We start from the raw sequence: 56578 nt of genomic DNA, 5'->3' as shown, positions 1-56578 counted from the left end.
AGGCCGTTCGCGACGACCGCAAGGGCTTCGCGCACATCCACTGGGTCAACTGGTCGCCCCCCGGCTGGTTCGACGAAGCGACCTTCGCCCGCGTCGCACGCTCGTTCGAGAACCCCGACTGGGCCGACGTCACGCTGCACAGCTACCGCGCGCGCTGGAACGAGGCCGAGCCCGATCCGCGCAGCCAGTGGCTCGAGGACAAGGTGAAGGCGACCAGGACGCTCTCCTTGCCGACGATGTATTTCCAGGGCGCGGTCGACGGCGTGAATCCGCCGTCGGCGAGCACCGCGGTACCGGCCAAGTTCACCGGCCCGTTCGCTTTCGTGACGCTCAACGGCGTCGGCCATTTCATCCAGCGCGAAGCCCCCGACGCGGTCGCGCGCCATCTCATCCAGCTTTTCACCGGCAACCCCGCCGACCTGTCCGACACCACCGACCGGAGCCTTATCATGTCCAAGACCAAGCCCTTCCTCGCCGGCGCTGCCGCGATCGCCGTCGTCGCCGCCGCCGCGATCGGCGTCGCCAGCGCGCAGACCGCATCGCAGACCGGCGGTCGCCCGCTCACCCAGGTCGCGCAGTTCGATCACCAGGCGACCGGCGTCGCCGTCACCGCCGACGGCCGCCGCTTCGTCAACTTCCCGCGCTGGACCGACGACGCGCCGATCTCGGTCGCAGAAGTCATGAAGGACGGTTCGCTCAAGGCCTATCCGGACGCCAAGTGGAATAGCTGGCGCAACGCGAAGTCGGCGGAAATGCCGGTCGGCGATTATTTCGTCTGCGTGCAGTCGATCGTCCCCGACGGCCACGGCAACCTCTGGGTGCTCGATCCCGGCGCGCCCGGTAACGAGAAGATCCTCGAAGGCGCACCCAAGCTGGTGAAGGTCGACCTCGCCACCAATCGCGTGACAAAGGTCATCAAGGTGCCGCTCGATGTCGCGCTTCAGGGCACCTACCTCAATGACATCCGCTTCTCGCCCGACGGCAAGACCGGCTACATCACCGATTCCGGGACGCGTGGCGCGATCATCGTCATCGATCTCGAAACCGGGAAGGGTTTCCGCGCGCTCGACGGCCATGGCTCGACGCAGATCGACAAGACCGTGAAGGTGATGACCGACGGCAAGCCGCTCGTCCGCCCCGACGGTCGCCAGCCCGCCTTCGCCGCGGACGGCATCGCGATCTCCAACGACGGCAAGACGCTCTATTACCAGGCGCTCACCGGCAAGACGCTCTACTCGATCGACACCGCGCTGCTGCGCGACGGCGTTAGCGAGGCAACGCGTGCGGCAGGCGTGAAGACGGTCGCGCAGACGCACGTCGCCGACGGCCTGTGGATGAGCAAGGCGGGCACGCTCTACCTGACGTCGCCGGTCAACAACGGCATCACCCGGCTGGTCGGCGATCATGTCGAGCCGGTACTGACCGACGCCCGCCTGCGCTGGCCCGATACCCTCTCGGAAGGTCCGGATGGCCGCATCTACGTCACCGCCAGCCACATCCAGGATACCAACTGGTTCAAGCCCGGTGCGCCCGCGTCGCTCAAGACCGAGCTGTTCTCGTTCGTACCCGCAAAGTGAGGGCCGACATGACCTATCTCCGCTACAGCGACGACATCGAGACGATCCAGCCCAACGAGCAGGAATCGATCGACGGCATCATCCAGGGCATGTCACAGCAGACGCAAACCGTCGAGAAGCGCGAGGGCCATGCGGTCCGCGCGAGCCACGCGAAGAGTTCGGCGTGCGTGATCGGCGAACTGACGATCGCGCCCGGCCTGCCGCCCGAACTTGCACAGGGCGTGTTCGCGACGCCCGGCACGCACCCCGTCGCGATCCGCTTCGCGCAAGGGCCGGGCGAGACGCTCGGCGACCGCGTCTCGACGCACCGCGGCATGGCGATCAAGATCTTCGACGTACCCGGCGAAAAGCTGTCGGGCCATGATGCCGACACGCAGGATTTCGTGTTCGCGACAGGCACGACGTTTCCGTCCGGCACCGCGCAGGGCTTCCTGAGCGACGCCAAGAAGATCGGTGCGGCCGTACCCTTGCCGGAGGGCTTCAAGAGCGCGGTGTCGAGCCTCGCGCGCAACGTGAACAAGGCACTGCACGCAGTCGGCACCGAGAGCCCCAAGGCGGACTTTTTCGGCCACCCGTTCAGCCATCCGCTCGCCGAACCGTATTTCAGCCAATGCCCGATCCGTTACGGCGATTACGTCGCCAAGCTCGGTGCCTTCCCCGCCTCGCCCGAACAGGCCGCGCTGAAGGACTGGGAACTCGACCCCAAGCAGGATGAGGACGGTTTCCGCCACGCCGCCGTCCGCTATTTCGGCGAACACGACGCGGTCTTCGAACTGCGCGTACAGCTATGGGCGAACGCCGAGACGCAGCCGATCGAGGATACGTCGGTCGACTGGCCCGAGGAGGACAGCCGCTACCTGACGGTCGGAACGATCCGCATCCCCCGGCAGGAAGCCTATAGCGCCGCCCGCGTCCGGTATTTCGACGATGTGATGACGTTCCGCCCCGCGCACGCACTCGCGGCGCATCGTCCGCTGGGTTCGGTGATGCGCGCGCGCCTACAGGTCTATCAGGCGCTGTCGAAGCTGCGGCACGGCGAGAACGGCATCAAGGCCGAAAACACCGCGAAAATCGACCAGATACCCGCCTGAGGCGAGGGTCCCTTCGGGGACCCCGCTTGCGCTCCGGGCAAATAAAAACCCCGCTAGTCCATGGGACTAGCGGGGTTTTCAATGGTGGGCGTGGCAAGGATTGAACTTGCGACCCCTGCGATGTCAACACAGTGCTCTACCACTGAGCTACACGCCCGCCGGAGGGCTCCACTAGCCGCGCTCTTCGCGCCGTGCAAGCTCTCAATGCATGCCCGTCACATTATCCATCTCGAACAGCCGGTCGACCTCGGCGACCAGGTCGCGCAGGTGGAACGGCTTGGACAGCACGCGGGCCTGCGGCATCGCCCGCCCGGCCTTCAACGTGACCGCCGCAAAGCCGGTGATGAACATCACGCGCAGGTCCGCGCACATCTCGCCCGCCTTCTGCGCCAGTTCGATGCCGTCCATCTCGGGCATGACGATATCGGTCAGCAGCAGATCGAACGTCTCGGTTTCGAGCAAGGGAATCGCCGCCGTCCCGCGGTCGACCGCGGTCACGGCATAGCCCGAGCGTTCGAGCGCCCGAGTCAGATACTCGCGCATGACCTGATCGTCCTCGGCCAGCAGAATTCGTAACATCGATCTAAAGTCCCGTTTTCACACGCACATTCCGCGGCCGCCCTACCCTGAAAATGGTTAACATATCCAGGTCGATTGCCCATGCCCGGTGCTGGCCCTAGCGTGGTGCGATGCAGTCTTCTCCCTTCGAGCGCCTGGGCGCAATGCCGCCCGTGAGCCCGGTGGTCGTGTCCGTCCCGCACGCAGGCCGGGACTATCCGCTTGCGCTCAAGACGGCGTTGCGCGTGCCGCTTGCCGGGCTGCTGCCGCTCGAGGACCGGCTAGTCGATGCGGTGGCGCGTGCCGCACGGACCGACCAGACGACGATCGTCCAGACCCGCGCGCGCGCCTGGATCGATCTCAACCGGCGCGAGGACGAGCGCGATCCGCTGCTCGACGAGGGTGCGCAGTCGCTGCCGCTCGCCCAGCAATCCGCCAAGCTGCGCAGCGGGCTCGGGCTCGTCCCACGCCGCGCATCGGGGGCGGGCGATCTCTGGGCGCGGCGGTTCACCGATGCCGACGTCACCGCGAGGATCGCCAACGATCACCGTCCTTACCATGCGGCGCTCACGGCGGCGCTGAAGGCGGCGCACGACCGATTCGGCGTGGCGGTGTTGCTCGACGTGCATTCGATGCCGCCGCTCGGACCGAGTGGATCGCGAATCGTGATCGGCGACCGGTTCGGCCATTCCGCCGAGCCGCGCTTCGTCGCGCGGATCGAGGCGGAGTGTGTCGCGCGCGGGTTCTCGACCGCGATCAACGCGCCCTATGCGGGCGGCCATATCCTCGAACGCCATGCGTGCCCGGCCGCAAACGTTCACGCGGTTCAGTTCGAACTGGATCGCACCCTGTATCTCGATCGCAAACTCCACGCGCCCGGCGCCGGCTTCGCGCGCGTGGTGGACCTGGTACGCGCGATTCTGGCGGCGCTCACAGACGAGGCCTTGCCCGTCCCGCTCGCCGCGGCCGCCGAATGACCGAACACGCCTAGCCGATCAACGCGTCCAGCAGTTCCTCGATCCGCCCTGCCCGCGTGATCGGGTCGGCAATGCCCTCGGCGGCGATCCACCGCCCGTTCTTCTCGACCAGGTCGTCGAGCGGTTTCGCCGCAGTCCGGTCGTGCGGCGTGAACGCGATCGCCGCGGGACCGGCGTCGATCTGTCGTACGCCCGCCTCGCGCGCCATCATCCGGATACGCGCCACCTGCAACAGTCGCAGTGCCGCCTCTGGCGCCTTGCCGAACCGATCGTCGAGCTCGGCCTCGAACAGATCGAGCGCCGAGACGTCCTCCAGCCGCGCAAGGCGACCGTAGAGCGACATCCGCACCTCCATCTCGGGGATCCACGCTTCGGGAAGGCTGCCGCCCAGTTCGAGATGAAGTTCGGGAATCCAGTCGTCGATTGGCGCCCCGCCCTCGCGGTCGATCCGTGCCAGCCGCAACGCGCGACCGAACAGATGCTGGTACAGGTCGATCCCGATCAGCTTCATGTGACCAGCCTGCGCCTCGCCGACCAGATCGCCCGCGCCCCGCAGGTCGAGATCGCGCGCGCTGATCGCAAAGCCCGCGCCCAGGCGGTCGAACGCTTGTAGCGTGCGCAACCGCTTGAGCGTCGCCTCGGCGATCGTCGCCTCGCCATCGGTCAGCAGCATCACCTGCCCCCGCCGTCCGCTGCGACCGACGCGGCCGCGAAGCTGATGCAGCTGCGACAACCCGAACCGGTCCGCGTGATGCACGATCATCGTGTTCGCGCGCGGCACGTCGAGCCCGGCCTCGATGATGTTGGTCGCGAGCAGCACGTCGCCGTCGCCCGCCGCAAACGCCACCATCGCCTCGTCGATCTCGCCCGCCGGCATCTTCCCATGCGCCTGCACCAGCCCGAGTTCGGGCACGAGCTTGGCCAGCTTGGCGGCAAGCGGCGCCATGTCGTCGATCCGCGGCACGACGACGAAGCTCTGTCCGCCTCGCGCCCGCTCGCGACGCAGCGCCGCGCGCACCGTCGCGTCGTCGAACTGCGCGACCGACGTGCGGATCGGCTGGCGACGTGCCGGCGGGGTGGCGATGACCGACAAGCCCTGCAACCCGATCATCGCGGATTGCAGCGTGCGCGGGATCGGCGTCGCGCTAAGCGTCAGGACATGCCCCGCCCCCAGCGCATGCATCTTGGCCTTGTCGGCCGCGCCGAACCTTTGCTCTTCATCGATCACGACGAGCGCGAGATCCTTGTACGCGACGCCCTTGCCGGCAATCGCCCCCGTGCCGATCACGACGCCGATCGATCCGTCCGCAAGCCCCGCCCGAACCCGTGCCTTCTCCGCAGTGCTCGACAGCCGCGACAGGCCGGCGACGGCCACGCCGGTCCCTTCGAACCGCTTCGAGAACGTCTCGATATGCTGACGGACCAGCACCGTGGTCGGCGCGGCGATCGCCACCTGGCGCCCGGCCAGTGCGACGGCAGCAGCGGCACGCAACGCGACCTCGGTCTTGCCGTAGCCTACGTCGCCGATGATCAGCCGGTCCATCGGCTTGCCGCTCGCCAGGTCCGCCAGCGTTGTCGCGATCGCCTTTGCCTGATCCGGCGTCTCGGTGAAGGCGAAGCCGGCGGCGAATTTCTCGTACCGGGCACGGTCGGGCTCGATCGGATCGGTCGTCCGTGCGTCGCGTTCCGCAGCGATCGCTGCGAGGTCTCGCGCGCTTTCGGCAATCGCGGCATCGATAGCGCCTCGCCGCTTCTGCCACGACGCGCCGTCGAGCGAATCGAGCGTGACCGCGTCGATCTCCGCGCCATACCGCCAGATCCGGTCGGCCTCGCGCACCGGCACCAGGCGGCGGCCTTCCTTGGCATATTCCAGGACGATCGCGTCGCCGTCGGTCCCCGGCAGCATCTCGAGCCCGCGGACGACGCCGATCCCGAACTCCTCGTGCACGATCACGTCGCCGCATCGCAGCTCGCTCGTCAATCCCGGCAACATGCCCGCGCTGCCGCCTGCGATCTCGTCCCCACGCGCCCGCCCACCGAGCAGGTCCGCGCCAGCAACGACCGCGGTCTCACTCGCGACGAACCCGCGATCGACCGGGGCGACCAGCAACATCGCCGTGCCGGGCTTCGCCGAAACGACGTCCGTCCAGCGATCGACCGACGTGAAGCTGATCTTCGCCGCTCGCTCGAGCCTGGGCTGGAGGAACCGCAGGTCGCGCGGCGATCCCACGACGAGCAGACGCCCATCCGCAAGCGCGTCTTTGGCAAACCGGGCAAACGCGCGCGCCGGATCGCGCCGCTCGATGAACCGCGGGGGCATTTCGTCGCCGACGTCGAACGCGGCCGTTTCACGTTTCCCGATCTCGGTTGCCCAGACCTTGTCGAGGACCAGGTCGGCGGAGGCACGACGTCGGGGTAGGCCATCCGCGGCGATGGCAAGAAACCGATCGCGCCGCTTTTCCGCATCCCGGTCGAACGCGATCGCTGCATCCGGTAGGTGCGCGAGTATCGACACGCCCTTCTCGACCACAGGCTCGGTCGCGCGGCCGATCTCGACGACGTCGACGTCGCCCAAGCCGAGTTGCGACACCGGATCATAGTCGCGCAGGCCGGTAATGCGGCCATCGGCAAACTCGATGCGGACCGGGGTTTCGCGATCGGCGGGGAACACGTCGATCACGCCACCGCGTACCGCGATCTCGCCGGGTTCGTCGATCCGATCGTCCGTCAGGTAGCCGACCTCCTCGGCGATCGCGGCAAACGCCTCGATGTCGATCGGATCGCCGACCTGCAGCCGCGGTGGCGCCACGTCGAACATCGGTGGCGGCGGATAGCGTACCGCAGTCGCCTCGGCAGTCGTCACCACCAGGATCGGTGCCGCCTTACTCTCAAATCCCGCGCGCAGCCGCCGCAACGCCGCAACGCGACGTCCGACATTGGCAGGCGATGCCGGCGCGTCATCGCCCGGCAGCGCATCGCTCGACGGCACGTGGACGACCAAAGCATCGGGCGCGAGCGCCGCCGCAATGGTCGCGATCTCCGTCGCACGCTGATCGTCCGCCGCGACGTAGACGAGGTTCCCGTCAGACAAGCGCTCGACGATCGCCGCCGCCAGCGGCGCCACCGCCGCGCTAGGCTTCGCCGCTATCGCTGGCGCGATATCCGCATTCTCGACGTCTTGACTGACCTGAAGCACCGATACGCATCCTTCTTTCGAGGATGAACGTGATGTCGGCAGCGTGCGTTCCGGCGATACTATCCTCGATCAGGGTATTCGATCACCATTCGAAGGCAGGAACGATCGTGCGCTGTCCGACCAGGAACGCGTCCGCCACAAGCCGCAGCGGTGTTACGTCCACGTCACGGGAGTGCGAACCGACGAGCGCCGCGAACTTGGCATAGAGCCCGGGATATTCGGCGTCCGTCGCCTCGGTGACCGTGCCGTCGATCTCCAGGATCGCGCCGCCCATGCTCAGCTTTAGCGTACCGCCGTCGGTCTCGACGACGATGTCCCACTGCTGCGGGCCTTCGTGCAGGAAGTCGAACGCCGCCGTCACGGGGATGTCGCCGCAGGTGAGATCGATATCGGCAGCCAGCGGCGACATGCGGCCTTCCGGCACCTGCAGGTCCGCACGATGCACGACCCAGTCGCCGGGGAGGATCTCGGTCACGATCGACAGCGCGTTGATGCCCGGATCGAACACGCCGAACCCGCCCGCTTCCAGGATCCAGTCCTGGCCGGGGTGCCAGCGCCGGATATCCTCGCGCCATGCGATCGTGACGCGCTCGACCGTGCGATCGGCGAGCCACGCCCGCGCCGGCGCCACGCCGGCCGCTTCGCGCGAATGCCAGGTTGCGAACAGCGAGCGGCCCGCGGCAACCGCATGTGCCTCGATCCGCGCGACCTCGGAAAGCGTCGCGGCAGGCGGCTTCTCCATCATCACGTCCAGCCCGGCATCGAGCGCCGCCATCGCGATCGCGGACCGTCCGACCGGCGGCGTGCAGATCGAAACGGCATCGAGGTCATGCCCGGCCGCGAGAAGCTCGGCGATGTCGTGATAATTATCGACGCCGTCGACCACCGCATTCCGGCTGACCGCCGCGACCAGTTCGAAGCGCGGATCGTTCGCGATCGCCGGCAGATGCTGGTCGCGCGCGATCTTGCCAACGCCGATGATCGCCAGCCGGATCGGCTTTGCGGACTTTGCCTCGGTCGCCATTAAAACCCTCTCAGTTACAGTATAACGGTGCTTACTCGTCGCCGATCAGCGTCAGCACGTCGCCGATGATCCGCGTCATCGCGATCCGCGCCGCAGCGGGGTCACGTGCGATGATCGCGTCCGCAACCGCGGCGTGATCGGGGATATTGGCGGAACGGCCCTTGATCCGGTTGGTGAAGCGGATCGACGTCCGCAGCGCGGTCGAGACAACCGACTGGAACTGCGCGTAGAACGGGTTCTTCGACGCCCGGAGGATCGCCATGTGAAACGCGATGTCGGCCTCGAGCGGATCGGCCGTCCCCGCCTCGCCCGCTTCCATCTGCGCCAGTCCGTTGCGGATCGCCGCCTCATCCGCGGCGTCGCCGAACCGCGCCGCCAATGCCGCGGCCTCCGGCTCGATCGCGACGCGCAACTGGTTGAAGTGCCGCAGCAACTCGACCGAGAACTTACGCTCCAGCGTCCAGCGTAGCACGTCAGTATCGAACAGATTCCACGAGCTCGCCGGCTGTACAACGGTCCCCTGCCGCGGCCGTGCGCTGACCAGGCCCTTCGCAGTCAGCATCTTGACCGCCTCGCGCGTCACCGATCGGCTCACGCCGTGCGTCTTGGCGATCTCCGCTTCGGTCGGGAACGGACGGTTTTCGTAGCGTCCGGTGACGATCGCCCGCCCGAGCGTGTCGAGCATCCCATGCGTCAGATTACGGCCCAAGATCGCGGTGGCCGGAAGAACGTCGGTGTCTGTCGTATCGGTCGCCATCGGCCGGGTTTTGGCGCAACGCGCTCCTGGTGTCACGCGTCTTGCAACGTGCCGCAACGATATCCGGTGGAAGGCTTGCGGCAATCATCCTACAATTGGCGACGATGCGGGCGGATACAGGCGAAACCGTCAAGCTCGCGACGACGTCGAGGTAGAGTTATGCAGCCTTTCATTGCAGTCGACTGGGGCACCACCAATCGGCGCGCGTTCCGGATCGAGGACGGTACCGTCGTTGCGACCGAGCGCGACGACCGCGGCGCCGCGACCGTGGCGACCGACGAGTACGGCGCCGAGGTTGCGGGTATCCGCGAACGGCTGGGCGACCTGCCGATGCTGCTGGCGGGGATGGTCGGATCGAACATCGGCTGGCGTAGCGTGCCCTATGTCGCCGCCCCCGCAGGACTTGCAGAAGTCGCCGCCGCGCTCGACCGGGTCGACGATCGGACCGCGATCGTCCCCGGACTGTCGTACCGCGATGGGGTGCACGCCGACGTGATGCGCGGCGAGGAAGTGCAATTGCTCGGCGCGGTCGCCGCCGGGCTGGTGTGCCAGCCGGGCACGCATTGCAAATGGGCGACCTTGGACAAGGGGCGGATCACGCGGTTCACCACGGCGATGACCGGCGAGCTGTTCGCCCTGCTCCGCGCGCACGGTGTCCTGTCGCGACAACTCGGCCATCCGGTCGAGCCGGGCGCGGCGTTCCTCGAAGGCGTTGCGGAAGGGGCCAAACGCGATCTCGCCGCCAGCCTGTTCGCGATTCGCGCGCGCGGCGTACTCGGGATCGCCGACGACGCCCACGCCGCCTCGTTCGCCAGCGGCCTGCTGATCGGCGCGGATACCGCCGCGCGGATCGAACCCGGCGCGACCGTCCACATTCTCGCCGATCCCGCCCTCGGCGCGCTGTATGCCAGCGCGATCGATGCTCTCGGCGGCGCGTCGCACCATATAGACAGTCAGGCCGCGTTCGTGGCCGGCATCACCCGTATTCAGGACCTTGCAGCATGACCACACATCGCCAAGCCTTTGACGACGCCTTCGCGAAATGCCCGCTGATCGCGATCCTCCGCGGCGTAAAGCCCGACGAGGTCGAGGCGATCGGCGAGGCTTTGGTCGAGGCGGGCTTCACGATCCTCGAAGTGCCGATGAACTCGCCCGATCCGCTCGACAGCATCGCCCGACTGGCGCGCCGGTTCGAGGGCCGCGCGGTCGTTGGCGCAGGCACGGTGTTGCGCTTCGAAGACGTCGAGGCGGTCGGCGCGGCGGGCGGCACGCTGATCATCGCCCCGAACGCCAACGTGCGCGTGATCACTGCAGCCGCGGACAAGGGCTATGTCGCGCTCCCCGGCATCGCCACGCCCACCGAGGCATTCGCGGCGCTCGACGCCGGGGCCGCTGCGCTGAAGCTGTTCCCCGCCGAAGCCGCCGGCCCCACGGTGTTGAAGGCGATGCGCGCAATCCTTCCCAAGGATGCGCGCGTGTTGCCGGTCGGCGGGATCGTGCCGGAGCTGATGGCGGATTGGCGGAAGGCCGGCGCTGCTGGCTTCGGTCTGGGCTCCGCCCTGTTCGCGCCCGGCATGACCGCAGCGGACGTCGGCGCACGCGCGAAGACGTTCATCGAGACGTGGAACGCTGGTTAGACCCAAGACTCGAAGCAGGGATCGTCTTCGCGGCGCGCAAGGTTTAGGGCGGCGCGATGATGTTCGCCGAACAGGAACGAGACCTCGCCAGACTGACGGCTGCCGACCGGTACCGATCGCTCCGGCCGCGTACGGGCGTCGACTTCGCTTCGAACGACTATCTCGGACTCGCCGGATCGGACCGGCTCCGCGCGGCGATGACCGATGCGTTGCAGCGCGGCGTCCCGGTCGGTTCGGGCGGGTCGCGGCTATTGCGCGGCAATGCGCCCGAGCATGAAGCACTGGAGGCGGATGCCGCGCGGTTCTTCGGGAGCGAGGCCGCGCTGTTCTTCGCGAGCGGGTATGTCGCCAACACGATCCTGTTCGCGACGCTGCCACAACGCGGCGACCTGATCGTCCACGACGCGCTGATCCACGCCAGCGCGCACGAGGGCATGCGTCTCGCTCGAGCAACCTTCGTCGCCGCCGCGCATAACGATGCCGATGCGTTCGAGGGCGCGATCGCCGCATGGCGCGCGTCGGGCGGCACTGGCCGCGTGTGGATCGCGGTCGAGAGCCTCTACAGCATGGACGGCGACCAGGCTCCGCTCGCGGCTTTATCCGAAATCGCGGACCGCCACGACGCCGTCCTGCTGATCGACGAGGCACATGCGACGGGTGTGTTCGGCACCGATGGTCGCGGGCTAGCCGAAGCGCTCGACGGGTGCGAAAACGTCATTACCTTGCGGACCTGCGGCAAGGCGCTGGGGTGCGAGGGCGCTCTTTTGTGTGGCCCCGCGGTCATGCGCGAATTTATCGTCAACCGCGGAAGCGGGTTCATTTTCTCGACCGCACCGTCGCCACTAATGGCACTGGCGGTTGGCGAGGCACTGCGGATCGTCGCGGACGAACCGGCGCGCCGGGAGAGGCTCTGGACGTTGATCGCCAAGGCAGAGCGCGCGCTCGCACCCTACGGTGTCGCGGCGACGGGGTCGCAGATCCTGCCGCTGGTGCTGGGGGACGCCGCGCGGACGATGCATGTGGCGGGCGCGATCCAGGCGGCTGGGTTCGACGTGCGCGGGATACGTCCGCCGACCGTGCCCGAGGGCGGATCACGGTTGCGGATTTCGTTGACGCTCAACGCGAAGGTCGCGGATATCGAGGCTCTGGCTGACGTCATGGGAGAGGCATTGCAATGACGATCGTCGTTACCGGAACAGACACCGATATCGGCAAGACCGTGTTCGCCGCCGCGCTCACCGCCGCACTCGGCGCGCGGTATTGGAAGCCGGTGCAGGCCGGACTTGCAGATGGCAGCGACGCAGCCTCGGTCGTGACGCTCGGCGTGCCCGCGGACCACGTGCTACCCGAAGCATACCGGCTGACGACACCGTGCTCGCCGCATCTCGCCGCCGAGATCGACGGTGTCAGCATCGATGCGGACCGGCTTGCGCTACCCGAAATCGATGGTCCGCTGGTGGTCGAGGGCGCGGGCGGCGTGATGGTCCCCGTGACACGCGACCTGATCTTCGCCGACCTGTTCGCGCGGTGGAACACGCCGATCGTACTCGTCGCGCGCACTGGGCTCGGCACGATCAACCACAGCCTGCTCTCGATCGAGGCACTGCGCAGCCGCGCTGTCCCCATCCTGGGCATCGCCTTCGTCGGCGACCCGGTCGAGGATAGCGAGGCGACGATCGCCACGCTCAGCAAGGTCCGTCGGCTCGGCCGCCTGCCCCGCCTCGATCCACTCAACGCTGCGACGCTGGCGCAGGCGTTCGCCGCGAACTTCGACCTGGAGGCGTTCCGGTGACCGACTCTCCCGTCTGGCACCCCTTCACGCAGCACGGCCTGTGCGAGCCGATCCCGCTCGTCACGCATGCCGAGGGCGCCGCGCTTTACACCGCCGACGGCCGCCGGATCGTCGATGCGATCTCGTCCTGGTGGGTTACGACACATGGCCACGCCAACCCGAAGATCATGGCGGCGATCGCCGAGCAGGCGGGGAAGCTCGACCAGATCATCTTCGCCGGCTGGACGCACCAGCCGGCTGAAGACCTCGCGCGCGGCCTGACCGCGATTATGCCGCCCGAGCTTACGCGAGTTTTTTTCTCCGACTCAGGCTCGACCAGCGTCGAGTGCGCGCTGAAGATGGCACTCGGCTACTGGCTCGACCGCGGCGAGGATCGCCACCGCATCCTGGTGCTCGAACACGGCTATCACGGCGACACGATCGGCGCGATGTCGGTCGGCGCGCGCGGCGTCTACAACCGCGCCTACGCGCCGTTGCTGTTCGACGTCGGCACGATCCCCTTCCCCGCCGCCGGGTGCGAGCAAGCAACGCTCGACGCGCTGGAGAAAGCCTGCGCCGCACACCCCGCCGCGTTCATCGTCGAGCCGCTGCTGCTCGGCGCGGGTGGGATGCACATTTATCCCGCGCATATCCTCGCCGAGATGCGGCGGATCTGTTCCGCGCACGACGTCCTGTTCATCGCCGACGAGGTGATGACCGGCTGGGGCCGCACCGGCACTTTGCTCGCCTGCGAACAGGCGGGCGTGGTGCCCGATATCCTCTGCTTGTCGAAGGGCCTGACCGGCGGCGCGATCCCGCTCGCGGTGACGATGGCGACCGAGGCGATCTACCAGGCGCATTACGGCACCGACCGGGCGCGGATGTTCTTCCACTCCTCAAGCTACACCGCCAACCCGATCGCCTGCGCCGCCGCCAATGCGAACCTCGCGATCTGGCGCGACGAGCCGGTGCGCGAACGGATCGCCGACCTCGCCGCCCGCCAGGCCTCGCGGCTGGAAGCTCTCGCCCGCCACCCCCGCATCGCCAACGCGCGCCAGATCGGCACTATCACCGCGGTCGAACTCCGCGGCGAGGACGGCTATCTGTCGCAGATCGGCCCGCGCCTGCTTGCGTTCTTCGGCGAGCGCGACCTGCTGCTCCGCCCGCTCGGCAACACCGTCTACGTCATGCCGCCCTATTGCATCGACGATCCCGATCTCGACCGGATCTACGCGGCGATCACCGAAGCGTGCGATACGATCAGGCATTGATCCTGACGTTCTTGCTGCACTGCAGCAACAAATGATGTACTTGCGACGTTGAGATAAGATCGCGGCCGAGTACGCTGGCGACGAAAGGCTCGTTTACCGTGAGAAACATCGCCGATACCCTCGCCCGCATGGCGCGCGCCGGAGCCCCGACGCCGCGCGACACCGCGCCCAGCCGCCTGACGCCACTGGCCGAGTTCGGGACCAACCCGGGGGCCCTGCTGGGCTTCAGCTACGTTCCCGCCGATCTGCCAGTGAACGCGCCACTGGTCGTCGTGCTCCACGGCTGCACGCAGACCGCGGCCGGGTATGACCACGGGTCAGGCTGGTCGAAGCTCGCCGATCGCGCGGGTTTCGCGCTGGTCTTCCCCGAGCAGACGCGCGCGAACAATCCCAATCGCTGCTTCAACTGGTTCGCGTCGGAGGACACCGCGCAGGCGGGCGGCGAGGCCGAATCGATCGCGCAGATGACCGAGACGATGATCGCGCGCCACGGCCTCGATCGCAGCCGCGTGTACGTCACCGGGCTGTCGGCGGGCGGCGCGATGACGATGGCGATGCTCGTCACGCGCCCGGACCTGTTTGCGGGTGGCGCGGTGATCGGCGGGCTCGCCTACGGTACCGCGACCGGCGTGTCGCAGGCGCTCGATCGGATGCGCGGGCATGGCGACACCAGCGATGCCGCGCTGGTCGACATGGTCCGCAGCGGCGCTCGTGGCCACGACGGACGCTGGCCGACGCTCGCGATCTGGCACGGCGGCGCGGACGCGACGGTGAGCGTGGCGAACGCGGACACGATCGCGCGGCAATGGCGCGGCGTCCACGGCGTCGACGCCAAAGCGATGCGCACGGAGCGGGTAGGCACCGCCGTCCACCGGATCTGGTCGGACGCGGAAGGGCGCGATGTCGTCGAGGACTGGACCGTCCCGGGCATGGGCCACGGCACGCCGATCGATCCATTGCGTGGTGAGCGCTTGGGGGTTGCGGGACCGTTCATGCTCGATGTCGGACTTTCGAGCACGGCGGTGATCGCGAAGTCCTGGGGCCTGCTAGCGGCGGCGAGGGTGGAAACTGCGGCCAAGCCGGCCTCGGTCGAACGCGTCGCCAAGATCGCCATTCCCGTCTCGCCGAAACCTGCGGCAAAGCCCCGCACCGAAGCCCCCGCCGGTATCCAGGCGACGATCGAGAACGCCCTCCGCGCTGCCGGGTTGATGCAGTAGAATAGAGGCCAGCGTGGGGTCGGACGTCAGCGTGCGCCAAACTCCACCCGTCATCCTGACGAAAGTCAGGACCCAGAGCCAAACCGGACGACGTTCGTTACCCTGGATCCTGACTTTCGTCAGGATGACGGAGTGGTTGGGAAGCGTTGGGCAATTCGACTCGTGCCGTTCGCACCGAATTTGTGCCTATCGATCCTCTTCCGCCAGGGGGAGGTGGCAGGCACTCGCCTGACGGAGGGGGCGGCATGGATGACATCCGTTGCGTTTCCTCCCCCTCCGTCGTCTCGAACGCCCCCGCTCCCGGGGGAGGATCGACGGGAGCAATCGACAAGCCGCCCAACCCGGCTAAAGCCAGCGCATGACGTCCACCCCGCCCCGCCCCTGGCGCACCGAGTTCGCCGCCACACTGAAACTCGCCTGGCCGCTGGTCGCGACCAACCTCGCCCAGGCGCTAGTCGGCGCGACCGACGTCGCGATGCTCGGGCGACTGGGGTCGGACACGCTCGCGGCGGCGACGCTCGGGCTGAACCTCTACCTCGTCTTCCTGATCTTCGGCATGGGCCTCACCACCGCCGCCGTCCCGATGATCGCGCGCGAGCGCGGTGCGCGGCCGCATGCGGTACGCGACATCCGGCGAACCGTGCGCCAGACGATATGGGTCGCCGCCACGCTCTGCATCCCCTCGTGGATCGTGTTGTGGAATGCAGAGCCGATCCTAGTCCACCTGCTCGACCAGGATCCACTGCTTGCGCACGAAGCGGCGCGGTTCGTCCGCGCAGTGATGTGGGGGATGCTGCCCAGCCTATGCTTCCTCGTGCTCCGCGCATTCGTCGCTGCGCTGGAAAAACCGGCATGGTCGCTGGTGGTGATGGTCGGGTTGCTGGTCGTCAACGCCGGGCTCAACTGGCTGCTGATCTTCGGTCATGCCGGTCTCCCCGCGCTCGGCCTGCTCGGCTCGGGGATGGCGAGCAGCATCGCGAACGGCCTCAGCTTCATCGCGATGGCAGCGGTCATCGTCTACGCCAGGCCGTTCCGCCGTTATCGCCTGCTCGGCCGGTTCTGGCGCGCCGACTGGCCCCGATACCGCGCGGTCTGGAAGCTCGGCCTGCCGATCGCGATCACGCTCGGGTTCGAATCCACCGTGTTCATCGCGGCGGTGTTCCTGATGGGGCTGCTCGGCACCGTGCCGCTGGCGGCGCATGCGATCGCGATCCAGATCGCCAGCGTCACCTTCATGGTCCCGCTTGGCATCGCGCAGGCGGCGACGATCCGCGTCGGCCTGGCGTCTGGGCGTGGCGACCGCGCCGGCATAGGGCGCGCAGGTTGGGCGGCGTTCGCGATCGGCGAGAGCTTCATGGTGCTGACCGCCGCATTGCTGATCCTCGCCCCACAACTGCTGATCGGGATCATCCTCGACGTCGATGCGCCTGCGAACGCGCCGGTCGTCGCGCTCGCGATCTCGCTGCTCGCGGTGGCTGCGATATTTCAGGTGGTGGACGGCGCGCAGGTGATCGGCGCAGGCATGTTGCGCGGATTGGGGGATACCACGGTGCCGATGATCTTCGCCGCGATCGGTTATTGGGGGATCGGCATCGGGGTCGGCGCGTGGCTCGCCTTTGCCCGCGGCTGGGGCGGCGTCGGTATCTGGACCGGGCTGGCGACCGGATTGGCGGTGGTGTCGGTGCTGATGATGGCCCGGTGGCAGGCGCGCGAGCGGCTCGGCCTTGGTTGACGCTCCGCTGGGCGTGTTTTCGCGATAGGCCGGTACCGTTAACGCGTAGAGCGCGTTAACTTATATTGCATCACGGGAGCCTAACATGTCCGACCCAGACCGTATCGTCGCGATCGGACTTCTCACGCAACGCGACGTGTTTGCGCTGGGGCACGATCTTTCGCGCGTCTATCCGATCGACGATGCCCCCTGCTTCGGCGCATTGCTTGGCGCGATCGACGACGCCGACCGCGCATTTCATCGCGAGCACGATGCCCGCCAATCGCTTGCCGATCAGCAGATCAAGGTTGCAACACAAGCACGCTAGCAGCGTTCGAGACCCGCTGCTCTAGCGGAGATCGATCATGACGCATTTACCGACGGAATTGCTGCTGCTCGGCTGGTCGACGGTCCTGCTGTTTGCGTACGTCATGATCCAGGGGCAGACGGCTACGCGCGATCGCGGGCTCGACTGGAACGCAAGCCCGCGCGACGGCGAACAGAAGCCGCTCGGCGAGATGGCCGGCCGCGCCGAACGTGCGCTCAAGAATTTTCAGGAAACCTACCCGGTCTTCATCGCGCTAGCGCTGGGCTTGGCCGTGACCGATCGCACCGGCGGACTCGGTGCGATCGGCGCATGGCTCTGGTTCGGTGCGCGGATCGCCTACATCCCGCTCTACCTGTTCGGCATCAAATATGTCCGCAGCCTGTGCTGGACGGTGTCGATCCTCGGCCTGCTGCTGATGCTGATCCGCTTCCTCTAAGACCTAACCGCGCAGCGTGCGGATGATCGCCGAGAAGTCGAGGCTACCCTGCCCGGCCTCGGCAAACGCCTCGTAACGCTCGGCTGCTTTCGCGCCCATCGGCGTATCCGCGCCGGTGTCCTTTGCCGCCGCCATCGCAAGCCGCAGGTCCTTAAGCATCAGCGCCGCCGCGAACCCACCCTGATAGTCATGATCGGCGGGCGTATCGGGACCGATGCCGGGCAGCGGCGCGTACGTGGTCATCGACCAGCTCTGCCCGGACGAGACGCTGGCGATATCGTAGAACGCCTGCGCATCGAGGCCCAACTTCTCCGCCAGCACGAACGCCTCGCAGGTCGCGATCATCGTCGCGCCGAGGATCATGTTGTTGCAGATCTTCGCCGCCTGCCCCGCGCCGTTCGCACCCGCGTGAATCACCGCCTTGCCCATGTCGGCAAGGATCGCCTGCGCCCGGTCGAACGCCTCCGCCGACCCACCGACCATGAAGGTGAGCGTCCCTGCGTTCGCCGCGCCGATCCCGCCAGAGACGGGCGCGTCGACCGCAACGAGGCCCTTGGCCTGCGCCGCGGCGGCGACCTGCTTGGCGGTGGCGACGTCGATCGTCGAACAGTCGATCAGGATCGCGGACGGCGACGCGACGCCGAACAGCGCGTCATAGACCTCCGCGACATGCTTGCCGGCAGGGAGCATCGTCACGATCGCCTCGGCACCGTCCGCGGCTTCGGCAGCGGACGCGACCGGCAGGCATCCGGCGGCCTTCGCCTTGTCCAGCGCGTCGGCGCTCAGGTCGAACGCGCGGACGTCGTGGCCTTTCTTGGCGAGGTTCGCCGCCATCCCGCCGCCCATGTTGCCGAGCCCGATGAAACCGATCCGTGCCATGTTCTCTCTCCTAAATTCTACTCCCCTCCCGTTCACGGGAGGGGTTGGGGGAGGGCAGTGCCGCAAACACGTCTCGCGTGGTCGCGGCACGCCCCTCCCCTGACCCCTCCCGCAAGCGGGAGGGGAATTACGATCATTTCCCCGTCCAGGTCCCGGCGCGCTTCTCGACGAATGCGGCCATGCCTTCGCCCTGGTCTTCAGTCCCAAACAGCCCGTGGAACAACCGCCGCTCGAACTGGACGCCCATCGCAAGCCCCGTCTCGAACGCCGCGTTGACCATTTCCTTGTTCGCCAGCACCGCCAGCGGCGCCATCGCGGCGATCGTGGTCGCCGTCTTCACCGCCTCCTCGACCAACTCGTCCGCCGGCACGATCCGCGAGACGAGCCCAGCGCGCTCGGCTTCTGCCGCATCCATCATCCGCCCGGTCAGGCACATCTCCATCGCCTTGGCCTTGCCGACCGCGCGCGTGAGCCGCTGCGATCCGCCCATCCCTGGCGACACCGCCAGCTTTATCTCAGGCTGGCCGAACTTGGCGGTATCCGCGGCGAGGATGAAGTCGCACATCATCGCCAGCTCGCACCCGCCGCCGAGCGCATAGCCCGCGACCGCCGCGATCATCGGTTTCCGCGTCCGCGCGAAATGCTCCCAGCCCGCGAAGAAGTTGCTCGCGTACATCTCCGCGAAGCCCTGTGACTGCATCTCCTTGATGTCCGCCCCCGCCGCGAACGCCTTGGCCGAGCCGGTCAGCACCGCGCAGCCTTGCGACGTATCCGCATCGAACGCGGCAAACGCGGCGATCAGGTCGGCGAGCACCTGCGAATTGAGCGCGTTCAGCGCCTGCGGACGGTTCAGCGTGACGAGCGTAACGCCACCGCGCTGCTCGACCAGGATCGTTTCGTAGGTCATTCACTTACTCCTTGTATCCCCGCGAAGGCGGGGACCCAGTTTGGGCTCCCGCCTTCAGGGCCCCTTCAAAGTTATACTTTGAAGGGAAACCCTTCGCGGGAGAACATCGTTCGATCAGCCCGGGGTCCAAGCCTCATGTTCCGGCAAAGGCGCGAAGATCTGGTCGATCACGTGATCGGTGACATCCTCGGGCGTCGCGGGGTCCCAGCGCGGCGCATTGTCCTTGTCGACGATCACCGCCCGCACGCCTTCGATAAAGTCATGCAGCTGCACGACATGCGCGCCGACCGCATATTCCTGCCGCATCTCGTCGGCGAAACTCGCCATCGCCGCGCCCTCGTGGAGCAATCGAAGAGAGACCTTCATCGTCTGCGGCGACTTGGTCTTCAGCGTCGTGAGCGTCTGAGTCGCCCACTCCCCACCATCGGCGTCGAGCGCGTCATAGATTTCTTCCAGCACGTCCGACGCAAACAGCCGGTCAATATCGTCTTTGCACGCGAGGATCTTCGCGTCGGGTGCCGACGTCGCCAATGCGTCCAGCACGCCCACAATATCCTGCGGCGTCTCCGCAATCCGCGCCTTGGCCGTATCAAGCGTATCGCTCGCGAGAAAATGCGTCGCCAACCCAAGCGCGAGACACTCCGCGCCATCGAACCGGTGCCCGGTCAGCGCGAGATACTGCCCGATCCGCCCCGGCAACCGCGACAGATACCAGCCGCCACCAACGTCCGGGAACAACCCGATCCCCGTCTCGGGCATCGCGAACTTGGTGTTCTCCGTCGCCACCCGGAATCGGCACGGCAGCGCGAGACCGACGCCGCCGCCCATCGTGATCCCATCCATGAACGCAACGATCGGCTTGGCATACGTGAACAGCCGATGGTTCATGCGGTACTCAGCATGAAAGAACGCCCGCGCCTCAACGCCATCGGTCGCGCCCGAGGCTGCAAGCATGCGGATATCCCCGCCAGCGCAGAACCCACGCCCTTCCGCATGATCGATCACGATCGCCTCGACCGCCGCGTCATCGCGCCACGCCTCCAGCGCCTCAATCACGCCTTCGCACATCGCCAAGTTCAGCGCATGCAAGGCCTTAGGCCGATTGAGACGAATACGGCCGATCGGGCCCTCAACAGTGGTGATCAGGTCTTCGGTCATTCGCTCTTCCTTGTTCTCCCGCGAAGGCGGGAGCCCAGACTGGACTCCCGCCTTCGCGGGAGAACATGCTATTGCCGCGTCAGTTCGCGACCGACGATCATCCGCATGACCTGGTTCGTCCCCTCAAGGATCGAATGCACGCGCAGGTCGCGCCAGAAGCGTTCGATGGGGTAGTCTTGCAGATACCCATACCCGCCATGCAACTGCAACGCGCGGTCGACCACCGACGAGCCGGTATCGGTCGCGAGCCGCTTCGCCATCGCCGCGAACTTGGTCTTGTCGGGCGCGTTCGCCGTCACCTTCGCCGCTGCCATGTAAAGCAGCGCCCGCGCCGCCTCCAATTCGGTCGCCATGTCCGCCAGCATGAACTGCGTGTTCTGGAAGTCCGCGATCGCCTTCCCGAACTGTTTCCGATCCTTGGTATACGCGATCGCCTCGTCGAGACACCGCTGCGCGCCCCCCAGCGAGCACGCACCGATGTTCAGCCGCCCGCCATCGAGCCCCATCATCGCGATCCGAAAGCCCTCGCCCTCGCCGCCGACCATGTTCGCCGCCGGCACGCGGACGCCATCGAAGATTACCTGCCGCGTCGGTTGCGAATGCCACCCGAGCTTCTTCTCGTTCGCGCCGAACGACACGCCCGGCATGTCCTTCTCGATCACGAGGCAGGAAATGCCCTTCGGTCCGTCCTCACCGGTACGGACCATCGTCACGTACACCTCGTTCTCGCCCGCACCCGAGATGAACTGCTTCGAGCCCGTCACGATCCAGTCGTCGCCGTCGCGAACCGCGCGCGTCTTCAGCGCAGCCGCGTCGGAGCCGGAGCCCGGCTCTGTCAGACAGTAGCTGCCTAGCCGGTCCATCGTCACCATGCTGGGGAGATACTTGTCCTTCACGCCCTGTGATCCGAACCGATCGATCATCCACGCAGCCATGTTGTGGATACTGATGAACGCCGACGTCGAAGGACATCCGTACGACATTGCCTCCATGATCAGCGCCGCTTCGAGCCGCCCAAGCGCGATCCCTCCGCTCTCCTCGCTGACGTAGATCGCCGCGAAGCCGAGTTCGGCCGCCGCCTTGATCGTCTCGCGCGGGAAGATGTGTTTCTCGTCCCACTCGGCCGCGTGCGGGGTGATCCGGTCGGCAGTAAAGCGGCGCGCCAGCTCTTGGATTTCGCGCTGGTCGTCGGTGAGGTCGAACTGGTTGGTCATAGGTCTCTCTTCCGTCATGCTGGGCTCGACCCAGCATCCAGAGCCAGGAACGCCGAAACTGGTGGCTCGGAATCCTGACTTTCGTCAGGATGGCGACTTGGGGGAATGGTATGGCTAGGCAACCGGCGGTCTATATCATGGCGAGCTGGCGCAACGGAACGCTGTACGTCGGCGTGACGTCCAACCTGATGGCACGGATCGTTCAGCACCGCGAGGGGACATTCGATGGTTTCTCAAAACGATACGGCGTGAACCAACTGGTGTGGTTCGCGATGGCCGACACGATGGAAGCCGCCATTACCCGCGAGAAGCAGCTCAAGGTCTGGAAGCGCTCCTGGAAGATCGAATTGATTGAAACCCACAATCCCACCTGGCGCGATCTGGCCGAAGACTGGGGTTTCGATCCCCTCCCGTCATCCTGACGAAAGTCAGGATCCAGAGCCACGGGCGTAGCGCCTCGTAACTCTGGATCCTGGATCAAGTCCAGGATGACGGGATGGGAGGGCACCACCCTACTCACCCCATCGTCGGGATAACGAACGCGTCGTTATTCCGCGCCGGACCGCCATCCTCGGCCATCGCCGGCAGCGCAGACCCATCCGGCCAGCGCTGCGTGATCGTCTTGACCTTGGTCCAGAACTTCACGCCTTCCATCCCGTGCTGGTTGGTGTCGCCGAACGCCGAGCGCTTCCACCCGCCGAACGTGTGATACGCCACCGGCACCGGGATCGGCACGTTGATGCCGACCATCCCGACGTTCACCCGCGCCGCGAACTCGCGCGCCGCGTGCCCGTTGCGGGTGAAGATCGCGACGCCGTTGCCGTATTGATGCTCGCTCGGCAGGCGCACGGCCTCCTCGAAATCGGCGGCGCGGACGATCTGGAGCACCGGCCCGAAGATCTCCTCCTTGTACGCCGACATCTCCGTCGTCACATGGTCGAACAGCGACGGCCCGATGAAGAAGCCCTTCTCATGCCCCTGCAACGCGAACCCGCGCCCGTCGACGACCAGTTCCGCGCCCTCGTCGACTCCGGTCTGGATCCAGTTCTCGATGCGGGTGCGATGTGCCGCGTTCACCACCGGCCCGTAATGCGCGTCGTTGTCCGTCGACACACCAACCCGCAAAGCAGCGATCGCCGGGATCAGCTTCTCGCGGAGGGCAATCGCGGTCTTCTCGCCCACCGGCACCACCACCGGCAGCGCCATGCAACGCTCGCCGGCCGAGCCAAACGCCGCGCCCGACAGGTCCGCGACGACCTGGTCGAGGTCAGCGTCGGGCATGACGATGCCGTGGTTCTTCGCGCCGCCCATGGCCTGGACGCGCTTGCCCGCCTCGACGCCGCGGCGGTACACGTAATGCGCGATGTCGGACGATCCGACGAAGCTGACCGCCGAGATCGCCGGATGATCGAGGATCGCGTCGACCATTTCCTTGTCGCCGTGGACGACCTGAAAGATGCCCTCGGGCAGCCCCGCCTCGACGAACAATTCGCCCAACCGCACCGGCACCGATGGATCACGCTCGGACGGCTTGAGGATGAAAGCGTTGCCGGTGGCGATCGCGACGCCCGACATCCACAGCGGGATCATTGCCGGGAAGTTGAACGGCGTAATGCCCGCACCGATGCCAAGCGGCTGGCGCATCGAATAGACGTCGATCCCCGGCCCGGCGCCCTGCGTATATTCGCCCTTCAGGATGTGCGGGATGCCGCAGCAGAACTCGATCACCTCGAGCCCGCGCTGGATGTCGCCCTTCGAGTCCGCGATCACCTTGCCGTGCTCGGACGAGAGCAGCCGCGCGAGTTCGTCCATGTTCGCCTCGACGAGCCGCTTGAACTCGAACATCACGCGAGCACGACGCTGCGGGTTGGTCGCCGCCCAGCCCGGCTGCGCCTTCTGCGCCGCAGCGACCGCACGGTCCAGATCGGTCGCGCCGGACAGCCGCACGCGCGCCTGCACCTCGCCCGAATTCGGGTCGAATACATCACCGAAGCGCTCGGCCGTGCTGGCCGCACCGCTAACGAAATTCTCGATAGTCCGCATGGCATCCTCTTCTTGTTGCACGCACCGTCGGGCATAAGCGTTTCGCAGCCAAGCGGGGTTGTTTGCAGAATCGCTCTGCGAATATGCAGCATAGGGTGAGGCGTTCATGGATTGGGACGACGTCCGGTATTTCCTCGCTCTGGCGCGCACGCACCGGCTTGGGCCAGCGGCAAAACTGCTGGGACAGGACGCGACGACGGTGTCGCGGCGGCTGCAACGGCTGGAGCGACGACTCCAGACGACGTTGTTCGAACAGACGGTCGCCGGATACGCGCTGACCGAACGCGGTGCGGCGTTGCTCGACCATGCGGAGACGATGGAAGCGTCCGCGCTCGGTATCCAGGAGGTCGTCGGCAACGATGCAGGCGTGCTCGCCGGCCCGATCCGGCTGAGCGTGTCCGAAGGGTTCGGCAGCCGCATCCTTGCGCCGCGGCTTGCGTCGTTCACCAACCAGCATCCTCGGATCGCGATCGATCTGATCGCGTCGACCGGTTTCCTCAATCCCTCACGGCGAGAGGCGGATATCGCGGTAATGCTCGCGCGGCCGAAGAGTGGCCCGTTGGTGGCGCGGAAGCTGACGGACTATCACCTCGGGCTCTACGCGCATCCCGATCACCTCGCACGGTCGGGACCGATCGCGACCACTGCAGACCTGATGCGGCACCGCCTGATCGGCTACGTACCGGACATGATCTACGCGCCCGAACTCCGCTATCTCGCGGAGATCGACGGGCGCCTGGATGCGTCGATCCGCAGTTCGAGCATCGTCGCGCAGGCCGAGCTTATCGCCGCGGGCGCGGGATGCGGGATACTTCCGTGCTTCATCGGTGACCAAATGCCGGGACTGGTGCGCGTGCTGCCCGAAGCGGTCGACATCCAGCGCTCGTTCTGGCTCGTCGTCCACCGCGACGTCCGCCGGATCGCGCGGATCGACCGGTTCATCGCCTGGCTGGACGTCACAATCGGCGACCTGAAGCCGCTGATGCTGGGCGCGTCCTCCCCGCCGATTGCCGCCCCCGAGTGACGCCCGTATAGATCGATGTTGCATGGCAGCATCGCCGGGCCTGGAGCAGCGCGTTGATCCCCAAACTCTATCACCAGATGATCGACGCGATCGGCGACGGCACCGGCCTTCCCGATATCATCCTCCATATTCATGCGGGCATGGCGCTGCTGATGATTGCCCGGCTGATCACGCGGCGGTCATTCGGGACGTTCATTCCATGGTGGGTGGTCGTCGCGGGCGAGGCGTTCAACGAGATCATGGACCGATTAAATTTCGGCTCTTGGCGTTGGGAGGATACCTCGCTGGACATCATCAACACGTTGCTGTGGCCGACGGTGATCTGCCTTGGGGTGCGGTTGCGGCCGATGATCGCGCAGCGGGTTACGATCAAGACGGGTGAGGTGGAGACCGGGCCGGATGCTGTTGTCCCGGTAGAAGGCGCTCTCGTCGAGACCAACCACTAACCCCAACCCCTCCCTGGAAGGGAGGGGTTGGGGTGGGTCGGCCGATTGGCCGGCGCTGTGGATCCCAAGCAGCCTACCCACCCCTAGCCCCTCCCTTTCCAGGGAGGGGAACGCGTCGTGGTCGTGATTGAGTTCAGCCCAGCGCGATGTAACGCTGCAGATGATAATCCTCATCACCCAACTGGTGGTCGATCATCACCAGCCGCTTGGCGTAGTGCGACACCGCATATTCCCACGTCATGCCGATCCCACCGTGAAGCTGGATCGTCTCCTCCGCGACCAATGCCCCAGTCCGCCCGATCGTATATTTCGCCGCCGCCAGCGCCCGCTCGCGCGCCTTCGCATCATCGCCATCGAACGCCGACGCCGCGTTGATGACCGCCGAATGCGCTTGCTCGATTTCCAGCAACACCGTCGCCATCCGATGCTGGAGCGCCTGGAACTTGCCGATCGGCACGCCGAACTGTTTTCGGTCGCGGAGGTAACCGAGCGTCGCCTCCTTGACGAACTCCATCGCGCCGACAGCTTCGGCCGAAAGCGCGAGCAACCCCGCGCCGACCGCCGCATCGACGATCGCCTGCCCCTGCCCTTCGCCACCAACGCGCGCATCCGCGCCGACAATAACGTTCTCGAACGTTACATCACCAGCCGCGCCGCCTTCGACAACGTTGAAGCTGCGCACCGATATCCCGGCCGTATCCGCCGGTACGAGCAATACGAGCGGATCGCCATCCTGCTCGACCGTCACGACGAACACCGATGCCGCACCCGCCTGCGACACGACTGCTTTCGTCCCGCTCAGCATCCAGCCATCGCCACTCTCCGTCGCAGTCACCGGCGTCGCGCCGTCGTCGTACGCGAACGCGGCGATCGTCTCGCCGGACACGATTCCAGCGAGCGTCTCGTCATGCCCGCCGGCCTTCGCCAGCGCACGCCCCGCCATCAGCGCGCCCAGGAACGGCTCGACCACCAGCGCGCGGCCGAGTGCCTCGAACACCACCATGATGTCGAACCCGCTGCCGCCGAAGCCGCCCGCCGCCTCGTCGAACAGCGCGGAGACGATACCAAGTTCGCTCAACTGCTGCCAGACCGCCGGGTCATACCCCGTGTCGCCATACGCGCCCGCGTTGCGCGTCTCGATCGGATAGCCGTCGCGCAACGCCCGCACGAGCGTGTCGGCGAGCATGCGGCGGTCGTCGGTGTGTTCGAAGTTCATGGTATCAGAGACCCAGGATGGCTTTGGAGATGATGTTCTTCTGGATCTCGTTCGACCCGCCGAAGATCGACAGTTTGCGGTTGTTGAAATAGCTCGGCGCCGCCATCGCCGCGTCCTCCGGGCCGACATCCTCGCCATTCCACCCGGCCTCCAGAGCTTCGGGTATGTAGGGCGCCGCGTACGATCCATAGGCGCGACGCGTCAGCGACGTGATCTCCTGCCGGATCTCGGTGCCCTTGATCTTGAGCATCGAGCTCTCCGCACCCGGCGCACCGCCACCAGCGACCGCCGCGAGCACGCGGAGGTTGGTCGTCTGCATGTTGGCCAGATCGATCTCGACCCGCGCCATCCTTGCCGCGAACAACGGATCATCCGCCAGCGAACGCCCGCCTTTCTTCTGCATCTGCGCGACTTCCTTCAGCCGCTCGAACGACGCGATCGAGAAGCCGACGCCGGCGATGTTGGTGCGCTCATAGGTCAGCAGATACTTTGCGTAGGTCCAGCCTAGATTCTCTTCGCCGACGAGGTTGGCGACGGGCACCTCGACATCGGTGAAGAACACCTCGTTCACCTCCTGCTCGCCGTCGATCAGCGTAATCGGGCGGACCTCGATGCCCGGCGACTTCATGTCGATCAGCAGGAAAGAGATGCCCTCCTGCTTCTTCGCGGTCGCGTCGGTACGGACGAGGCAGAAGATCATGTCGGCATGCTGGCCGAGCGTCGTCCAGGTTTTCTGGCCGTTTACGACATAGACGTCGCCCTTCCGGACCGCGGTGGTCTTGAGGCCCGCGAGATCGGACCCGGCGCCCGGCTCCGAATACCCCTGGCACCACCAGTCGGAGCCATCGAGGATCCGCGGCAGCCACTGCTTCTTCTGCTCTTCGGAACCGAATTTGATCAGCACCGGTCCGAGCATGTTGACGCCGAACGGCACCACGCGGGGCGCGTGCGCGAGCGCGGACTCATTGTCGAAGATGAAGCGCTGGATCATGCTCCAGCCGGGGCCGCCCCATTCCTCGGGCCAGTGGTTCGCCAGCCAACCGCGTTCGTTGAGGATCGCGTGCCATTCCTCCATGTCCGACTTGCGCAGCCGCTTACCCTCGCGAACCAGCGTCGAGAGGCGCGCGGGCAGTTTGTCGCGGAAGAAGCTGCGGACTTCCTCGCGAAAGGCTTCTTCCTCGGGCGTGAAGCTGAGATCCATGGCCATGTGACTCCTGATGTTGGAGCCTGTGTGCCACAGTCGATCGTAGAATTGAAGGACCGGTATGGTCCGAAACGAAGAAAACGCGGCGCCGAACGACGCAGGTTAATCCAGACGGTATCCGACGTCTTTCCCCTCCCTGAAACGGAGGGGTCGGGGGTGGGTAGGCCGCTCGAACCACGCGCGTTCGACCATGCGGAAGCCGACCCACCCCCAGCCCCTCCCTTCCAGGGAGGGGGGAAAACGTCAAAACCGGTAGCTGATCCAGCCAGCCAGGAAGTCAGAGTTCTTGTATCCCGCGTTCGTCAGCGCAGGCCCGGCGATCAGATGCTCGTAGCGCCCGGTGAAGGACAGCCGCGAGGTGAACGGGTACACCGCCTGGAACCGCAGCGTATCGGCGATCTTCTTGCCCCCGAAATTCTGCGTGCCTGCAAACGCCGAGCCGTTCGCGCGGTACACCGCATCGCTCGTCGTATCGCGCCACGAGCGCTGATATTCCGCGGTCAGCCGCAGCTTGTCGAACACGCTGAACGTCACGTTCGGCGCCAGCGCGACCAGGTTGGTCGGCGTCGCGAACAGCTGATAGCTGTAATAGATGTTGTTGCCGAACGGCGCCAACGAGTTGCGCAACGTGCCGTTACCGTACGCGCCGCCGCCGCTCGCATAATCGGCGTGGAAGCCGACGCGGGGCGCGGACTTGCCTTCGCCGAGCTTGTAGGTCTGCGCCAACAGGATCAGCCACGCCTTGATCGAGCGATTGTCGTACGAACCGCCCTGGTAATTGATCGTCCAGTCGAGATTGACCGGCCCGGCATCACCCCAGACGTGCAGGCCGTAGAAGTTGCGAACTTCGCGCGCATTGTCCGTGCCCCATACCGCCGCGCGGTTGCGCAGGCGCCAGAGGAACGGATCGACGTACAGCTTCGAGCCCCCGAACAGCGTCTCCGGCACGACGATGCCCGTCGAGATGCCCGAGAAGCGCCGCGCGCTCTCCGCATTGTCATCCTGTGTACCGCCATTGCCATACGCAGTCGGCTTGAAGTCGAACACGTCGGCGCGGACGCCGGCGGTGCGTGCCCAGGCGCGGAAGCCGTTGAAGCCGAAGAACAACGTGTTGTTGTCGCGCGGCACGACCAGCAGGTTGGGACCGTCCGCAAACGTCTGGCGGCCATAGCGCACGCCGACGTCGACATCGGCGACCGTCCCGGTCAGATCGACGAACGCCTGCTGCACCGCAAGCTTGTTGCGCAGGTTGGGCAATGCGGTGCCGAGATTTCGACCGTCCAAAGTACCGTGGGCCAACTCGCCGTAGAAGCGGAGATGCTCACCGACATGCAGATCGGCCCCTCCAAACAGGCGGAGAATGTCCTGCCGCTGTGCCTCGGCATCGCGCAGATTGGGGTTGGTCGTCTGGTTGACGCGCAACCGCGCCTCTCCCGACAGCGTCAGATAGACGTCGCCATCACCCGAGATCGAGATGAACTTCAGCTGGTCGACGATGTCCTTGCGCTTCTTCGGATCGCGCAGCTTCGACCAGTCCTCCGCCCAGCGCGACTGGTTGTAACCACCCGCCGTCACGCCGTCACCGATCGCGGCATTGGGATAGCTCTCGGCGATCGGCGAGGCCTCGGCGATGCTCGACACGTCCTTGGCGCCGGCATTCGCCTGTCGCGAGGGCGGCGCTTCGGCCTGCGCCATGGCCGCGCTCGAAAAGGCCAGGGTCGAAAGTGCGGACGCGGCAAAGCCGGCCGCATACGCCATGCGGCGGATCGTCATCGAGGTCATAAGCAAATATCCGGTACAGGACGCGGGACCGGCGAACCGGCCCCGTACGCGTCAGTGGGCGGTAGCAGCGGCGGGGATCGCCGCCGGCACGAACTCGGGGAGCTTGCCCGACAAGGCGGCATCGAGCTTGTCGCGGTCGAGACCGCCTTCCCAACGGGCGACGACGATCGTCGCGACCGCGTTGCCGATGAAGTTGGTGAGGCTGCGGCACTCGCTCATGAAGCGGTCGACGCCAAGGATCAGCGCCATGCCCGCGATCGGCACCGTCGGCACGATCGACAACGTCGCGGCCAAGGTGATGAAGCCCGCGCCGGTGACGCCCGCCGCACCCTTCGAAGAGATCATCGCGACGACCAGCAACAGCAGTTCCTGGCCAAGCGTCAGGTGCGTGTTGGTCGCCTGCGCGATGAACAGCGCCGCCAGCGTCATGTAGATGTTGGTGCCGTCGAGATTGAACGAATAGCCGGTCGGCACGACCAGCCCGACGACCGACTTCTCGCAGCCTGCCGCTTCCATCTTCTGGATCAGGTTCGGCAGCGCGGCTTCCGACGACGAGGTGCCGAGGACCAGCAGCAGTTCCGCCTTCAGATAACGGATCAGCTTGAAGATCGAGAAGCCGGTCAGCCGTGCGACGGTGCCGAGGATGACGATCACGAACAGCGCCGCGGTCAGATAGAAGGTCGCGACCAGCGCGCCGAGATTGGCGAGGCTGCCGATCCCGTACTTCCCGATCGTGAACGCGATCGCACCGAACGCGCCGAGCGGGGCCGCGCGCATCAGGATGCCGACCAGCTTGAAGACGATCAGGCTGAGCCGCTCGAGGAAGTTCAGCACTGGCTTGGCAGGCTCGCCGACCAGGCTCAGCGAGATGCCGAACAGGATCGCGACGAGTAGGATCTGGAGGATGTTGCCCTCGGTGAACGCGCTGACCATCGTGTCCGGGATGATGCTCATCAGGAACCCGGTGATCGTCGTCTCGTGCGCCTTCACGGTGTAGTCGGCGATGCCCTTGGTATCGAGCGTGGCGGCGTCGATGTTCATCCCCGCGCCCGGCTGGACGACGTTGGCGACGATCAGACCGACGATCAGCGCCAGCGTCGAGAAGAACAGGAAGTAGGCGAACGCCTTGCCCGCGACGCGGCCGACCGAGCCGAGCTCCTTCATCCCGGCGATACCGGTGACGAGCGTCAGGAAGATCACCGGTGCGATGATCATCTTCACCAGCTTGATGAACGCATCGCCGAGCGGCTTCAGCGCCGCGCCATAGGTCGGATAGAAATGCCCGAGCGCCGCGCCGAGCGCGATCGCGATCAGGACCTGGATATAGAGCTGGCCGCTCCAGCGCTTCCGTGCGGGCGTTTCCGCGACGCCATATGTCTGAGTGGGTAGGGTCAACATCGCCTCCTGGTATTCTCGTCCACTCACGCGGGACGTTATGTGCGACGGTAATGCCGGGCCGGACCGGGGACTACAAGACCAGCCCCTTCATCGCTTAGAACGTTGGTTTTCAGCCATTTACCAGCATACCCATTGTTCGGACGTGTGGAAATCGCCGCGTTTCACCAATGGCGCGGCCAGTGCGTGTGTGATAATCCGCACAAAATGACGCGACTCCGATCTTCCCTTTTCATCACGGCGTTGACGGTGCTGATGGCGTTCGCGGCGCTTGGCACGATCGTCGCGGGAGTCGCCTCGATCTACGGCCAGCGCGCCGCTCAAGACGCGCGCGCAGGCGTTCGGATGCGCGCGGTCCAGCAGACGCGGAGCAACCTTCGCCTGCTCGAAGCCGAGTTGCAGACCTATCGCCTGCTACCGATCATGCTCGGCGAATATCCCGACGTCCGCGCGGCGCTGGCCTCGGGCAAGGTCGACCCGGCGCTCAACACCAAGCTCGCGCTGCTGGCGGAACGCACCGGCGCCCCGGTGATCTACGCACTCGACACGCAGGGCATGGCGATCGCCGCCTCGAATGCCGGGCGCCCCGACAGCTTCCTCGGCCACGACTACCGGTTCCGCGACTATTTCACCAAGGCGATGGTGTCGGGCGCGACCGAGTTCTTCGCGCTCGGCAGCGTCAGCGGGCGGCCGGGCCTGTACCTGTCGCGACGGATCGACCGCGCCGGTCGACCGCTCGGCGTGGTCGTGGTCAAGGTCGAGTTCGAGAAGATCGCGCGCGCGTGGATCCAGGACCGGATGGCGACCTTCGTCACCGATCCCGACGGCGTCATCCTGATCTCCAGCGATCCGAAGCTCGAATTTCGGACCACCCGCCCACTCTCGCCTTCGCGCCGCGCCGAGCTGGTCGAGACGCGCCAGTTCGGGGCATCGCCATTGGCCCCCGCCCTACTCACCCTTGCCGAGGGGGTTTCGCGGCTGCCCGACGGATCGCCTGCGATCACGGTGTCGCTGCCCGTGCCGATCTCGGGCTGGCGGCTGGTGCATATGGAGCCGCTCGACGCCGCCCTGCGCACCGCCGCCGCCCGCACGCGCTGGGCCACCGCGATCGCCGCGATGCTGACGATCGCGGCGATGCTCGGCGCGTGGTGGCTGTACGAACGGCGCAAGCGCAACGTCGGCGCGCGCGCGGAACTGGAGGCCGAGGTCGCCCGCCGCACCGCCGAGCTCCGCGCCACCGCCGACCGCCTCCAGATCGAGGTCGAGCAGCGCGAAGCGTCCGACCAGCGCTTCCGCCAGGCGCGCGAGGAACTGGCGCACGCCAACCGCGTCGGCTCGATCGGCACGATCACCGCCAGCGTCGCGCACGAGATCAACCAGCCCGTCGCCGCGATCCGCACCTTCGCCGACAATGCCGCGGCCTTCCTCGACCGCGGCGAACCGGCACGCGCGGCAACCAATCTCCAGTTGATCGTCGACCTCACCAGCCGGATCGGCACGATCACCGCCGGGCTCAGGCGCTATGCCCGGCGTGGCGCAGGCTCGATCGGCCCCGTGGCGCTCGACGAGGCGATCGACGGCGTCCGCTTGCTGATCGGCGACCGCTTCCGCGCCAAGGGCGTGACGTTAGACCTCCCAACCGGCCCCGAGGCGCGCTTGACGGTGATCGCCGGCCGCGTCCGCCTGGAGCAGGTGCTGGTCAACCTCCTCCAGAACGCGCTCGACGCGGCCGCCGACCGCCGAGATGCCCGGGTGAGCGTCACCGTCGGTCGGAAAGGGCGCGACGTCGTGCTGACCGTCGCCGACAACGGTCCCGGCATCGAGGCCGACATCGCCGACCACCTCTTCACCCCGTTCGCGACGAGCAAGAAGGACGGCCTCGGGCTCGGTCTCGGCATCGCGCGCGACATCATGACCGAGTTCGGCGGCACGCTCGACCTCGTCCCCGCTCCAGAAGGCGCCATCTTCCGTATGATCCTGGTGAAGGCATGAGCGAGCAGGCCGTCTTGCTCGTCGACGACGACGACGTGTTGCGCGGGGCGCTGGAGCAATCGTTCGAACTCGCCGGGATCGCGGTGATCGCCGAGCGCGACCCGACCGTCGCGCTCGCCCGCGTGACCGCCGGGTTCGACGGCGCGGTGGTGTCCGACATCCGCATGCCGAAGATGGACGGGCTCGAACTCTTCCGCCGGATCGCCGCGATCGACCACGAGATCCCGGTGCTGCTGATGACCGGCCACGGCGACGTCGCGATGGCGGTCGCCGCGCTCAAGAACGGCGCGTTCGACTTCATCCCGAAGCCCTTCGCCACCGATCACCTGATCGCCGGAGCGCGCCGAGCGCTCGAAATGCGCCGCCTCGTGCTCGACAACCGCCGCCTCCGCGCCGCCGCCGAGGAAACAATCGGTGCCGAACCGCTGATCGGCGAGACACCGGTAATGGTCCGCCTGCGCGAGACGATGCGCCAGATCGCGCAGGCCGATATTGACGTGCTGGTCGAAGGCGAAACCGGCACCGGCAAGGAACTCGTCGCGGTCCTCCTCCACCGCTGGAGCAACCGCCGCTCCCGCCCCTTCGTCGCGGTCAACTGCGCCGCATTGCCCGAGGCGGTCGCCGAGATCGAGCTGTTCGGCCATGACGGCGACTCGCGCCTGCCCCGCACCGGCCGGATCGAAGCCTCGAATCGCGGCACGCTGTTCCTCGACGAGATCGAGAGCACACTCCCCGCATTCCAGGCGAAGCTGCTCCGCGTGCTGGAGGAGCGCGAGGTGATGCCGGTCGGCGGCGACCTGCCGCGTGCGCTCGACCTCCGCGTGATCGCCGCCGCCAAACCCGGCCTCGAACAGGCAGTCGACGAAGGGCGGTTCCGCGCCGACCTACTCTTCCGGCTCGACGCTGTTCGCCTCCGCATCCCGCCCTTGCGAGAACGCCGCGACGACATACCGCTGTTGTTCGGCCACCTGCTCCATCAGGCGGCAGAGCGGTTCGGCCGCGAGGTGCCGACGATCGACACCGCGACGCTTGCCTATCTCGGCCAGCACGACTGGCCCGGCAATGTCCGCGAACTCGACAACCTCGCGAAACGCCTAGTGCTGCGCGTCGAGGCCGAGGATGCGGCGGACGAAGACGGCATCCCCCTCCCCGCCCGCGTCGACAAGTTCGAGGAAGCGACGATCCGCGCCGTGCTCCAACAGGTCAGCGGCGACGTCCGCTCGGCCTTGGCCGCACTCGGCATTCCGCGAAAGACATTCTACGACAAGCTCAAGCGCCACGAGATCGACGTCGAGGCGTATCGCCCGACGAAGGGCTGATAGCGCTCAAGCGATGCCCAACCAGTCTTCCGTCATGCCGGGCTTGTTCCGGCATCCACGGTCCCGCACAGTCAACGGCCGATGAGTATGCGGAACGGTGGACCCCGGAACCAGTCCGGGGTGACGGATCGATCGGGCAAGACCTCTCAATCTAAGTCGGAATACCCGGCGGCGGCACTCTGCCCTGCCGCGTTACCACGAACTTCGCGAGCGGCGGCCCGATCAGCAACACCCCCAGAAACCGCAACACCTGCAACGCCATCACGAACGGCACGTCCACCGGGCTCGACGCAGCGATGATCGCGACCGAATCCATTCCTCCCGGGCTCGTAGCCAGATACGCGGTGACCGGATCGATCCCCCACCAGCGCGTCAACGCCGCCGCGATCCCGCCGCAGAACGCGATCAGCAACGCCACCGACAACAGGATCCGCGGCATCGCCTTGCCCGCCACCCGCAACGTATCGCGCGTGAACGACAGCCCGATCCGCCACCCCACCACCGCATAGCTGATCGCCAGCAGCCACTGCGGCAACACTGGCTGCGCAACGCCGGTGACGTTGAGCGCCGCCCCAGCGACCAGCGACCCGAGCAGCGCGCCGGCGGGAAGCTTCAGCACGACGCCAACGCTCGCACCGACACCGGCAATCGCGATCGTCCGCAGCACGGCGACCGGGTCTACAGAGGCGAACCACGTCGCCGCGACATGATGCCCGCTCCCACCGCCGACCATCACCGCCGCCAGCACCGACGCGACCACCGCCACGCTCACCACCCGCGTGTAGGTCATCACCGCGACCAGCCGCGAATCCGCGCCATAGGCCTGCGCCATCAACACCATCGCGCTCGCCGCGCCCGGCGTCGATCCCCACACCGCGACGGTCCCCGGAAGCACCTGCCACCGGCTCAGCAAGTATCCAAGCACGCTGCTCGCCGCGAGCGTGACGAAATTGACCATTAGGAAAACCGGCCAGTGATCCGCCACCGTCGCGACGATCCCGGTCGTGATCGACCCCGCGATCAGCGTCCCGACCGCCGCCTGTGCGCCGCGAAACGCAGACGTCGGCACGCTCAGCGACCATCCCCGCACCGCCAGCACGACCGCGGCGACCATCGGTCCGAGCAGCAACCCCGCAGGCAGCCCGGCCAGCTCCAGCAGCCCCGCGATCACCGCCGACAGCGCGATCAAGACGGCCCACCGCCAGATCATGGCTTGGTAGCGAACCAGATCGTGTGCCGCGCGCCGCCCTTCCGCGTAGCCCGCGCGATAACCTCGTCGACCGCGAAGCCCGCTTCGACAAGTCGCATGGCGAACGGCTTGCTTGGCGCAGAAGACCATACGGCGAGCACGCCGCCCAGTCGCAACGCCGCACGTGCTTGAGACAACCCGCGCGCGCCGTAAAGCCGGTCATTACCCGGCCGCGAAATCCCGTCGGGTCCGTTATCGACATCGAGCAGGATCGCGTCCCAATCACCCTCCGCGATCGCCGCGGCGACATCGCCCTCGACGATCCGCGTCCTCGGATCGGTCAGGCTGTCCCCGTGCAGCGCCGCCATCGGCCCGCGCGCCCATTCGATCACCGCCGGCACGATCTCCGCCACAACTACCTCCGCGTCAGGCCCAAGCCGAGCCAGCGCCGCGCGGAGGGTAAACCCCATCCCAAGCCCACCGATCAGCATCCGAACACCCGGCCGCCCACCGATTCGCTCGCAAGCCTGCTCCGCCAGCGCCTCTTCCGATCCGCTCAGCCGGCTGTTCATCAACTCGTTCACACCGAGCATGATCGAGAACTCGGCACCACGCTGGAGCAACCGGAGCTCACCCCCACCCGGCACCTGCGCCGTCCCAAGGAGTACGCGAGGGATCATGCCGACCAAGCCGCGATATCGTCCTGCTCGCCAATCAAGGCCAGCCCATGCGCGATCGACGTCAGTTCGCCGCCACTCATGATCGCGGCCTCGCCGAACCGCTCGACGAAGATCCGCCGGATGCGCGGGATCAGCGACGATCCACCGGTCAGGAACACCCGGTCGATCTCGCCGCCACCGACGTTCGCCACCTCCAAGGCCCGGTCGACCGCCGCCTCGATCCGCACGACGTCGTCGGCGATCCAGCCCTCGAACTGCGCGCGCGTCACGTCCGCCTCGATCTCCAGCCCCGCGCCCGCAAAGTGGAAATGCGCCTCCTCACCACTCGACAGCGCGCGCTTGAGCGACCCGACCGCATCATACAGCGGATAGCCAAGTTCGTTCTCGATCACCGCAATCATCCGCCCGATCGCGTCCGGATCGACCGCGGTCTTCTGCAACCGCTCCAGCTCGGTCATCGTCTTGCGGTTGCGCATCAACGCCAGCCGCGACCAGTCCGCGAAGTCGGCGAAATACGCGCGCGGGATCTCCAGTTCCTTGCCGAACGACTTGTACGCGCCGCCCTTGCCCAGCATCGGCAGCACCAGCCGGTCGAGGATCCGGTAATCGAACCGATCGCCCGCGATCCCGACGCCTGCGTGACCCAGCGGCGTACACCGCCGCGCCGCGCCCGGTTCGGCCACGCGCACCACCGAAAAGTCGCTCGTACCGCCACCGAAATCCGCCACCAGAATGGTCGCCGGCTCGGTCAGCCGCGTCGCGTAGCTGTACGCCGCACCGAGCGGTTCGTAGACGTAATGGATCTCCGCGCCGAAGCCCTTGAACATCGCGTCATACCGCGTCCGCGCGAGCGCCTCGTCAGGCCGCGCGCCGGCATATTCGACCGGCCGCCCGACCACGATCCGGTGCGGCCGCGTATCGAGCTTGCCGTCGGCGTGCGAAATCAACTTTTCGAGGAACAGCTGGCCCATCTCCTCGAAGCGATAACGCTTGTCGAAGACCGAGGCCTGCTCGAACGTCTTCATCGCCGCGACCGACTTGAACGACTGGATGAACCGGCTGTCGAGCGGGTACTCCATATATTCCGCGATCGCCCACGGCCCTGCATCCGACGCGAGCCCCTTGCCGCTGTCGTCCTGCCAGAAGCACAGCGCCGAACGGAATACCGGGCTCGTCTCCGCAGGGGCGGCGAACGTCACGAGTTCGGGCGTCCCGCCGCGCGTCCCCAGCGCCACGACGCTGTTGGTCGTGCCGAAATCCAGCCCCAAAGCGGGGCCGCCAGCGTCCGTCTGCATCGCGTCGTCCTTCAATGAACGCGCGCCTATGCCGATGCGGGGGCCGGGATGGCAACCCCGTGCGTGCTTCGGCGGACCAGTTGAGCGGGTTTGGTTGAGCCGCGATCCATGACTGGATGACCGCACACAGCGGAAGCCCGTTAAGAGTCGGTCTCCAGCGGTTTGCCCTTTTCCGAGCGAGCCGTTCGCCCAGATTTTATCGGGCACGCCTCTTTTCCCGCGGACGAAACAAGGCCGGTCCCTCGCAGCGTAACCAAACGCTAAGCTCTTGGGGATAAGCATGCGCGATGTTCGTATCGCTGACAGCGCGTATCACCGCGATCGGGCTCATAGTCCTCATCGCGTTGGCGTCTTTGGCGGGGCTCCTCGCCGATGCGTCGTATCAGGCCAGCCAGAGTGTTCACTGGGCCGCGCATTCCGCCGGGATCATCGAGACGACCGAGGCCGCGCTGGGCGATCTGCGCGAGGCCGAATCCGGCCAGCGTGGCTTCGTCATCACGCGCGATCCAGCCTATGCTCGGTCGTACGCCGAACGTGTGGATAGCGCTGCCCGAACCATCGCCCGAGTCGTTGAACAGACCGACGACAATCCGCTTCAGCATGCACGGGCGCAGGAAATCGCGTTGCTGATGAAGGAACGCTCCGCCTTTTTGCTGCAACCGTTGAATCTTGCCCGCCGGGGTGATTTTTCCGGCGCAGTCACGGTCATCGCGAGTGGCCGCGGCCGCGAACTGATGGATGCGATCAGCGTGCGCGCGCAGGGCTTTCTCGACGAGGAACGCGCGCTCCAGTCCACGCGGCAGGACGCGGCGGTTCAGCGGCTGGAAAGCGGCAAGAGACTGGCGATACTCGGCGCGATCGCCGTCGCCCTCGTCGTCGTCGGCAGCTTTGCACTGCTCGTTCGGGCGATCCGCCGCCCCCTGGCGACCATGATGCGAGCGATGACCGCGCTTGGCAGCGGCGAACAGGACGCCCGCATCGATACTGCGATGGGATCGCGCGAATTTACCCGCCTTGCCGTCGGCTACAATGCGATGGCCGACCGATTAAGGGGTGCCGTCGCAGACCAGGGCACCAGCGAGCGGCAATTGCAGATCGTCAACACCGAACTTGAGCAGAACACGAAGTCGCTTCGTGAACGCGGCGACGTGATCGAACTGCTCGGCGGCATGGCGCATCGCATGCAGGCCGCGCGCACCGACGACGAGTTGGCGCAGATCGTCCGAGTGTTCGTACCACAGGTGCTCCCCGACATCCCCGGCGCGCTGTACGCACACAACAACTCGCGCAATTGCCTTGCCCCCGTCGCGAGCTGGGGCGGCATCACCGTGCCGATCGAAGGCTTTGCGCCGGAGCGGTGCTGGGCGCTGCGTCGCGGCCAGAGCCACTCGGTCGAAGACCCCAGCCGAGAAATCGTCTGCGGGCATGTCGCGGAGAACGAGGTGTATCACTGCGAACCCCTGCTCGCGGGCGGCGAGGTCATCGGCGTGCTCTATCTCCAGGGCAGGATCGGAGCCGAGAACCGCTTCCGGATGAACGTGCTGACCGAGAACATCGCATCCGCGCTGGTCAACCACCGCTTGCAGCGATCGCTGCGCGAGCAGACGATCCGCGATCCGCTCACCAGCCTGTTCAATCGTCGCTACATGGAAGAAACGCTCAAGCTGGAGATCGCCCGATCCTCGCGCGCGGGAACTCCGCTCAGCCTCGTCATGTGCGACATCGATCATTTCAAGCGGTTCAACGACGAGTTCGGCCACGATGCCGGCGACTCTGTGCTGCAGATGGTCGCGGCGGAGATGCGCAGCCGGTTCCGCGACGGCGATGTCATCTGCCGCTTCGGCGGCGAGGAGTTCACGATCATCGCGCCGGGCACGACCGCGGAAGCGCTTGCCGGTCGTGTCGAGACCGTGCGACGCGCCATAGCGGAACTGGCCGTCCGACACGGCAACCGCACGCTGGGCTCGACTAGCATGTCGTTCGGCATCGCGACCTGGTCCGACGCCATGGACCGGGATGGCGCGACACTCATCCAGGCGGCGGACATGGCGTTGTATCAATCCAAGCGTGACGGCCGCAACCGCGCCACCATCAGCATGCTAGCGGCTTGATCCGGGTCGTTCGGACCGGTCCCGGCGCGCCGTCGACTGGAACAGCGTCGCATTGAGAACCGGATTGCCCGGATAGACGATCTCACCGGACTGAAGTCTCTCTCAGACCCCGCTCCGCTTCCAATCGGCTGCGGCAGGAATCACATCAGCGGTAGCGCGCAAGCCACGCGGTGCGCCGATCGGTCTGCTTGGTCAGGCAGGCGGGATGGTTCAGGCGTTCAATCGTGCCGACGCCGTCGCCTTGATCGAGCGGGCAGGCAGCGTCGCGCTGCTTGATCCAGGCGCGCTGCGACGTGCGCAATGCGGCGCGACGCGCAGACGGCAACCGTTTCATGGCGGCGGCATAGGTCCTGTTCAGTCGCCCATCTGCCCGCTTGTAATCCGCGCCGAAACAGGCCGCCATCGCTGGGGTGATACCCTGTGCGGCCTCCCCGGTGTTGAGGCAGCGGTCGAGGTCGGATGAGCCGGCCAGGGTGAGGGCAAACGCTAGAATCAGCATTTCAGGTCTCCTTTCCCAGTCCAACGTCGCAAGGCCGGGTCGGTTCTGTTGCGCATGCGTAAATCGTCAGCCACGCGGGAGCGACGTATCGGCACGGAGCGCGATTGCGGTATCTAGCGCACCGGAATTGACAATTCGGAGGTCGCGATGCGCGTGTTGGTGACGGGATTGGGCGACATCGCTCACAAGGGGTATCTGCCGGTGCTGGCGGCCAACCCCGAACTGGAGCTGCATCTGGCGACGCGCGATCAGCAGGTTCTCCGTGAAGCCGGACGTTCGTTCCGCGTGCCCCACCTCCATGCCAGCGTAGAGCGTGCATTGGCGGCGGCGACCTTCGACGCGGCCTTCATCCACGCCGCGACCGGTGCGCATCCGGCCCTCGTTCGACTGTTGCTGGAGCGGCGTATCCCCACCTTCGTCGACAAGCCACTCGCCGACAATCTTGCTGAAACCCAACAGCTTGTGGCGCTGGCCGAACACCAAGAGACCCTCCTGACAGTCGGGTTCAACCGCCGGTTCGCGCCGGACTATGCGGCGCTTCGTGGTACCGGCCCGAGCTTGATCGTCATGGAAAAGCACCGTCACCGACAGGCCGACACCCCGCGCAAAGTGGTGTTCGACGACTTCATCCATGTCGTCGACACGCTGCTGTTTCTGGCGCCTGCCCCAGTGCAACGCCGCACGATCGAGACTCATGTCGAGCATGGACTGCTCAAAGCGGTGACGCTGATGCTGGCCGGCGACGGCTATACGGCCATCGGCACGATGCACCGGGATAGCGGGCTCGATGAAGAACGACTGGACGTGATCGGGAACGGCGTGCGGCAGTCGGTCCGGAACATGGCGGAACTGGTGCGCTCGGCAGGCACGGAGTGCCACCACCGGCGCGGTGACTGGACTTCCGTCGGCCGTCAGCGTGGCTTCGAAGCGATGTGCGCCGACTTTCTGACGGCAGCACGCGCGGGCCGTACCACCCCGGCCGCAGACATTCTGGCGACACACGCGCTCTGCGAAGCCATCACCGCCCATGCGGATGCGGAAGCAACACCGGACCGACCGTCTTATACAAATATTTCAGCTAATTAGAACATCATTCGAGGCACTTGAGAAATACGCATCAAGTATCTCAAACCAAATCGGTTGGGTTTGAGCGTCGAATTCTCCTCGTCGTAAGCAACTAGTCCGCATCAATAACCGCTACAATTATCTGTCCGATCCGGACATGTTATCATCAGGAACTCACTCGGTCTGGAATCGTTGGTGCCCCGCAGCCGCAACGGCTGTTCCATGAGAAGAGTGACTTATGATTAAAACATTGATTCTCGGCGCGTCCGCCGTCGCCATGACTGCCCTGCCAGTTGCGGCCAACGCCGCGCCTGTCGCCAATTCGGCACAGTCGCTCTCGGTCGCGTCGCCGGTTCGTGCAGGCACGTCGTCGAAGAAGGCGAGCAATCTCACGGGCGTGAGCATTGTTCCGCTGATCATCGGCGTCGGCATCGTCGCTGGCGTGACGTACCTGATCGTCGACCATGAAGACGACAACAACTCCGACAGCAACTAAGTGAAATGGGTCGGGTAACACCGGCCCATTTTTCTATCGAACAGATTGCCGCGGATCGACCCGCATCGAGGCGAACCGATGACCCGCGCATGGCTTCTCCTGACGCTGCTGGCATCGCCCGCCGACCTTGCCGCAATGCCGTCGGGTGATCCTACCGGCACCAGCTTGGCGCGTTGCCTCGAGCGCGAATCCAACGCCTCCACCGCCGGCCAGACCGAATGCCAAGCTACAGCGCTGCGCGACTATGATCGGCGCCTGAACCTTGCGTACGCGGCACTGCTGCGGCGGCTCCCTGCCTCGGCAGCGCAATCCCTGCGCCAATCGCAAAGGGCCTGGATCACCTTCCGGGATGCCGAGGACAGGGCGCGAACTGCTATCTACGCCACCCGCAGCGGCACGATGTACGTCCCGATGGAGGCGGCCGCCGGAACAATCCTGACGCGAGACCGCGCGCTGCAACTGGAAGGCTATGCGCGCATACTCTCGATTGAGCGCTGACCGTCCGATCGCCTAGTTGGCCAGCCGGGCGACGAGGAAGTCGACGAACACGCGCACGCGCGCCGGCGTGTTCGTGCCGCCGACGAACACCGCGTGGATCTGCTCGACATCGCCAGGGTTGAAGTCCTCGAGTACGGGCACGAGCCGTCCTGCGGCGATGTCGTCGACGACGCTGAACGCGCCGACACGCGCGATTCCGACCGCCGCACAGGCAAGCTGGCCCAGCGTCTCGCCGTTGTTTGCCTCGATATTGCCCTTCACCGACAACGCGATATCCTGCCCGTCGCGGCGGAATGGCCAAACCGGTTCGACGCGACGAAAGTTGAAGTTGAGGCAATTGTGCGTGTGCAGGTCTTCGGGGACCATCGGCGTCCCGCACCGTGCGAGATAGTCGGGCGCCGCGACGATGACGCGCCCGCTTTCGCCCAGCTTGCGCGCGGTCAGCAGGCTGTCGGCCAGCGGACCGAAGCGGACCGCGACGTCCGCTTGCCCGCCCGCGACATCGACGAGCGTATCGGTCAGCGCGAAATCGACCAGGATATGCGGGTACGAACGCGCGAACTCGCCCAGCAACGGCACGATGCACAACCGCCCATGCGATAGCGCGGCGCTGATCCGCAGCCGCCCGCGCGGCGCGCCCTGATCGGCGATCTGCTGCTCCGCGTCGTCCAGGTCGGCAAGAATCCGCCGCGCGGTCTGCAGATAGACCTGCCCCTCGACGGTCGGCGTCAGGGCCCGCGTAGAGCGCAGCAGCAACCGCACGCCAAGCCGTGTCTCGATCCGGTCGATCGACCGCGCCACCGCCGATGGCGTCAGCCCCAGCGCGCGCCCAGCCCCCGAGAAACTGCCCTCGCGCATCACCGTCGCGAAGATCTCCAGCGCACGGGCCCGGTCGGCGCCTATCCCGATCTTTGCGTCCACGTCACAAATCCTTCGCCGTCACATCGTCTAATAAGGGGGCACCATACCGTCCATCTATGCACCAACGCGAACATCGGGGATACGCACATGGACTATCGGCAATTGGGATCATCGGGCTTGCGCGTTCCCGTGTTGAGCTTCGGCACCGCGACCTTCGGCGGCACCGGGCCGTTGTTCGGCGCATGGGGACGCAGCGACGAGACCGAAGCACGGCGGCTGGTCGATGTCTGCCTGGAAGCGGGCGTGACATTGTTCGACACCGCCGACGTCTATTCGAACGGTGCCTCGGAGTCCGTGCTCGGCGCGGCGATCAGGGGGCGGCGCGACCGGGTGTTGATCTCGACCAAGACCGGCCTGCCGATGGGTGACGGCCCGCAGGATTGGGGCGCGTCGCGGTCGCGACTGATCCGCGCGGTCGAGGATTCGTTGCGGCGGTTAGGAACCGATTACATCGACCTGCTCCAACTTCACGCCTTCGATGCATCGACCCCGACGGAGGAGGTGATGGGCACGCTCGACATGCTGATCGCTGCGGGCAAGATCCGCTATGCGGGCGTGTCCAACTATCCAGGCTGGCAGGTGATGAAGGCGCAAGGCATCGCCGACCGCCACGGCTCGCCGCGGCTGGCCGCGCACCAGGTCTATTACTCGCTGATCGGCCGCGCGTACGAGGCGGACCTGATGCCGGTCGGCGCGGACCAGGGAGTCGGCGCGCTGGTGTGGAGCCCGCTTGGTTGGGGTCGCCTGACCGGCAAGATCGGGCGCGACCGGCCGATCCCCGCGGGCAGCCGCCTGCACGACACCGAACAGTTCGCACCGCCGGTCGAGGCCGAGCACCTCTACCGCGTGATCGACGCGCTCGAGGCGGTCGCGGCGGAGACGGGCAAGACGGTGCCGCAGGTCGCGATCAACTGGCTGTTGCGCCGCCCGACCGTATCGTCCGTCATCATCGGCGCACGCAACGAAGCCCAGTTGCGCGACAATCTGGGGGCGGTCGGCTGGGAACTGACGGCCGCACAGGTCGCTGTGCTCAATACGGCCAGCGATGTGCTGCCGCCCTACCCCCATACGCCCTATCGCCAGCAAGAGGGTTTCGCCCGGCTGAACCCCGCGCTGGTCTGAGGAACGACATCATGAAACTCAATCCCGGCCTGCTGGCCCTCGCCGTCGGCGCGTTCGGCATCGGCGTGACCGAATTCGCGCCGATGGGGCTGCTTCCCGTCATCGCGAGCGATCTCGGCGTGTCGATCCCGACCGCGGGATTGCTGATCAGCGCCTATGCGCTCGGCGTCGTTATTGGTGCGCCATTGATGACGTTGACCACCGGGCGGGTGCCGCGGCGGACGTTGCTGATCGCACTCGCCGGTATCTTTACCATTGGCAACCTGCTCGCGGCGGTATCGACCGGCTACGGCATGCTGATGGCCGCGCGGATCCTGACCTCGTTCAACCACGGCGCGTTCTTCGGCGTCGGGTCGATCGTCGCGGCCAGCCTCGTGCCGGCGGAACGGCGCGCGGGCGCGGTGGCGGCGATGTTCATGGGCCTGACGATCGCGAACGTCGTCGGCGTGCCGCTCGCGACCTGGGCAGGCGACCATCTCGGCTGGCGCGCGTCGTTCTGGGGCATATCGGCACTCGGCGTGGCAACGATGGCGGCGCTGCGGCTGACGCTGCCGGCTTTGCCTGCGCCCGAGGGCAGCGATGCGATGGCGGAACTGCGTGTGCTGACACGGGGCCCCGTGCTCGGCGCGCTTGGCCTGACCGTGGTGGGCGCGAGCGCGATGTTCACCGTGTTCACCTACATCACGCCGATCTTGCGCGAAGTGACTCACGCCTCGCTCGGCTACATCACCGCGATGCTGGTGACCTACGGCCTGGGGCTGACGCTCGGCAACTGGCTCGGCGGCCGTTTCGCCGATCGCTCGGTCGACAAGACGTTGATCATCACGCTCGCCTCCCTGACGGCGATCCTGATCGTGTTCGCACTGCTGATGCCGTTCAAGATTCCGACCGCGATCCTCATCTTCCTCTGGGGTATCGCGAGTTTCGCGCTCGTTCCGCCGCTGCAGATCCGCGTGATGCATGCCGCGGCGGACGCGCCCAACCTCGCATCCGCCATGAACATCGGTGCGTTCAACCTGGGCAATGCGATCGGCGCGGCGGTCGGCGGCGGCGTGATTGCGGCAGGGTTCGGGTATCCGGCGGTGGCGATGGCGGGTGCCGTCTCGTCGGCGCTTGGCCTCGTCGCGGTGATCGTCAGCGTTCGTCGGAATACGGTACGCGATCAACGCCATCCGGCTTCGGCGAGTCCGGTCGAGGTTATGTAGAAGCCGCCCCCTGATCGATGGGGACCGAACGCGCATCGCCTGCGTTGTACGGCCGCTATCATCAGGAGACGCGGCATGAATCCGACCGGCAACACCATCCTCATCACCGGCGGCGGGTCGGGTATCGGCGCCGCGCTGGCGCAGCGTCTCCACGATGCGGGCAACGCGGTGATCGTTGCCGGCCGACGTCAGGAAGCGCTCGACGAGACGATCGCGGGGCGCGAGAACATGAGCGCGATGACGCTCGACATCGACGATCCCGCCGCGATCGAGGACTTTGCGCAGCGCCTAATTGCCGAACATCCCGCGCTCAACGTTCTGGTCAACAATGCCGGCATCATGAAGCTGGAGGACGCCGCGACCCGCCGTGATCTGACCGATGCGGAGGCGACGATCGTCACCAATCTGCTGGGTCCGATCCGACTGACCAACGCGCTGGTCGATCATCTTGCAGCGCAATCCGGCAGCACGATCGTCAACCTGACGTCTGGGCTTGCCTATGTCCCGCTGACCGCCGCCCCCACGTATTCGGCGACCAAGGCGGCGATCCATTCCTACACCGTGTCCCTGCGTCGCGTTCTGGACGGCAAGGTCGAGGTGATCGAGATCGCACCCCCCGGCGTACAGACCGGCCTTACCCCCGGGCAGGAAACGCGTCCCGGCTATATGCCGCTGGAGGCGTTTGCGGATGAGGTCATGACGCTCTGGACGCAGCAGCCGACGCCTAACGAGATACTCGTCGAACGTGTTCGGCCGTTGCGCAATGCCGAAGCCGATCATCGCTTTCCGGAAGCCGTCGTGCAGTTGAACGAGATGGCCGAACGCGCGCGCCGCGGGGGCTGATCGCTGGTGCCTCGACGTACGAAACGTCGAGGCACCACCCGCCTTTTCTGCTAACTATTCTCAATAGCCTTGATCTGCCTGTCGCGAGCCGATAGGCGGACGACTGTGAACGCCTCCCAAACTTCCCCGTCGCCCGCGACGATCGCCAAGCGCAAACGCAAGTGGCGAAGCTGGTGGCTCAAGCAATTGCACAGCTGGCACTGGATCAGCGCGGCGCTGTCGCTGACCGCGATGCTGCTGTTCGCGATCACCGGCATCACGCTCAATCACGCGGCATCGATCGGTGCCAAACCGGTCGTCGTGGAGAAAAGCGGCACGTTACCGCGCTCGCTGCTCCACATGCTGAGCGCGCCGCATACCGCCGACGCGCCGCTTCCCGTTCCCGTGGCTAAGGCGGTCGTCACCGCGGTCGGGCTCGATCCCGCCGGCAAGCCCGTCGAATGGTCCGATAGCGACGCCTATGTCGCCTTGCCCCGCCCCGGCGGCGACGGCTGGGTCAGCATCGCGCGCGCGACCGGCGCGATCACCGCGGAAACCACCGATCGCGGCTGGATCTCCTATCTGAACGACCTGCATAAGGGTCGCAACGCGGGCGCGGCGTGGTTCTGGTTCATCGACGTCTTCGCGGGCGCGTGCATCCTGTTTACGCTTACCGGGCTGCTGTTGCTGCAACTCCACGCGCGGCACCGGCCTTCGACCTGGCCGATCGTCGCGGCCGGGCTCGCGCTTCCCGTCTTGCTCGCCATCCTGTTCATCCATTGAGGGGTTTCGCCATGCGTCCTACCGCGTTCCTGTTGCTCGGCGGGGCGATCACCGCGCCTGCCCTGTTGTCGCCTGCGGTTGCAGCGCCGCCCGGTGCGGTGACGATCACGATTCCGCGGCTCGACGTCGCCGAATATCATCGCCCCTATGTCGCGGTGTGGCTGGAGCCGGTCGGTGGGGGCGCGCCGCGGACGCTGGCGGTCTGGTACGACCTTAAGAAGCGCGGCAACGATCCCGGCACCAAATGGCTCGCGGACCTGCGCGCCTGGTGGCGCAAGGGCGGCCGCAGCATGACGATGCCCGCCGACGGCGTCAGCGGCGCGACGCGGACGCCGGGCCAGTACACCATCCCCCTGCCCGCCGACGTCAAACCCGGCCAGTATGTCCTCAACGTCGAGGCTGCGCGCGAGACCGGTGGTCGCGAACTCGTCTCCGTACCGCTTACCGCCGGAGCCCGCACCACGGGCAAGACCGAGCTCGGCGCCGTCGCCATCTCCGCCCGCTAAGGATCACAGCATGAAGCCTTTTGTTGCACGCCTGATGGCCGCCGCTGCGCTGCTGTCGATCCCCGCCGCACTGTCGGCGCACCGCATGTGGTTGTTGCCGTCGGCCACCGTGTTCTCAGGGACCGATGGCTGGGTCACGGTCGACGCCGCCGTCTCGAACGACCTGTTCTTCTTCGATCACCAGCCGCTTCGCCTCGACGGCATGAAGGTCTGGCAGCCCGACGGTAGCGAAGGCGCACTGCAGAACGGCGCAACCGGGCGCTATCGCTCGGTATTCGACGTGAAGCTCGACAAGCCCGGCACGTGGAAGATCGGCACGCAGATGTCCGCCGTCATGGGCAGCTTCAAGGTCGATGGCGTCGAGAAGCGCCTCGGCGGTCGTCGTGGTCCGCCGCAGCCGAACGCGCCTGCCCCGCTGACCGTCGCCGACATCCCCGCCAACGCGACCGACGTTAAGGTCACCGAGGTGTCGGGCCGCAACGAGATCTTCGTGACCGCGGGCGCGCCGACCACCACCGTCTTCAAGCCGACCGGCAAGGGCCTCGAGTTCGCGCCGATCACCCACCCCGACGAGCTGGTCGCGGGCGAGACCGCCAAGTTCCGCTTCCTCGTCGACGGCAAACCCGCGACGGGGCTGAAGGTGACGGTGATCCCAGGCGGCAAGCGTTATCGCAATGAAGAGGGCGCACGCGAGCTGACCACCGGCGCTGACGGCGTGCTCAGCGTCTCGTGGCCGACCGCCGGGATGTACTGGCTCAACGCGACGCTGGCCGACGCCAAAGCGACTTCGCCGCGGGCAACCGAACGGCGGATGAGCTACGTCACGACGCTCGAAGTGCTTACGCCCTGAGGCGTTCGGCATGAGTTTGGCGGCATGAGTTTGACGGCATGAGGATCGCGCTGCCGCCGACGATCGACGCCGCGGCGTTCGCGGCGCGCGATCCGTCGGCGGTGGTGCTCGATCTGCACGGCGAGACGATGGGGACGTCGTGGAGCGTACGCTTCGCCGCGCCCGCCGGCACCGATCCGTCGTCGATCCGCGCCGTGATCGTCGCGCGGCTGGCCGGGCTCGTTGCGGAGATGAGCCACTGGGCATCGGATTCGCTGCTGTCCCGCTTCAACCGGTCGCCGGGCGGCACCTGGACGACGCTCCCACCCGACTTCGCACACGTCATGACGCGCGGCCTGGCGATCGCGGAGATAACCGACGGCGCGTTCGATCCGACGATCGGCAGGCTCGTCGATGCCTGGGGGTTCGGCCCCATCCCCGTCGTCTGCCCCCCCGGCACGCTCGAAATCGAGAAAGCGCGCGCGACATCGGGCTGGTCCCGGCTCTCGTTCGCCGCCACCGGCGCGCACCTCCGCCAACCCGGCGGCATCGCGCTCGACCTGTCGGGGATCGCCAAGGGCCACGCGGTCGACGCCATCGCCGACCTGCTGCACGACGTCGGCATCGCCAACGCGCTAATCGAGATCGGTGGCGAACTCGTCGGTCGCGGGATCAAGCCGGACGGCGATCCCTGGTGGGTCGACCTCGAAAGCCCCCCAGGGCTGACACTCCCCCCGCTCCGGATCGCGCTCCACGGCCAAGCGGTGGCAACCTCCGGCGACTACCGCCGCGGCGCTCACACGCTAGATCCACGCACCGGACGCCCGATCGAAACGCACGTCGTATCCACCAGCGTTATCCACCACACCGCGCTCGACGCCGACGCCTGGGCAACCGCACTCACCGTGCTGGGGCCGGACGGCCTCGACCTCGCGCGCAATCACGGCATCGCCGCCCGCCTCGTCACCGAGATCGACGGCACCGCGCAGGAGTATTTGTCGCCTGCCCTGTCGGCGATGCTCGAAGACTGACCACCACCGTCATTCCCGCGGAGGCGGGGCCCCATATCGGCAAGCCTCACGATACGATCATGAACTTTCCGAGGGTAAGCAATTCCGTCGGTGCAGCGACCATGCCTGCGCAAGACCAGCCTTCGCAAAATTGGGACGCAGGAGCATGCCCGCTCCACCCCACGACGCTACCCGATCCCGCCCTCGCGCGTTACCAAAGCCAATGACCGACGCGCTCCCCTCCGCCATCCCCGCCGCGACGCTCGTCATCTTCCGCGACACGCCAGCCGGCCCCCCGGAACTGCTGATGGTCGAGCGTGCCAAGGCGATGGCGTTCGCGGGCGGCGCACTGGTATTCCCTGGCGGCCGCGTCGATCCCGGCGACCACGCGCTGGCGGCGGTGCTAGGCTCGCCCGACAACGAAACCGCCGCGCGCATCGCCGCGATCCGCGAAACGATCGAGGAGGCCGGCCTGCCGATCGGCCTGTCACCGATGCCCTCTATTCAAGCCTTCGAGCGGTTGCGCGCCGCCCTTCACGCCGGAACCGCGTTCGGTGAAGCACTGGCGGACGCAGACACGTCCCTCGATCTCGATGCACTGGAATATTTCGCCCGCTGGCGGCCAGCACACGCCCACGCGCGCATCTTCGACACGCGCTTCTATCTCGCCCGCCTGCCCGCCGACGCCCCCGCCCCGCGGGTCGACGAGACCGAGAATGTCCACCTGTTCTGGGCAACCGCCGCGCACATTCTCGCCGAGACCGATGCCGGACACGCGACGATCATCTTCCCGACCCGCCGCAATCTCGAACGCCTCGCGCAGTTCGCCGATTTCGACGCCGCGGTCGCTAACGCCCGCGCGCATCCGATCCGCACCGTCACGCCGTGGACCGAGATACGCAACGGCGTCGAGTATCTCTGCATCCCCGACGACCTCGGTTATCCGATAACGTCGGAGCCGATGTCGGACGCGGTGCGCGGCTGACATGCGCGCGGTGCGGAGGACGATCGGGTGGCTGGTGGCGCTGGTCGTCATCGCGACGCTGGCGCTGATGCTGTGGGCGGGCCTGCGTGGCCGGCCGCAGGACCTGCCTTGGGCGCCGCTCGATCTCGGCCAGCCGGTCGGCCTGTTCACGGGCCGCGCGCTCACCGCGCTGACCGAGGATTTCCCGCAATGCCGCGCGCTGCTCGACCGCGCCGGCGTCCGCTACACCGTCCTGCCACCGCGCAAGGGCGACGGGCAGTGCGGCTATGCAGACGGCGTGCGCCTGACCGGCGGTGCTCGAAAGATCGCCTTCGCACCTGCCGGGTTGGGCGTCGCCTGTCCGGTCGCCGCGGCGCTGGCGATGTGGGAATGGAACATCGTCCAGCCTGCCGCCGAACGGCACTTCGGCGCACGCGTCGCGACGATCGATCATTTCGGCAGCTATAGTTGCCGCCGCATCGCCGGCAGCCATTCGAGCAACTGGAGCGAACACTCGACCGCCGACGCAGTCGACATCGCCGGCTTCCGACTGACCGACGGCACGCGCATCACCGTCGCGCGAGACTGGAAAGGCGACGATCCCAAGGCCGCATTCCTCCGCGAAGTCCGCGACGGCGCCTGCCAGCTGTTCGCGACGACGCTGTCCCCCAACTACAACGCCGCGCATGCCGACCACCTGCATCTCGACCAGGCGAACCGTGGGTCGATGGGATGGCGTGCGTGTCGGTGATCCGATCCCCCCTGGTTACCCCACCCCCGGCGAAGGCCGGGGTCCAATTGGGAGACCTCGCTAAACGAAGGGGTGTGCATCGTTACTGCGACCTCTCCAATTGGGCCCCGGCCTTCGCCGGGGTGGATAACGCCCTGGCAGTCCGCCTCGCTAACCGCGAGATTTCAGCTCGCCAAGGTTGTCCCCGAATCCACCTTCTCGACCCAGTAAGGAAAGAAAGCCGGCTGCCGGTTCGACCAACCCGACGCGGTCGCCGCCGCCTCGCTGATCGACTGAAGCAGTTTGCGCCGCAGTTCCGGATGCAGATGCGGCAGCGCCGCCGCCGCGCAGAACGCAGACGGCAGCCAGGGCCGAACCTCAGCCCCGATCAACCGCTCGTACAGGAACCGCAGCGCCGAAAAACTCGTCAGCCGTCCCTGCCCTAGGTCGAACGCGACCAACGTCATCAGCGGCGCCAGGAACGGCTCGATCGCGTCAACCCCGCTGTCGTCCGGCACCATCGCGCGCAGATCGGAAAGATTGTTGTACAGCCGCGCCTGCGCCCGGATGCTTGCCGCCTCGACCACGTCGCGCGACCAGCGCTGCATCGCGTCCTCACGGTCCAGCCCCACGTCGAGCGAACGCCGGATATACCGCTGCGTCGAACTCGGAAAAGCCGCGAATTCCTTCATCTCGGCGAGGGTCGTCGACCCCTGTGCCGGTTTCATTCTGGAAGCCATGTCGTCACCCCGCTCTCGTCAAGGAACCGGCAGACTATGCGCTCGGATGGTTAACAACGACCCTATCGCGCGTCATCTTTCCGTAACACCAAGCGACCATGAAAGCTGTTGCGCTGCAACAAGGCTGCGACGAACCGAACGAAACTAAGCGATTTGATCGTCTTGCGCGGCGTTTGGGCAACAAAAAAGCGCCGGTCGTTGCCGACCGACGCCCGTTCGTTGAGCAGATGCGAGGCTTACGCCTGCTTTTCGCGCAGCGCCCGCTCGGCATCCTCGTCATAGCCCGACGACTTCGCCGGCTCGGTACCAGACCCCGGCTGCGTCGCAGAGATCGGATCGCTGCCGTCCATCGACTCGTCGAGCCCGTTGTCGAGACGCGCGTCTGCGCTGTCGGGATTCTTCTGCAGGCGCTTGCCGATCGACTTGTCCTGGCCCGCCTCCTGACGCGGATCGCGGCCCGAGCTCTTGCCCTCCGCATCCTTGTCGTCGGGCGCTACGGACAGGCTATCCAACGCGCTCTTGTCTATGTCGGTCATTGCGACGTCCCTTTTTAATCTTGGCGATGACCAACGGTCGAAGTGCGCTTTGTTTCCCCGCGAAGGGCCCCGGGAAGCGGCTCAATCGAGCGGCGTCACCTTCACCGTCTGCTCCCACAGATATGCCTGCCCGAACACCGTCATGAACGCGATATCGGTCGCATCGCGCCCCACGCAGACCCGCGCGATATCGCTGCACGTCGCCATCTTGGTCGCATCGATCAACCGCCAGTCGCCGGCGAGCCACAGCTCCGCGACCGCATGGAAGTCGGGCGGATCGACCCCCGGCGCATAGGCCGACACGCACCGCGCCGGGATCCCGCCCGCCCGCGCGAGCGACACGAGCAGATGCGAATAATCCCGACACACACCCGAGCGCGACGCAAACGTATCGAGCGCGGTCGTCTCCCCGCTGCTCGATCCACAGCGATAGTCGAGCGACTGATACACCCACTCGGTGAGCGCCGCCGCCAGCGGACCGCCTTCCAGCCCGCCGAACTCGCGCGCGACAAAGCCCTCGAAGCGGTCCGACGGACAATAGCGGCTCGGCATCAGATACGGCGTCAGCTCGCCATCGAGCATCCGCGGCGGCGTTGCCGGATACAGCTCGAGCTGCACCCGCTCGCGATTTACGGAGACGATGGCCTTATACTCGGCCGTGAACCGCCCATGTCCGCGTGACCAGCAACGCTGGCCGATGCCGTCCTCGCCGCGCACCGCCCGGATCGGACTATCGGACCACAAAGTGAGGGACTCGGACTCGATCTTCTGGTCGGCCATCGCCGCCGCCTCGATTTGGAGGAGCACATCGGCATCCCCCGCGATCCCGTAATCCAGACGCACGTCGATCGAGAGCCGCATTGCGCGTCCCATTCCTGTTCCGAAGCCAAAAGAAAAGGGCCCGGCGGTGTCCCGCCGAGCCCTGCGTTCGTCACACCCTTAGCGGGAGTTAGTTGCGGCTGCTACCAAACAGACGCAGCACGAACATGAACATGTTGATGAAGTCGAGATACAGGCTCAGCGCCGACATGATGACGACCTTGCCGACCATGTCCGTACCCGCGACCTGCGCATACAGGCTCTTGGTACGCTGCGTGTCGTAGGCGGTGAGGCCCGCGAACAGCAACACGCCGACGCCGCTGATGACCAGCTGCATCACGCCCGACTGCAGGAACATGTTGATCAGGCTCGCGACCAGCAGGCCGACGACACCGATGATCAGGAACGTCCCGAACGCCGACAGGTCGCGCTTGGTGGTGTAGCCGTACAGGCTGAGACCAGCAAAACCGGCTGCAGTGGCGAAGAACGCACCCGCGATCGACGTGCCGCTATAGACCAGGAAGATCGTCGACATCGACAAACCCATCAGGACGGCAAAGCCCCAGAAGAGCATCTGCATCGTGCCGGTCGACATCTTGTTCTGGCCGTAGCTCATGCCGAACACTATCGCGAGCGGCGAGAACATGATGACGTACTTCAGGATACCGCCGCTCATGAACACCTGTGCGGCAGGCGATTCTGCGCCGCCCCATGCGAACAGCATCGCGACGATGCCAGTGAGCAGGACTGCAGAACCCATGTAGTTATACACGGACAGCATGTACGAACGGAGACCAGCGTCATAGGCCTCGGTACGCTGGCCCGTGGCCGACGTTCCGAACGGCGCGGCGCGGGGCTGGGGGTCAGACCAATTAGCCATTTTGAAATCAGCTCCTTTGTCCGGCATGGTGCCGGTTACGGTGAATATCGTCTTTTACAGGACGCTTTTCAAGCAGAGTGGTTGCATCGGCATGGTGGTTCGCGGTTAACCTGCCGCAATCCATGATCCGCCTTTTTGTCGCCCTCCGCCCGCCACCCGCTATCCGTCAGAGCTTGCTCGACATAATTGAGGGCGTGCCGTCCGCGCGCTGGCAGGACGAGGAACAGCTGCACGTTACGCTGCGCTTCATCGGCGAGGTCGAACGACCGGTGGCGGAGGACGTCGCGGTAGCGCTGAGCCAGATCGTCGCGCCGGTCCCGAGCGTGTCGCTGACCGGAGTCGGCCGCTTCGAGAAGCGCGGAAGGACCGATACGCTCTGGGCCGGCGTGACGCCCCCCGACGCGCTCGCCGCGCTCCACCGCAAGGTCGACCAGGCGTGCGTTCGTGCCGGCCTCCCGCCCGAACATCGCGCCTATCTCCCGCACATCACCGTCGCGCGGCTGGCACGGGCGGCGGGCGTCGGGTTCGCGATCGAGGACTGGCTCGCCACCCACGCCGCGCTGTCGAGCGCGCCCTTCCCGCTACCCCATCTCGTGCTGTACGAGAGCCATCTCGGCCGCGACGGCGCGACGTACGAACCCGTCGCTCGCTGGGCGCTTGGAACCTGACGCGCGGCGGAGGGTTCGCCAGAGTATCAACAGGGAGAGACACTATGCGGATTGCGACACTGGCACTGCTCGGCGCGGCGACTATCGGGCTGACCGCCTGCGAGAAGACTGGAATGGAGACCGGTGCCCCCGTATCTGGCGGGCAGCGCGCCACGGCAACGCTCCAGACCGCGACCGGCAGCGATGTCGGCCGCGCGACGGCGACCGAAGTGGCCGGCGGCCTCCGCTTCACGCTCGACGCCAAGGCAATGCCCCCCGGCACGCACGGCGCGCATATCCACATGGTCGGCCGCTGCGACGCCCCCGACTTCACGACCGCGGGCGGCCACTGGAACCCAACCAACATGAAGCACGGCAGCATGAACCCGCAGGGCCCGCACGAAGGCGACCTGCCCAACCTCGTGATCGGCACCGACGGCCGCGGCACGATCGGCATCACAATTCCGGGCGCGACGATGGCGGGGCTGATGGACGCGGACGGCTCGGCCTTCGTGGTCCATGCGGGTCCGGACGATTTGATGACCGACCCGGCTGGTAATAGCGGTGGGCGGATCGCCTGCGGGGTATTCCAGGCGGGCTAAGTGCGTGGCCCCTCTCGCGCGTCGGGAGGGGCGCATTCGCATGCGCAACTTCCGCTCGTGCTAAGTAGAGACCGAGTAGTCGCAAGGCGGCGTATCGAGGGCTCGTATCTAAGCACATTTCTCGCGTACTGACCTGCCCCCCGTTCGCCCTGAGCGTAGTCGAAGGGCATGCGCCAAGCGTAAGTGCTTCGACATCGCTCAGCACGAACGGAAGAGGGTGGCCGGGATAGGTTCAACAGGAGCGGTTAAACCGCTTCCCCCGCCGCCCGCGCCCTATCCTCCCGCGTAGCCTCGGCCCCAGGCGCAAGCCGATACGCCGCCACCGCACACGCCAAAGTGATCGGCGTCACCACCAACAACGACAGCATCCCGATCGACAAGCTCCCGGTCAGCGTCGACACCCGCCCCGCCATATATGGCCCAAGCGCGAGCCCGATCAGCGTCGTCCCGATGAAGAACGTTGCCGTCGCCGTCCCCCGCATCCGCGGCAAGACCATGTCCTGCGTGGTCGCCGCCGCCGCACCCAGCGCACACGACGCGGTCAACTGCGCGAGGAATATCCCGGTATAAAACGCGACCGGCGACGACGCGGTGAAGGCCAGGATCAGGAACGGCACCGGCACCACCGCGCCGAAGATCACCACCCACAACCGCCCCGCCGGGTTGCCCTGCCGCAACCGATCCGACACCACGCCGCCGATCGTTAGCCCGAGGAACCCCGCGGTCGCGCCAAGGCTGCCGATCATGAACCCCGCCGACGCCGGCGTCGCGCCAAGCTCGCGCAACGCATAGGGCGCCGCCCAGAAACTCGCCGCATAGCTCAGGAACGCGTTCAACCCGTACGCGACTACCGTGCACAGGAACGCCGGCGTGCCGACGATCAGCGCAAAGGTCGGCGGATCGCGCCGCTTCAGCGCCGACGCCCATGAGAACACCGCATACACGCCGATCCCGATCGCCACCCATTGCGGCCAGGGCTCGCCCGCCGCCACCAGCCCCGACACCGCCGCAACCACCAACGCGAGCGCAACGAGGTTGTACCCCAGCGCCCGCGCTCCCCCCATCGCCGCGCCGATCAACGTCAGCGGCGGCACGATCGTCACCAGTTCGGCCCCGAACGCGCGGAACGGCGCCGGATGCTTCTCCGGCTCGGGCAGCCCCTCGACCAGCCCGCGGATCGGCTCCTTCAACGTCGCGATCCAGACGGCGAGCAACAGCCCCGGCACGCCGACCGCCATGAACGCCGCCTGCCAGCCGACCAGCCCGAGCGGCCCGCCACCCGGATAGGCCTTGTTCCAGCCCTGCACGATCAACCCGCCGATGAACAACGAACAGCCGCCGCCGACGTAGAGGCCTGCGGAGTAGATCGACAAAGCCGTTGCCCGCAGCCGCTTCGGGAAATAGTCGGAGATAATCGAATATGCCGAAGGACTAGCCGTCGCCTCGCCGATCCCGACGCCGATCCGTGCCGCGGCAAGATGCCCGCCGGTCTTCGAAAA

55 protein-coding genes and 1 tRNA gene (2 of these 56 only partly in view) are annotated in these 56578 nt (G+C 66.5%); 32 read left to right on the top strand and 24 right to left on the bottom strand.

Features of this window, described 5'->3' with window-relative positions; all coding sequences use genetic code 11:
- Window positions 1-1577 carry the 3' portion of an L-dopachrome tautomerase-related protein gene (locus AC59GX_RS12055; RefSeq protein ID WP_497301772.1) on the top strand. 463 nt of this gene lie to the left of the window's left edge, so 1577 of the gene's 2040 nt are visible here — the last part of the coding sequence; the start codon falls outside the window, past its left edge; the stop codon is at window positions 1575-1577.
- 8 nt (window positions 1578-1585) lie between these two features.
- Window positions 1586-2668, top strand: a complete 1083-nt coding sequence (locus AC59GX_RS12050; RefSeq protein WP_426281705.1) for a catalase family protein — start codon at window positions 1586-1588, stop codon at window positions 2666-2668.
- A gap of 82 nt (window positions 2669-2750) precedes the next feature.
- On the opposite strand, the gene AC59GX_RS12045 is transcribed toward AC59GX_RS12050, so the two are convergent.
- Together AC59GX_RS12045 and cpdR are read right to left on the bottom strand one after the other, a co-directional pair.
- Window positions 2751-2825: transfer RNA gene (locus AC59GX_RS12045), tRNA-Val, on the bottom strand.
- A gap of 44 nt (window positions 2826-2869) precedes the next feature.
- Window positions 2870-3247, bottom strand: a complete 378-nt coding sequence (cpdR, locus tag AC59GX_RS12040) for a cell cycle two-component system response regulator CpdR (protein WP_056065257.1) — start codon at window positions 3245-3247, stop codon at window positions 2870-2872.
- A gap of 110 nt (window positions 3248-3357) precedes the next feature.
- On the opposite strand from cpdR, the gene AC59GX_RS12035 reads away from it, so the two are divergent.
- A complete protein-coding gene (locus AC59GX_RS12035; protein ID WP_426281707.1) occupies window positions 3358-4203 on the top strand; it encodes an N-formylglutamate amidohydrolase in 846 nt (281 codons plus the stop codon).
- A gap of 10 nt (window positions 4204-4213) precedes the next feature.
- On the opposite strand, the gene AC59GX_RS12030 is transcribed toward AC59GX_RS12035, so the two are convergent.
- The 3 genes from AC59GX_RS12030 to AC59GX_RS12020 form a co-directional block, all read right to left on the bottom strand.
- The gene (locus tag AC59GX_RS12030; protein ID WP_426281709.1) at window positions 4214-7399 is read right to left on the bottom strand and encodes a TRCF domain-containing protein; all 3186 of its coding nucleotides are present in this window, start codon (window positions 7397-7399) and stop codon (window positions 4214-4216) included.
- 82 nt (window positions 7400-7481) lie between these two features.
- Window positions 7482-8423: a Gfo/Idh/MocA family protein gene (locus tag AC59GX_RS12025; RefSeq protein WP_426281711.1), complete on the bottom strand. Its 942-nt coding sequence runs from the start codon at window positions 8421-8423 to the stop codon at window positions 7482-7484.
- A 31-nt stretch (window positions 8424-8454) separates the two neighbouring features.
- Window positions 8455-9180: a FadR/GntR family transcriptional regulator gene (locus AC59GX_RS12020; protein WP_426281713.1), complete on the bottom strand. Its 726-nt coding sequence runs from the start codon at window positions 9178-9180 to the stop codon at window positions 8455-8457.
- A gap of 159 nt (window positions 9181-9339) precedes the next feature.
- On the opposite strand from AC59GX_RS12020, the gene AC59GX_RS12015 reads away from it, so the two are divergent.
- The 9 genes from AC59GX_RS12015 (at window position 9340) to AC59GX_RS11975 (ending at window position 17551) form a co-directional block, all read left to right on the top strand.
- Entirely contained in the window at window positions 9340-10185 is an 846-nt protein-coding gene (locus AC59GX_RS12015; RefSeq protein ID WP_426281715.1) for a 2-dehydro-3-deoxygalactonokinase, read from the top strand.
- Window positions 10182-10817 (top strand): 2-dehydro-3-deoxy-6-phosphogalactonate aldolase, encoded by a 636-nt coding sequence (locus AC59GX_RS12010; RefSeq protein WP_426281716.1) that lies wholly within the window; start codon window positions 10182-10184, stop codon window positions 10815-10817. The genes AC59GX_RS12015 and AC59GX_RS12010 overlap by 4 nt, the downstream gene beginning before the upstream one ends.
- A 56-nt stretch (window positions 10818-10873) precedes the next feature.
- Window positions 10874-11995 carry an 8-amino-7-oxononanoate synthase gene (locus AC59GX_RS12005; RefSeq protein WP_426281717.1) on the top strand — a complete coding sequence of 374 codons (1122 nt, stop codon included), beginning with the start codon at window positions 10874-10876 and terminating at the stop codon, window positions 11993-11995.
- Window positions 11992-12609, top strand: a complete 618-nt coding sequence (gene bioD, locus AC59GX_RS12000) for a dethiobiotin synthase (RefSeq protein ID WP_426281719.1) — start codon at window positions 11992-11994, stop codon at window positions 12607-12609. The genes AC59GX_RS12005 and bioD overlap by 4 nt, the downstream gene beginning before the upstream one ends.
- Entirely contained in the window at window positions 12606-13859 is a 1254-nt protein-coding gene (locus AC59GX_RS11995) for an adenosylmethionine--8-amino-7-oxononanoate transaminase (RefSeq protein WP_426281722.1), read from the top strand. The genes bioD and AC59GX_RS11995 overlap by 4 nt, the downstream gene beginning before the upstream one ends.
- A 98-nt stretch (window positions 13860-13957) precedes the next feature.
- Entirely contained in the window at window positions 13958-15076 is a 1119-nt protein-coding gene (locus tag AC59GX_RS11990; RefSeq protein ID WP_426281724.1) for an extracellular catalytic domain type 1 short-chain-length polyhydroxyalkanoate depolymerase, read from the top strand.
- Between the two features lie 358 nt (window positions 15077-15434).
- Entirely contained in the window at window positions 15435-16808 is a 1374-nt protein-coding gene (locus AC59GX_RS11985) for an MATE family efflux transporter (protein WP_426281726.1), read from the top strand.
- Window positions 16809-16893: 85 nt separating this feature from the next.
- Window positions 16894-17115 carry a hypothetical protein gene (locus AC59GX_RS11980; protein WP_136191053.1) on the top strand — a complete coding sequence of 74 codons (222 nt, stop codon included), beginning with the start codon at window positions 16894-16896 and terminating at the stop codon, window positions 17113-17115.
- A 37-nt stretch (window positions 17116-17152) separates the two neighbouring features.
- Entirely contained in the window at window positions 17153-17551 is a 399-nt protein-coding gene (locus tag AC59GX_RS11975; RefSeq protein WP_497301768.1) for an MAPEG family protein, read from the top strand.
- Window positions 17552-17554: 3 nt separating this feature from the next.
- Here the strand turns inward: AC59GX_RS11975 and mmsB are convergent, their stop codons facing one another.
- From mmsB to AC59GX_RS11955, 4 genes are all read right to left on the bottom strand, one after another.
- On the bottom strand, window positions 17555-18430 hold the full coding sequence (gene mmsB / locus AC59GX_RS11970) for a 3-hydroxyisobutyrate dehydrogenase (protein WP_426281731.1): 876 nt from the start codon (window positions 18428-18430) through the stop codon (window positions 17555-17557).
- Between the two features lie 133 nt (window positions 18431-18563).
- The gene (locus AC59GX_RS11965; RefSeq protein WP_426281733.1) at window positions 18564-19337 is read right to left on the bottom strand and encodes an enoyl-CoA hydratase; all 774 of its coding nucleotides are present in this window, start codon (window positions 19335-19337) and stop codon (window positions 18564-18566) included.
- A gap of 114 nt (window positions 19338-19451) precedes the next feature.
- Window positions 19452-20495: an enoyl-CoA hydratase/isomerase family protein gene (locus AC59GX_RS11960; protein ID WP_426281735.1), complete on the bottom strand. Its 1044-nt coding sequence runs from the start codon at window positions 20493-20495 to the stop codon at window positions 19452-19454.
- A 68-nt stretch (window positions 20496-20563) separates the two neighbouring features.
- Window positions 20564-21709, bottom strand: a complete 1146-nt coding sequence (locus AC59GX_RS11955) for an acyl-CoA dehydrogenase family protein (protein WP_426281737.1) — start codon at window positions 21707-21709, stop codon at window positions 20564-20566.
- 110 nt (window positions 21710-21819) lie between these two features.
- Here AC59GX_RS11955 and AC59GX_RS11950 point away from each other — a divergent pair, with 110 nt between their 5' ends.
- A complete protein-coding gene (locus AC59GX_RS11950) occupies window positions 21820-22131 on the top strand; it encodes a GIY-YIG nuclease family protein (protein WP_426281861.1) in 312 nt (103 codons plus the stop codon).
- Window positions 22132-22225: 94 nt separating this feature from the next.
- On the opposite strand, the gene AC59GX_RS11945 is transcribed toward AC59GX_RS11950, so the two are convergent.
- A complete protein-coding gene (locus AC59GX_RS11945; protein ID WP_060527230.1) occupies window positions 22226-23752 on the bottom strand; it encodes a CoA-acylating methylmalonate-semialdehyde dehydrogenase in 1527 nt (508 codons plus the stop codon).
- A gap of 106 nt (window positions 23753-23858) precedes the next feature.
- Here AC59GX_RS11945 and AC59GX_RS11940 point away from each other — a divergent pair, with 106 nt between their 5' ends.
- Window positions 23859-24776, top strand: coding sequence for a LysR family transcriptional regulator (locus tag AC59GX_RS11940; RefSeq protein ID WP_426281739.1), 918 nt, complete (start codon window positions 23859-23861; stop codon window positions 24774-24776).
- A gap of 77 nt (window positions 24777-24853) precedes the next feature.
- Window positions 24854-25222, top strand: a complete 369-nt coding sequence (locus tag AC59GX_RS11935; RefSeq protein ID WP_426281742.1) for a hypothetical protein — start codon at window positions 24854-24856, stop codon at window positions 25220-25222.
- Window positions 25223-25355: 133 nt separating this feature from the next.
- On the opposite strand, the gene AC59GX_RS11930 is transcribed toward AC59GX_RS11935, so the two are convergent.
- The 4 genes from AC59GX_RS11930 to AC59GX_RS11915 form a co-directional block, all read right to left on the bottom strand.
- Window positions 25356-26438, bottom strand: coding sequence for an acyl-CoA dehydrogenase family protein (locus AC59GX_RS11930; RefSeq protein WP_426281743.1), 1083 nt, complete (start codon window positions 26436-26438; stop codon window positions 25356-25358).
- A gap of 4 nt (window positions 26439-26442) precedes the next feature.
- On the bottom strand, window positions 26443-27639 hold the full coding sequence (locus tag AC59GX_RS11925) for an acyl-CoA dehydrogenase family protein (protein WP_426281862.1): 1197 nt from the start codon (window positions 27637-27639) through the stop codon (window positions 26443-26445).
- A 246-nt stretch (window positions 27640-27885) separates the two neighbouring features.
- Complete coding sequence (locus tag AC59GX_RS11920; protein WP_426281744.1) at window positions 27886-29424, bottom strand: alginate export family protein; 1539 nt, start codon at window positions 29422-29424, stop codon at window positions 27886-27888.
- Window positions 29425-29475: 51 nt separating this feature from the next.
- Window positions 29476-30819 (bottom strand): dicarboxylate/amino acid:cation symporter, encoded by a 1344-nt coding sequence (locus AC59GX_RS11915; protein WP_435368639.1) that lies wholly within the window; start codon window positions 30817-30819, stop codon window positions 29476-29478.
- Between the two features lie 207 nt (window positions 30820-31026).
- Here AC59GX_RS11915 and AC59GX_RS11910 point away from each other — a divergent pair, with 207 nt between their 5' ends.
- Window positions 31027-32811 (top strand): sensor histidine kinase, encoded by a 1785-nt coding sequence (locus AC59GX_RS11910; protein ID WP_426281747.1) that lies wholly within the window; start codon window positions 31027-31029, stop codon window positions 32809-32811.
- The gene (locus tag AC59GX_RS11905; RefSeq protein ID WP_426281749.1) at window positions 32808-34130 is read left to right on the top strand and encodes a sigma-54-dependent transcriptional regulator; all 1323 of its coding nucleotides are present in this window, start codon (window positions 32808-32810) and stop codon (window positions 34128-34130) included. The genes AC59GX_RS11910 and AC59GX_RS11905 overlap by 4 nt, the downstream gene beginning before the upstream one ends.
- 151 nt (window positions 34131-34281) lie before the next feature.
- On the opposite strand, the gene AC59GX_RS11900 is transcribed toward AC59GX_RS11905, so the two are convergent.
- The 3 genes from AC59GX_RS11900 to AC59GX_RS11890 are packed head-to-tail and all read right to left on the bottom strand — an operon-like array spanning window position 34282 to window position 37294.
- The gene (locus AC59GX_RS11900; protein WP_426281751.1) at window positions 34282-35340 is read right to left on the bottom strand and encodes an AbrB family transcriptional regulator; all 1059 of its coding nucleotides are present in this window, start codon (window positions 35338-35340) and stop codon (window positions 34282-34284) included.
- Entirely contained in the window at window positions 35337-35999 is a 663-nt protein-coding gene (locus AC59GX_RS11895; protein ID WP_426281753.1) for a spermidine synthase, read from the bottom strand. The genes AC59GX_RS11900 and AC59GX_RS11895 overlap by 4 nt, the downstream gene beginning before the upstream one ends.
- Entirely contained in the window at window positions 35996-37294 is a 1299-nt protein-coding gene (locus AC59GX_RS11890; protein ID WP_426281755.1) for an Hsp70 family protein, read from the bottom strand. Before AC59GX_RS11890 ends, AC59GX_RS11895 begins: the two co-directional genes overlap by 4 nt.
- A gap of 287 nt (window positions 37295-37581) precedes the next feature.
- Here AC59GX_RS11890 and AC59GX_RS11885 point away from each other — a divergent pair, with 287 nt between their 5' ends.
- Window positions 37582-39405: a diguanylate cyclase gene (locus AC59GX_RS11885; protein WP_497301764.1), complete on the top strand. Its 1824-nt coding sequence runs from the start codon at window positions 37582-37584 to the stop codon at window positions 39403-39405.
- A gap of 145 nt (window positions 39406-39550) precedes the next feature.
- Here AC59GX_RS11885 and AC59GX_RS11880 read toward each other — a convergent pair whose 3' ends face one another.
- Window positions 39551-39904 (bottom strand): lysozyme inhibitor LprI family protein, encoded by a 354-nt coding sequence (locus AC59GX_RS11880; protein ID WP_426281757.1) that lies wholly within the window; start codon window positions 39902-39904, stop codon window positions 39551-39553.
- Between the two features lie 147 nt (window positions 39905-40051).
- On the opposite strand from AC59GX_RS11880, the gene AC59GX_RS11875 reads away from it, so the two are divergent.
- The 3 genes from AC59GX_RS11875 to AC59GX_RS11865 all read left to right on the top strand — a co-directional run bounded on the left by AC59GX_RS11875 (window position 40052) and on the right by AC59GX_RS11865 (window position 41963).
- Window positions 40052-40990, top strand: a complete 939-nt coding sequence (locus AC59GX_RS11875) for a Gfo/Idh/MocA family protein (protein ID WP_426281759.1) — start codon at window positions 40052-40054, stop codon at window positions 40988-40990.
- A gap of 217 nt (window positions 40991-41207) precedes the next feature.
- Entirely contained in the window at window positions 41208-41465 is a 258-nt protein-coding gene (locus tag AC59GX_RS11870; protein WP_426281760.1) for a hypothetical protein, read from the top strand.
- A gap of 78 nt (window positions 41466-41543) precedes the next feature.
- Complete coding sequence (locus tag AC59GX_RS11865) at window positions 41544-41963, top strand: lysozyme inhibitor LprI family protein (RefSeq protein WP_426281761.1); 420 nt, start codon at window positions 41544-41546, stop codon at window positions 41961-41963.
- A 12-nt stretch (window positions 41964-41975) separates the two neighbouring features.
- Here the strand turns inward: AC59GX_RS11865 and AC59GX_RS11860 are convergent, their stop codons facing one another.
- On the bottom strand, window positions 41976-42884 hold the full coding sequence (locus AC59GX_RS11860; protein ID WP_426281762.1) for a LysR family transcriptional regulator: 909 nt from the start codon (window positions 42882-42884) through the stop codon (window positions 41976-41978).
- An 87-nt stretch (window positions 42885-42971) separates the two neighbouring features.
- Between AC59GX_RS11860 and AC59GX_RS11855 the strand changes: the two genes are divergently transcribed.
- The 9 genes from AC59GX_RS11855 to AC59GX_RS11815 all read left to right on the top strand — a co-directional run bounded on the left by AC59GX_RS11855 (window position 42972) and on the right by AC59GX_RS11815 (window position 50876).
- Window positions 42972-44006 (top strand): aldo/keto reductase, encoded by a 1035-nt coding sequence (locus tag AC59GX_RS11855; protein ID WP_426281764.1) that lies wholly within the window; start codon window positions 42972-42974, stop codon window positions 44004-44006.
- Between the two features lie 11 nt (window positions 44007-44017).
- Window positions 44018-45211 (top strand): MFS transporter, encoded by a 1194-nt coding sequence (locus tag AC59GX_RS11850; RefSeq protein WP_426281766.1) that lies wholly within the window; start codon window positions 44018-44020, stop codon window positions 45209-45211.
- A 75-nt stretch (window positions 45212-45286) separates the two neighbouring features.
- The gene (locus AC59GX_RS11845; RefSeq protein WP_426281767.1) at window positions 45287-46054 is read left to right on the top strand and encodes an SDR family oxidoreductase; all 768 of its coding nucleotides are present in this window, start codon (window positions 45287-45289) and stop codon (window positions 46052-46054) included.
- Window positions 46055-46159: 105 nt separating this feature from the next.
- A complete protein-coding gene (locus AC59GX_RS11840) occupies window positions 46160-46816 on the top strand; it encodes a PepSY-associated TM helix domain-containing protein (RefSeq protein ID WP_426281768.1) in 657 nt (218 codons plus the stop codon).
- An 11-nt stretch (window positions 46817-46827) separates the two neighbouring features.
- Window positions 46828-47322: a DUF2271 domain-containing protein gene (locus AC59GX_RS11835; protein ID WP_082453308.1), complete on the top strand. Its 495-nt coding sequence runs from the start codon at window positions 46828-46830 to the stop codon at window positions 47320-47322.
- A 10-nt stretch (window positions 47323-47332) separates the two neighbouring features.
- Entirely contained in the window at window positions 47333-48172 is an 840-nt protein-coding gene (locus AC59GX_RS11830) for a DUF4198 domain-containing protein (RefSeq protein WP_426281770.1), read from the top strand.
- A gap of 38 nt (window positions 48173-48210) precedes the next feature.
- Window positions 48211-49182, top strand: coding sequence for an FAD:protein FMN transferase (locus AC59GX_RS11825; RefSeq protein ID WP_426281771.1), 972 nt, complete (start codon window positions 48211-48213; stop codon window positions 49180-49182).
- Window positions 49183-49384: 202 nt separating this feature from the next.
- Entirely contained in the window at window positions 49385-50146 is a 762-nt protein-coding gene (locus tag AC59GX_RS11820; RefSeq protein ID WP_426281772.1) for an NUDIX hydrolase, read from the top strand.
- Between the two features lies 1 nt (window position 50147).
- Complete coding sequence (locus AC59GX_RS11815; RefSeq protein WP_426281773.1) at window positions 50148-50876, top strand: extensin-like domain-containing protein; 729 nt, start codon at window positions 50148-50150, stop codon at window positions 50874-50876.
- 164 nt (window positions 50877-51040) lie between these two features.
- Here AC59GX_RS11815 and AC59GX_RS11810 read toward each other — a convergent pair whose 3' ends face one another.
- From AC59GX_RS11810 to AC59GX_RS11795, 4 genes are all read right to left on the bottom strand, one after another.
- Complete coding sequence (locus tag AC59GX_RS11810; protein WP_497301760.1) at window positions 51041-51595, bottom strand: hypothetical protein; 555 nt, start codon at window positions 51593-51595, stop codon at window positions 51041-51043.
- A gap of 236 nt (window positions 51596-51831) precedes the next feature.
- Window positions 51832-52131 (bottom strand): hypothetical protein, encoded by a 300-nt coding sequence (locus AC59GX_RS11805; protein ID WP_056051272.1) that lies wholly within the window; start codon window positions 52129-52131, stop codon window positions 51832-51834.
- A gap of 81 nt (window positions 52132-52212) precedes the next feature.
- Window positions 52213-52992, bottom strand: a complete 780-nt coding sequence (locus tag AC59GX_RS11800) for a transglutaminase-like domain-containing protein (protein ID WP_426281775.1) — start codon at window positions 52990-52992, stop codon at window positions 52213-52215.
- Between the two features lie 88 nt (window positions 52993-53080).
- Window positions 53081-53830 carry a Bax inhibitor-1/YccA family protein gene (locus tag AC59GX_RS11795; RefSeq protein ID WP_353466461.1) on the bottom strand — a complete coding sequence of 250 codons (750 nt, stop codon included), beginning with the start codon at window positions 53828-53830 and terminating at the stop codon, window positions 53081-53083.
- A gap of 173 nt (window positions 53831-54003) precedes the next feature.
- Here AC59GX_RS11795 and thpR point away from each other — a divergent pair, with 173 nt between their 5' ends.
- Both thpR and AC59GX_RS11785 read left to right on the top strand, forming a co-directional pair.
- Window positions 54004-54498 (top strand): RNA 2',3'-cyclic phosphodiesterase, encoded by a 495-nt coding sequence (gene thpR / locus AC59GX_RS11790; protein ID WP_426281777.1) that lies wholly within the window; start codon window positions 54004-54006, stop codon window positions 54496-54498.
- 44 nt (window positions 54499-54542) lie between these two features.
- On the top strand, window positions 54543-55079 hold the full coding sequence (locus AC59GX_RS11785) for a superoxide dismutase family protein (protein ID WP_426281778.1): 537 nt from the start codon (window positions 54543-54545) through the stop codon (window positions 55077-55079).
- A 245-nt stretch (window positions 55080-55324) separates the two neighbouring features.
- On the opposite strand, the gene AC59GX_RS11780 is transcribed toward AC59GX_RS11785, so the two are convergent.
- Window positions 55325-56578, bottom strand: partial view of a spinster family MFS transporter gene (locus AC59GX_RS11780; RefSeq protein WP_426281779.1) — the 3' portion only. 315 nt of this gene lie beyond the right edge of the window; the window shows 1254 of its 1569 coding nt (coding positions 316-1569); its start codon lies beyond the right edge, outside the window; the stop codon is at window positions 55325-55327.

Source organism: Sphingomonas sp. 320_CC (assembly GCF_059691795.1).
This window is presented reverse-complemented; position numbering and strand designations above follow the sequence as displayed.

Bases quoted from the DNA above. Each gene is read 5' to 3' on its own strand.
- AC59GX_RS12050 (WP_426281705.1), top strand. From the start codon at position 1,586: ATGACCTATCTCCGCTACAGCGACGACATCGAGACGATCCAGCCCAAC.
- cpdR (WP_056065257.1), bottom strand. From the start codon at position 3,247: ATGTTACGAATTCTGCTGGCCGAGGACGATCAGGTCATGCGCGAGTAT.
- AC59GX_RS12035 (WP_426281707.1), top strand. From the start codon at position 3,358: ATGCAGTCTTCTCCCTTCGAGCGCCTGGGCGCAATGCCGCCCGTGAGC.
- AC59GX_RS12025 (WP_426281711.1), bottom strand. From the start codon at position 8,423: ATGGCGACCGAGGCAAAGTCCGCAAAGCCGATCCGGCTGGCGATCATC.
- AC59GX_RS12020 (WP_426281713.1), bottom strand. From the start codon at position 9,180: ATGGCGACCGATACGACAGACACCGACGTTCTTCCGGCCACCGCGATC.
- AC59GX_RS12015 (WP_426281715.1), top strand. From the start codon at position 9,340: ATGCAGCCTTTCATTGCAGTCGACTGGGGCACCACCAATCGGCGCGCG.
- AC59GX_RS12010 (WP_426281716.1), top strand. From the start codon at position 10,182: ATGACCACACATCGCCAAGCCTTTGACGACGCCTTCGCGAAATGCCCG.
- AC59GX_RS12005 (WP_426281717.1), top strand. From the start codon at position 10,874: ATGATGTTCGCCGAACAGGAACGAGACCTCGCCAGACTGACGGCTGCC.
- bioD (WP_426281719.1), top strand. From the start codon at position 11,992: ATGACGATCGTCGTTACCGGAACAGACACCGATATCGGCAAGACCGTG.
- AC59GX_RS11985 (WP_426281726.1), top strand. From the start codon at position 15,435: ATGACGTCCACCCCGCCCCGCCCCTGGCGCACCGAGTTCGCCGCCACA.
- AC59GX_RS11980 (WP_136191053.1), top strand. From the start codon at position 16,894: ATGTCCGACCCAGACCGTATCGTCGCGATCGGACTTCTCACGCAACGC.
- AC59GX_RS11975 (WP_497301768.1), top strand. From the start codon at position 17,153: ATGACGCATTTACCGACGGAATTGCTGCTGCTCGGCTGGTCGACGGTC.
- mmsB (WP_426281731.1), bottom strand. From the start codon at position 18,430: ATGGCACGGATCGGTTTCATCGGGCTCGGCAACATGGGCGGCGGGATG.
- AC59GX_RS11965 (WP_426281733.1), bottom strand. From the start codon at position 19,337: ATGACCTACGAAACGATCCTGGTCGAGCAGCGCGGTGGCGTTACGCTC.
- AC59GX_RS11960 (WP_426281735.1), bottom strand. From the start codon at position 20,495: ATGACCGAAGACCTGATCACCACTGTTGAGGGCCCGATCGGCCGTATT.
- AC59GX_RS11955 (WP_426281737.1), bottom strand. From the start codon at position 21,709: ATGACCAACCAGTTCGACCTCACCGACGACCAGCGCGAAATCCAAGAG.
- AC59GX_RS11950 (WP_426281861.1), top strand. From the start codon at position 21,820: ATGGCTAGGCAACCGGCGGTCTATATCATGGCGAGCTGGCGCAACGGA.
- AC59GX_RS11945 (WP_060527230.1), bottom strand. From the start codon at position 23,752: ATGCGGACTATCGAGAATTTCGTTAGCGGTGCGGCCAGCACGGCCGAG.
- AC59GX_RS11940 (WP_426281739.1), top strand. From the start codon at position 23,859: ATGGATTGGGACGACGTCCGGTATTTCCTCGCTCTGGCGCGCACGCAC.
- AC59GX_RS11935 (WP_426281742.1), top strand. From the start codon at position 24,854: ATGATCGACGCGATCGGCGACGGCACCGGCCTTCCCGATATCATCCTC.
- AC59GX_RS11930 (WP_426281743.1), bottom strand. From the start codon at position 26,438: ATGAACTTCGAACACACCGACGACCGCCGCATGCTCGCCGACACGCTC.
- AC59GX_RS11925 (WP_426281862.1), bottom strand. From the start codon at position 27,639: ATGGATCTCAGCTTCACGCCCGAGGAAGAAGCCTTTCGCGAGGAAGTC.
- AC59GX_RS11920 (WP_426281744.1), bottom strand. From the start codon at position 29,424: ATGACCTCGATGACGATCCGCCGCATGGCGTATGCGGCCGGCTTTGCC.
- AC59GX_RS11910 (WP_426281747.1), top strand. From the start codon at position 31,027: ATGACGCGACTCCGATCTTCCCTTTTCATCACGGCGTTGACGGTGCTG.
- AC59GX_RS11905 (WP_426281749.1), top strand. From the start codon at position 32,808: ATGAGCGAGCAGGCCGTCTTGCTCGTCGACGACGACGACGTGTTGCGC.
- AC59GX_RS11900 (WP_426281751.1), bottom strand. From the start codon at position 35,340: ATGATCTGGCGGTGGGCCGTCTTGATCGCGCTGTCGGCGGTGATCGCG.
- AC59GX_RS11895 (WP_426281753.1), bottom strand. From the start codon at position 35,999: ATGATCCCTCGCGTACTCCTTGGGACGGCGCAGGTGCCGGGTGGGGGT.
- AC59GX_RS11890 (WP_426281755.1), bottom strand. From the start codon at position 37,294: ATGCAGACGGACGCTGGCGGCCCCGCTTTGGGGCTGGATTTCGGCACG.
- AC59GX_RS11885 (WP_497301764.1), top strand. From the start codon at position 37,582: ATGTTCGTATCGCTGACAGCGCGTATCACCGCGATCGGGCTCATAGTC.
- AC59GX_RS11880 (WP_426281757.1), bottom strand. From the start codon at position 39,904: ATGCTGATTCTAGCGTTTGCCCTCACCCTGGCCGGCTCATCCGACCTC.
- AC59GX_RS11875 (WP_426281759.1), top strand. From the start codon at position 40,052: ATGCGCGTGTTGGTGACGGGATTGGGCGACATCGCTCACAAGGGGTAT.
- AC59GX_RS11870 (WP_426281760.1), top strand. From the start codon at position 41,208: ATGATTAAAACATTGATTCTCGGCGCGTCCGCCGTCGCCATGACTGCC.
- AC59GX_RS11865 (WP_426281761.1), top strand. From the start codon at position 41,544: ATGACCCGCGCATGGCTTCTCCTGACGCTGCTGGCATCGCCCGCCGAC.
- AC59GX_RS11855 (WP_426281764.1), top strand. From the start codon at position 42,972: ATGGACTATCGGCAATTGGGATCATCGGGCTTGCGCGTTCCCGTGTTG.
- AC59GX_RS11850 (WP_426281766.1), top strand. From the start codon at position 44,018: ATGAAACTCAATCCCGGCCTGCTGGCCCTCGCCGTCGGCGCGTTCGGC.
- AC59GX_RS11845 (WP_426281767.1), top strand. From the start codon at position 45,287: ATGAATCCGACCGGCAACACCATCCTCATCACCGGCGGCGGGTCGGGT.
- AC59GX_RS11835 (WP_082453308.1), top strand. From the start codon at position 46,828: ATGCGTCCTACCGCGTTCCTGTTGCTCGGCGGGGCGATCACCGCGCCT.
- AC59GX_RS11830 (WP_426281770.1), top strand. From the start codon at position 47,333: ATGAAGCCTTTTGTTGCACGCCTGATGGCCGCCGCTGCGCTGCTGTCG.
- AC59GX_RS11825 (WP_426281771.1), top strand. From the start codon at position 48,211: ATGAGGATCGCGCTGCCGCCGACGATCGACGCCGCGGCGTTCGCGGCG.
- AC59GX_RS11820 (WP_426281772.1), top strand. From the start codon at position 49,385: ATGACCGACGCGCTCCCCTCCGCCATCCCCGCCGCGACGCTCGTCATC.
- AC59GX_RS11815 (WP_426281773.1), top strand. From the start codon at position 50,148: ATGCGCGCGGTGCGGAGGACGATCGGGTGGCTGGTGGCGCTGGTCGTC.
- AC59GX_RS11810 (WP_497301760.1), bottom strand. From the start codon at position 51,595: ATGGCTTCCAGAATGAAACCGGCACAGGGGTCGACGACCCTCGCCGAG.
- AC59GX_RS11805 (WP_056051272.1), bottom strand. From the start codon at position 52,131: ATGACCGACATAGACAAGAGCGCGTTGGATAGCCTGTCCGTAGCGCCC.
- AC59GX_RS11800 (WP_426281775.1), bottom strand. From the start codon at position 52,992: ATGCGGCTCTCGATCGACGTGCGTCTGGATTACGGGATCGCGGGGGAT.
- AC59GX_RS11795 (WP_353466461.1), bottom strand. From the start codon at position 53,830: ATGGCTAATTGGTCTGACCCCCAGCCCCGCGCCGCGCCGTTCGGAACG.
- AC59GX_RS11785 (WP_426281778.1), top strand. From the start codon at position 54,543: ATGCGGATTGCGACACTGGCACTGCTCGGCGCGGCGACTATCGGGCTG.